At 66.1% G+C, this 55,878-nt stretch carries 49 protein-coding genes and 1 riboswitch (2 of these 50 cut by a window edge); of the genes, 25 read left to right on the forward strand and 24 right to left on the reverse strand.

The genetic code is table 11. The annotated features are described in order from the left end of the window. Window positions 1-142, forward strand: the end of a protein-coding gene (locus Q5H93_RS01890; protein WP_305004780.1) for a DUF5694 domain-containing protein. 752 nt of this gene lie to the left of the window's left edge; 142 of the gene's 894 nt are visible here — the last part of the coding sequence; its start codon lies beyond the left edge, outside the window; the stop codon is at window positions 140-142. A gap of 7 nt (window positions 143-149) precedes the next feature. On the opposite strand, the gene Q5H93_RS01895 is transcribed toward Q5H93_RS01890, so the two are convergent. Next, the gene (locus Q5H93_RS01895; RefSeq protein ID WP_305004781.1) at window positions 150-902 is read right to left on the reverse strand and encodes a DeoR/GlpR family DNA-binding transcription regulator; all 753 of its coding nucleotides are present in this window, start codon (window positions 900-902) and stop codon (window positions 150-152) included. A 69-nt stretch (window positions 903-971) separates the two neighbouring features. On the opposite strand from Q5H93_RS01895, the gene Q5H93_RS01900 reads away from it, so the two are divergent. The 3 genes from Q5H93_RS01900 to Q5H93_RS01910 all read left to right on the forward strand — a co-directional run bounded on the left by Q5H93_RS01900 (window position 972) and on the right by Q5H93_RS01910 (window position 3,452). Then, window positions 972-1,550: an NUDIX domain-containing protein gene (locus tag Q5H93_RS01900; protein WP_305004782.1), complete on the forward strand. Its 579-nt coding sequence runs from the start codon at window positions 972-974 to the stop codon at window positions 1,548-1,550. 89 nt (window positions 1,551-1,639) lie between these two features. Next, window positions 1,640-2,854 carry a TPM domain-containing protein gene (locus tag Q5H93_RS01905; protein ID WP_305004783.1) on the forward strand — a complete coding sequence of 405 codons (1,215 nt, stop codon included), beginning with the start codon at window positions 1,640-1,642 and terminating at the stop codon, window positions 2,852-2,854. 43 nt (window positions 2,855-2,897) lie between these two features. After that, complete coding sequence (locus Q5H93_RS01910) at window positions 2,898-3,452, forward strand: GNAT family N-acetyltransferase (protein WP_305004784.1); 555 nt, start codon at window positions 2,898-2,900, stop codon at window positions 3,450-3,452. Window positions 3,453-3,579: 127 nt separating this feature from the next. Here the strand turns inward: Q5H93_RS01910 and Q5H93_RS01915 are convergent, their stop codons facing one another. From Q5H93_RS01915 to Q5H93_RS01925, 3 genes are all read right to left on the reverse strand, one after another. Next, complete coding sequence (locus Q5H93_RS01915) at window positions 3,580-4,008, reverse strand: hypothetical protein (RefSeq protein ID WP_305004785.1); 429 nt, start codon at window positions 4,006-4,008, stop codon at window positions 3,580-3,582. 66 nt (window positions 4,009-4,074) lie between these two features. Beyond that, on the reverse strand, window positions 4,075-4,503 hold the full coding sequence (locus Q5H93_RS01920) for a hypothetical protein (protein ID WP_305004786.1): 429 nt from the start codon (window positions 4,501-4,503) through the stop codon (window positions 4,075-4,077). A gap of 50 nt (window positions 4,504-4,553) precedes the next feature. Next, window positions 4,554-5,564: an SMP-30/gluconolactonase/LRE family protein gene (locus Q5H93_RS01925; protein WP_305004787.1), complete on the reverse strand. Its 1,011-nt coding sequence runs from the start codon at window positions 5,562-5,564 to the stop codon at window positions 4,554-4,556. A 140-nt stretch (window positions 5,565-5,704) separates the two neighbouring features. On the opposite strand from Q5H93_RS01925, the gene Q5H93_RS01930 reads away from it, so the two are divergent. Both Q5H93_RS01930 and Q5H93_RS01935 read left to right on the forward strand, forming a co-directional pair. Further along, entirely contained in the window at window positions 5,705-6,784 is a 1,080-nt protein-coding gene (locus Q5H93_RS01930) for an SMP-30/gluconolactonase/LRE family protein (RefSeq protein WP_305004788.1), read from the forward strand. Window positions 6,785-7,079: 295 nt separating this feature from the next. Then, entirely contained in the window at window positions 7,080-7,655 is a 576-nt protein-coding gene (locus tag Q5H93_RS01935; RefSeq protein ID WP_305004789.1) for a GNAT family N-acetyltransferase, read from the forward strand. 423 nt (window positions 7,656-8,078) lie between these two features. Here Q5H93_RS01935 and Q5H93_RS01940 read toward each other — a convergent pair whose 3' ends face one another. Beyond that, entirely contained in the window at window positions 8,079-9,746 is a 1,668-nt protein-coding gene (locus Q5H93_RS01940; RefSeq protein WP_305004790.1) for an MFS transporter, read from the reverse strand. Between the two features lie 55 nt (window positions 9,747-9,801). Here Q5H93_RS01940 and Q5H93_RS01945 point away from each other — a divergent pair, with 55 nt between their 5' ends. Further along, window positions 9,802-10,410: a DUF4269 domain-containing protein gene (locus Q5H93_RS01945; protein WP_305004791.1), complete on the forward strand. Its 609-nt coding sequence runs from the start codon at window positions 9,802-9,804 to the stop codon at window positions 10,408-10,410. 81 nt (window positions 10,411-10,491) lie between these two features. Here the strand turns inward: Q5H93_RS01945 and Q5H93_RS01950 are convergent, their stop codons facing one another. The 3 genes from Q5H93_RS01950 to Q5H93_RS01960 all read right to left on the reverse strand — a co-directional run bounded on the left by Q5H93_RS01950 (window position 10,492) and on the right by Q5H93_RS01960 (window position 12,958). After that, the gene (locus tag Q5H93_RS01950; RefSeq protein WP_305004792.1) at window positions 10,492-11,607 is read right to left on the reverse strand and encodes a catalase family protein; all 1,116 of its coding nucleotides are present in this window, start codon (window positions 11,605-11,607) and stop codon (window positions 10,492-10,494) included. Between the two features lie 90 nt (window positions 11,608-11,697). Then, a complete protein-coding gene (locus Q5H93_RS01955) occupies window positions 11,698-12,360 on the reverse strand; it encodes a hypothetical protein (RefSeq protein ID WP_305004793.1) in 663 nt (220 codons plus the stop codon). A 145-nt stretch (window positions 12,361-12,505) separates the two neighbouring features. Further along, entirely contained in the window at window positions 12,506-12,958 is a 453-nt protein-coding gene (locus tag Q5H93_RS01960) for a hypothetical protein (protein ID WP_305004794.1), read from the reverse strand. Window positions 12,959-13,214: 256 nt separating this feature from the next. Between Q5H93_RS01960 and Q5H93_RS01965 the strand changes: the two genes are divergently transcribed. Then, the gene (locus tag Q5H93_RS01965; protein ID WP_305004795.1) at window positions 13,215-13,931 is read left to right on the forward strand and encodes a 3-ketoacyl-ACP reductase; all 717 of its coding nucleotides are present in this window, start codon (window positions 13,215-13,217) and stop codon (window positions 13,929-13,931) included. A 65-nt stretch (window positions 13,932-13,996) separates the two neighbouring features. Here Q5H93_RS01965 and Q5H93_RS01970 read toward each other — a convergent pair whose 3' ends face one another. The 3 genes from Q5H93_RS01970 to Q5H93_RS01980 form a co-directional block, all read right to left on the reverse strand. Next, window positions 13,997-14,335: a nuclear transport factor 2 family protein gene (locus Q5H93_RS01970; protein WP_305004796.1), complete on the reverse strand. Its 339-nt coding sequence runs from the start codon at window positions 14,333-14,335 to the stop codon at window positions 13,997-13,999. A gap of 135 nt (window positions 14,336-14,470) precedes the next feature. Beyond that, window positions 14,471-15,076 (reverse strand): pentapeptide repeat-containing protein, encoded by a 606-nt coding sequence (locus Q5H93_RS01975; RefSeq protein ID WP_305004797.1) that lies wholly within the window; start codon window positions 15,074-15,076, stop codon window positions 14,471-14,473. A 270-nt stretch (window positions 15,077-15,346) separates the two neighbouring features. After that, window positions 15,347-17,401, reverse strand: coding sequence for an ExeM/NucH family extracellular endonuclease (locus Q5H93_RS01980; protein WP_305004798.1), 2,055 nt, complete (start codon window positions 17,399-17,401; stop codon window positions 15,347-15,349). Between the two features lie 198 nt (window positions 17,402-17,599). On the opposite strand from Q5H93_RS01980, the gene Q5H93_RS01985 reads away from it, so the two are divergent. After that, a complete protein-coding gene (locus Q5H93_RS01985; protein WP_305004799.1) occupies window positions 17,600-18,010 on the forward strand; it encodes a SpoIIAA family protein in 411 nt (136 codons plus the stop codon). Between the two features lie 138 nt (window positions 18,011-18,148). Here Q5H93_RS01985 and Q5H93_RS01990 read toward each other — a convergent pair whose 3' ends face one another. After that, window positions 18,149-18,511, reverse strand: a complete 363-nt coding sequence (locus Q5H93_RS01990; protein WP_305004800.1) for a DUF4180 domain-containing protein — start codon at window positions 18,509-18,511, stop codon at window positions 18,149-18,151. A 21-nt stretch (window positions 18,512-18,532) separates the two neighbouring features. Beyond that, entirely contained in the window at window positions 18,533-19,732 is a 1,200-nt protein-coding gene (lysA, locus tag Q5H93_RS01995; protein ID WP_305004801.1) for a diaminopimelate decarboxylase, read from the reverse strand. A gap of 268 nt (window positions 19,733-20,000) precedes the next feature. Here lysA and Q5H93_RS02000 point away from each other — a divergent pair, with 268 nt between their 5' ends. Then, complete coding sequence (locus tag Q5H93_RS02000) at window positions 20,001-20,510, forward strand: DinB family protein (protein ID WP_305004802.1); 510 nt, start codon at window positions 20,001-20,003, stop codon at window positions 20,508-20,510. Between the two features lie 191 nt (window positions 20,511-20,701). Here the strand turns inward: Q5H93_RS02000 and Q5H93_RS02005 are convergent, their stop codons facing one another. After that, window positions 20,702-21,766: an NADH:flavin oxidoreductase/NADH oxidase gene (locus Q5H93_RS02005; protein WP_305004803.1), complete on the reverse strand. Its 1,065-nt coding sequence runs from the start codon at window positions 21,764-21,766 to the stop codon at window positions 20,702-20,704. 634 nt (window positions 21,767-22,400) lie between these two features. Here Q5H93_RS02005 and Q5H93_RS02010 point away from each other — a divergent pair. Further along, the gene (locus Q5H93_RS02010; protein WP_305004804.1) at window positions 22,401-22,625 is read left to right on the forward strand and encodes a hypothetical protein; all 225 of its coding nucleotides are present in this window, start codon (window positions 22,401-22,403) and stop codon (window positions 22,623-22,625) included. Between the two features lie 33 nt (window positions 22,626-22,658). Further along, entirely contained in the window at window positions 22,659-23,606 is a 948-nt protein-coding gene (locus tag Q5H93_RS02015) for an NAD(P)-dependent alcohol dehydrogenase (RefSeq protein ID WP_305004805.1), read from the forward strand. A 194-nt stretch (window positions 23,607-23,800) separates the two neighbouring features. On the opposite strand, the gene Q5H93_RS02020 is transcribed toward Q5H93_RS02015, so the two are convergent. The 4 genes from Q5H93_RS02020 to Q5H93_RS02035 form a co-directional block, all read right to left on the reverse strand. Continuing rightward, entirely contained in the window at window positions 23,801-25,345 is a 1,545-nt protein-coding gene (locus tag Q5H93_RS02020; protein ID WP_305004806.1) for a TlpA family protein disulfide reductase, read from the reverse strand. 126 nt (window positions 25,346-25,471) lie between these two features. Continuing rightward, on the reverse strand, window positions 25,472-26,947 hold the full coding sequence (locus Q5H93_RS02025) for a M56 family metallopeptidase (protein WP_305004807.1): 1,476 nt from the start codon (window positions 26,945-26,947) through the stop codon (window positions 25,472-25,474). Between the two features lie 3 nt (window positions 26,948-26,950). After that, window positions 26,951-27,316 carry a BlaI/MecI/CopY family transcriptional regulator gene (locus Q5H93_RS02030; RefSeq protein ID WP_305004808.1) on the reverse strand — a complete coding sequence of 122 codons (366 nt, stop codon included), beginning with the start codon at window positions 27,314-27,316 and terminating at the stop codon, window positions 26,951-26,953. A 174-nt stretch (window positions 27,317-27,490) separates the two neighbouring features. Beyond that, a complete protein-coding gene (locus tag Q5H93_RS02035) occupies window positions 27,491-28,828 on the reverse strand; it encodes a TCR/Tet family MFS transporter (RefSeq protein ID WP_305004809.1) in 1,338 nt (445 codons plus the stop codon). Window positions 28,829-28,957: 129 nt separating this feature from the next. On the opposite strand from Q5H93_RS02035, the gene Q5H93_RS02040 reads away from it, so the two are divergent. Together Q5H93_RS02040 and Q5H93_RS02045 are read left to right on the forward strand one after the other, a co-directional pair. Continuing rightward, window positions 28,958-29,320, forward strand: coding sequence for a VOC family protein (locus Q5H93_RS02040; protein WP_305004810.1), 363 nt, complete (start codon window positions 28,958-28,960; stop codon window positions 29,318-29,320). A 107-nt stretch (window positions 29,321-29,427) separates the two neighbouring features. After that, window positions 29,428-30,486 (forward strand): acyltransferase family protein, encoded by a 1,059-nt coding sequence (locus tag Q5H93_RS02045; protein WP_305004811.1) that lies wholly within the window; start codon window positions 29,428-29,430, stop codon window positions 30,484-30,486. A 185-nt stretch (window positions 30,487-30,671) separates the two neighbouring features. Here the strand turns inward: Q5H93_RS02045 and Q5H93_RS02050 are convergent, their stop codons facing one another. Beyond that, window positions 30,672-31,685, reverse strand: a complete 1,014-nt coding sequence (locus Q5H93_RS02050) for a cation diffusion facilitator family transporter (RefSeq protein ID WP_305004812.1) — start codon at window positions 31,683-31,685, stop codon at window positions 30,672-30,674. A 167-nt stretch (window positions 31,686-31,852) separates the two neighbouring features. On the opposite strand from Q5H93_RS02050, the gene Q5H93_RS02055 reads away from it, so the two are divergent. The 5 genes from Q5H93_RS02055 to Q5H93_RS02075 all read left to right on the forward strand — a co-directional run bounded on the left by Q5H93_RS02055 (window position 31,853) and on the right by Q5H93_RS02075 (window position 40,256). Beyond that, window positions 31,853-33,217 carry an Nramp family divalent metal transporter gene (locus Q5H93_RS02055; protein WP_305004813.1) on the forward strand — a complete coding sequence of 455 codons (1,365 nt, stop codon included), beginning with the start codon at window positions 31,853-31,855 and terminating at the stop codon, window positions 33,215-33,217. 159 nt (window positions 33,218-33,376) lie between these two features. Beyond that, the gene (locus tag Q5H93_RS02060) at window positions 33,377-35,833 is read left to right on the forward strand and encodes a TonB-dependent receptor (RefSeq protein WP_305004814.1); all 2,457 of its coding nucleotides are present in this window, start codon (window positions 33,377-33,379) and stop codon (window positions 35,831-35,833) included. 77 nt (window positions 35,834-35,910) lie between these two features. Next, on the forward strand, window positions 35,911-36,750 hold the full coding sequence (locus Q5H93_RS02065) for a transporter (protein ID WP_305004815.1): 840 nt from the start codon (window positions 35,911-35,913) through the stop codon (window positions 36,748-36,750). Window positions 36,751-36,774: 24 nt separating this feature from the next. Further along, a riboswitch (cobalamin riboswitch) is annotated at window positions 36,775-37,000 on the forward strand. A 182-nt stretch (window positions 37,001-37,182) separates the two neighbouring features. Beyond that, window positions 37,183-39,117 carry a TonB-dependent receptor plug domain-containing protein gene (locus Q5H93_RS02070; protein WP_305004816.1) on the forward strand — a complete coding sequence of 645 codons (1,935 nt, stop codon included), beginning with the start codon at window positions 37,183-37,185 and terminating at the stop codon, window positions 39,115-39,117. A gap of 44 nt (window positions 39,118-39,161) precedes the next feature. Further along, entirely contained in the window at window positions 39,162-40,256 is a 1,095-nt protein-coding gene (locus tag Q5H93_RS02075; protein ID WP_305004817.1) for a DUF5074 domain-containing protein, read from the forward strand. Between the two features lie 83 nt (window positions 40,257-40,339). Here Q5H93_RS02075 and Q5H93_RS02080 read toward each other — a convergent pair whose 3' ends face one another. Continuing rightward, window positions 40,340-41,797: a T9SS type A sorting domain-containing protein gene (locus Q5H93_RS02080; RefSeq protein WP_305004818.1), complete on the reverse strand. Its 1,458-nt coding sequence runs from the start codon at window positions 41,795-41,797 to the stop codon at window positions 40,340-40,342. A gap of 162 nt (window positions 41,798-41,959) precedes the next feature. Then, window positions 41,960-42,235: a hypothetical protein gene (locus tag Q5H93_RS02085; protein ID WP_305004819.1), complete on the reverse strand. Its 276-nt coding sequence runs from the start codon at window positions 42,233-42,235 to the stop codon at window positions 41,960-41,962. A gap of 284 nt (window positions 42,236-42,519) precedes the next feature. Here Q5H93_RS02085 and Q5H93_RS02090 point away from each other — a divergent pair, with 284 nt between their 5' ends. From Q5H93_RS02090 to Q5H93_RS02105, 4 genes are all read left to right on the forward strand, one after another. Further along, window positions 42,520-42,876, forward strand: coding sequence for a hypothetical protein (locus Q5H93_RS02090; RefSeq protein WP_305004820.1), 357 nt, complete (start codon window positions 42,520-42,522; stop codon window positions 42,874-42,876). Between the two features lie 5 nt (window positions 42,877-42,881). Continuing rightward, window positions 42,882-43,454, forward strand: a complete 573-nt coding sequence (locus Q5H93_RS02095) for an AraC family transcriptional regulator (RefSeq protein WP_305004821.1) — start codon at window positions 42,882-42,884, stop codon at window positions 43,452-43,454. A 101-nt stretch (window positions 43,455-43,555) separates the two neighbouring features. After that, entirely contained in the window at window positions 43,556-45,085 is a 1,530-nt protein-coding gene (locus Q5H93_RS02100; RefSeq protein ID WP_305004822.1) for a SulP family inorganic anion transporter, read from the forward strand. A gap of 112 nt (window positions 45,086-45,197) precedes the next feature. Further along, window positions 45,198-46,673 (forward strand): hypothetical protein, encoded by a 1,476-nt coding sequence (locus Q5H93_RS02105; protein WP_305004823.1) that lies wholly within the window; start codon window positions 45,198-45,200, stop codon window positions 46,671-46,673. A 64-nt stretch (window positions 46,674-46,737) separates the two neighbouring features. Here the strand turns inward: Q5H93_RS02105 and Q5H93_RS02110 are convergent, their stop codons facing one another. Beyond that, on the reverse strand, window positions 46,738-48,690 hold the full coding sequence (locus Q5H93_RS02110) for a tetratricopeptide repeat-containing sensor histidine kinase (RefSeq protein ID WP_305004824.1): 1,953 nt from the start codon (window positions 48,688-48,690) through the stop codon (window positions 46,738-46,740). A 477-nt stretch (window positions 48,691-49,167) separates the two neighbouring features. Here Q5H93_RS02110 and Q5H93_RS02115 point away from each other — a divergent pair, with 477 nt between their 5' ends. Further along, complete coding sequence (locus Q5H93_RS02115; protein WP_305004825.1) at window positions 49,168-51,402, forward strand: TonB-dependent receptor; 2,235 nt, start codon at window positions 49,168-49,170, stop codon at window positions 51,400-51,402. 33 nt (window positions 51,403-51,435) lie between these two features. On the opposite strand, the gene Q5H93_RS02120 is transcribed toward Q5H93_RS02115, so the two are convergent. Then, window positions 51,436-53,499 carry a tetratricopeptide repeat-containing sensor histidine kinase gene (locus Q5H93_RS02120; protein ID WP_305004826.1) on the reverse strand — a complete coding sequence of 688 codons (2,064 nt, stop codon included), beginning with the start codon at window positions 53,497-53,499 and terminating at the stop codon, window positions 51,436-51,438. A gap of 503 nt (window positions 53,500-54,002) precedes the next feature. Between Q5H93_RS02120 and Q5H93_RS02125 the strand changes: the two genes are divergently transcribed. Continuing rightward, window positions 54,003-54,638 (forward strand): hypothetical protein, encoded by a 636-nt coding sequence (locus tag Q5H93_RS02125; RefSeq protein ID WP_305004827.1) that lies wholly within the window; start codon window positions 54,003-54,005, stop codon window positions 54,636-54,638. A gap of 366 nt (window positions 54,639-55,004) precedes the next feature. Here Q5H93_RS02125 and Q5H93_RS02130 read toward each other — a convergent pair whose 3' ends face one another. Beyond that, window positions 55,005-55,878, reverse strand: partial view of a DUF8693 domain-containing protein gene (locus Q5H93_RS02130; protein WP_305004828.1) — the end only. 4,904 nt of this gene lie beyond the right edge of the window; 874 of the gene's 5,778 nt are visible here — the last part of the coding sequence; the start codon falls outside the window, past its right edge — the gene reads right to left on this strand; it ends in the stop codon at window positions 55,005-55,007.

The raw sequence follows: 55,878 nt of genomic DNA on the forward strand, positions 1-55,878 counted from the left end.
CGTGACCGCGCCGCTGGTGGCCCGGCCGCAGCGCACCTTGCTGCTCATCGGGGCGCGGCACGTGACTTCGCTGCAAGGCATTTTCCGGACCGACCCGGCCTACCGGGTGGTGGAGGCCAAGCCCTACCTGGGGCGCGACTAAGCCGGGCCTACGTGAGCACCGTCAGCCCGGCCTCGCGGTAGCGGTCCAGCACCTCGGCCGGGGCGGAAGGGTCGGTAATCAAGGTGTTAACTAGTGTCGGCGGCGCAAACTGAAAGAACTTGTCCTGCTCCAGCTTGCTGGCATCGCAGAGCAGCACGACGTGGCGGGCGGCGCTGGCGGCGGCCAGGGTAATGGCGGCCTCGTGCTCGCTGTTAGCCGTGAGGCCCCGGGCCAGGGAAAAGCCATCGACGCCGATAAAGGCCTTATCAACCTGGTAGCGGCGCAGGTGCTCGGCGGTTACCAGGCCGTGGGCGGCCTGCCGGGCGGCGTCGATTTCGCCCCCGGCCAGGATGAGCTGCACGGCCGAGTCCAGCAGCTCGAACACCACGGGCAGCGAGTTGGTCACCACCCGCACCCGGCGGTGCCGGATGAGCGGGCACAGCGGAAACGTGGTGCTGCCGCAGTCGATGAAGATGGTGTCGCCGTCGGCAATCTGGCTGGCGGCTGCGCGGCAGATGTGCTCCTTCTGGGTTTGCTGGGCGGTGGCTTTGCGGGCGAAGGCGACGGGCGCTCTGTCGGGACGCGGCAGCACGGCGCCGCCGTGGGTGCGCAACACCAGGCCCTGGGCCGCCAGCTGCGCCAAATCGCGCCGGATGGTGATGGGCGTGGTCTGCAGCTGCTGGGCCATGTCGGCCACTTCGAGGCTGCCGTGCTGCTCCAGGGCGGCTAGTAAATGATGCTGGCGAAGCTGAAAGTTCATGCGAAGGCGCTTACCTTGGTTCAAGTAATCACAAAGAAACGCGAACGAACGTAAACGAACAATCTTCTCATGCTGAACGAACGAATCCGCCTCCGCGAAACGACCATCCTGTCCGACAACTGGTACGTGCTGCGCAAGGTCACCTTTGATTTTTTGCGCAAAAACGGCAACTGGGAAACGCAGTCGCGCGAGGCCTACGACCGGGGCAACGGGGCCACCATCCTGCTGCACAATCCGGCGGCCGACACGGTGGTGCTCACCCGGCAGTTTCGCCTGCCCACCTTCCTCAACGGCAACCCCACCGGCCTGCTCATCGAAACCTGCGCCGGCCTGCTCGACGACGAGCACCCCGACGTGGCCATCGTGCGCGAAACCGAGGAGGAAACCGGCTACCGCCTCACCGCCGTGGAGAAGGTGATGGAGGCCTACATGAGCCCCGGCTCGGTCACGGAGCGCCTGTTTTTCTACCTGGCTGAATACTCGGCCAGCACCGAGCGGCTGGCGGGGGGCGGCATAGAGGAAGAAGAAATTGAGGTGCTGGAAATCACCTTGCCGCAGGCGCTGGGCATGGTGGCGACGGGCGAAATTCAGGACGGCAAGACCATTATGCTGCTGCAACATCTGCGGCTGCGGCAGCTGGGCGGCTAGGAACGTCGGCAGGAGAAGGATGACGCTGGGTTATCGAAAAGGGGCGGCGGCCGTAGAAGCCGAAAACCTCACGCCTTTTCACTTTCGCTATGACTCGCATTCTTCTCCTGCTGCTCGCGCTGGCGAGTGGCCTTTCATCTGCCGCGCTGGCCCAGAGCCTGCCGGCCCGGCCCGAGCCCTTCACCTTTGTTACTGACCAGGCCGGCCTGCTTAGCCCCGCCGACGCCCAAAAGCTCGAAAGCGGCCTGCGCCGCTACGCCGACCAGAACGGCCCCCAGGTGGTGGTGGTGACCGTGCCCAGCCTCGGCGGGCGCACGGTGGCCGACTACGCCCGCGCCCTCGGCAATGAGTGGCAGGTGGGCCAGCGCGGCAAAAACAACGGCGTAGTGGTGCTGCTCAGCGGGCAGGAGCGCAAGGTGAGCATCCAGGCCGGCTCGGGGCTGCAAAGCGCCATCACGCCCGCCGTCACCGACCGCATCATCAACCAGCAGATGCTGCCCAGCTTTAAGCAGGGCAACTACTTTGCCGGCCTGCGCGCCGGCCTCAATACCCTGCTGCTAGCGGCTAACCCGGCCTCCGACCCGCGCCGCAATGCGCCGGCCGGCACCCCGGTGCCCGGCGGCGGCTCCGACAACTTCCCCGCCCTGGGCGGGGGGGATGCGGCTTCTACGGCGGCCACGCCCAGCGCCACCGAAGCCCCCACTACTCCGGCCGAAACTGATTATTCGGCCCCCGCCGCCGAGCCAGCGCCCTCGGGCGGCCTGGGCATCGGTACCATTCTCATCGGGGTGCTGGTGATTGGTGGCATCGGGTTTCTGCTGCTGAAGATGTTCCGCCGTAACTCGGGCGGCAGCGCGACTGGCGGCACCCCGGGCAGCAGCGGCCCCGATTTCTACGGCAACCAGCCGAACCGTAACGCCGGGGGCAACTACAACAATGGCCCCGGCTACCAGCCGGGCAGCAGCGGCCCCGGCATCGGTGGCATCCTGGCTACGGGGGCAGCGGCGGCGGCCGGCGCTTACCTGGGCAACCGCATGGCTTCGGGGAATGATTCGAACAGCCTCGGTCACAACTACGACAGCAGCAGCGGCGCAGGCCTCGGCACTGGGATGGGCGCGGGCGCGGCGGCCGGCAGCGCCGGGGCCGACACTGGCCCCGACTACTTCTCGGATACCGATGCCGGCTCTTCGTCCTCGGCCGATTACTTCTCCGACGACAACAGCAGCAGCGGCAGCGACTTCTCGTCGGATGACATGGGCGGCGGGGGCTTCGACGGTGGCGACGACAACAGCGGCTCGTGGTAGCCGGTGGTAGCAGCAATTGCCATTCTTGCCGTATACTGCCCTTATGATTCCGCTTATCACCCAAACGCCCCGGCTGATGCTCATTGCCGCCAGCCGGGCCCTGCTCACCGCCGAGCTGCACAAACCCCAATACTTCCCGGTGCTGCTGGGCGCCGCCCTGCCCAGCGAGTGGCCCACCGGCCACTACACCCAGGAAGCCATGCACCACCAGCTGGAACAGCTCACGGCGGGCGGCCGCGATGCCGCCGGTTGGCACGGCTGGTACGCCCTGCGCAAAGCCGAGGGCGACACGCCCCGCACCCTGGTGGGCAGCGGCGGCTTCCTGAGCCCCCCTGACCAGGCGGGTACAGCCGAAATCAACTTCTCCATCGCCCCCGAGTGGCGCGGCCAGGGCCTCGGTGCCGAGCTGGTGGCTGGCCTCGTGCAGCAGGCCGAAGCCACCGGCATGGTGCGCCGGCTGGTGGCGCATCCCGAAACCGAGAACCTGGCGGCGCAGCAGGCGCTGCGCCTCAATGGCTTTGAGCCGGTAGGGGAGGGAGGCGAGGGGCGCCGGCAGTTTGCGCGGGCGGTGGAGCCGGCGGCTGCGCCGGTGCCGTAGCCTCGCTTCCGGTTCCGCTCACCCCACCCCCCGACCCCCTCCCCTCCGGGAGAGGGGGAGCCTGACGATTCTTGGCCGCGCATAACCGGCTCCCCCTCTCCCGGAGGGGAGGGGGCGGGGGGTGGGGTTACGGCCCCACCGGCTGCTGCAGCAGCCACTGCACCGCCTCCGCCTCAATCTCAAACGAGCGGTACGTCAGCGGCAGGCCCTGCACGTGCGTGGTGACGTAGGCCGTGGCCAGCCGCACCAGCACATCGGGCGACACCAGGACGGCCCCGTGGCGGTAGCCGCCGACGTGCACGGCTTCGGGCAGCCACTCGTGGGCCACCCAGCGCTGCTCCTCGGCGGTGAAGGGCGGCATGCCTACCTGCGAGATGAGGATGCGGCTCCAGCCGTGGCGCAGCAGCGCGTGCTGCATGTGGGTGAAGAAGCCCTGGGTGTCGGCCAGGGTGCGCGGGCCGGGGCCCCACACCGCCCGCAGAAAGCCGGCGGCATCGAGCAGCAGGCGGCCCGCATTGTTTTGAAAGTATAGCCGGGGAGGCAGGGAAGCGCGCATGCGGAAAAAGACAGCCGGGCGGCCATAACCGCCAAACCCGGCCGGAAGTTGGGGCAGGATGGGCCGCTAGGGGCGCCCGGGCTGCTGCTGCAGCCACTGCAGGGCCTCGGCTTCCGTCTCGAAGGAGCGGTACACCAGCGGCAGGCCCTGCACGTTGGTGGTCACGTAGGCGGTGGCCAGGCGCACCATCACGTTAGGCGACACGAGGAGGGCGCCGAAGCGGTAGCCACCCTCGCGCACCATGCGCGGCAGCCAGCTCTGCGTCACCCACTGCTGCTCGGCGGGGGTGAAGGGCGTCATGTCGCGCTGGTTGCCCAGGGCGCGGGCCCAGCGGTTGCGCTGCATGGCCAGCAGCATGTGCTCGCAAAAGTCCTGCAGTTCCGGCAGTGTGCGCGCCCGCGTGCTCCAGTTGATGCGCAGAAAGCCGGCGGGGTCTTCCAGCAATTGCCCGGCATTGTTCTCGAAATAGGGCGGGGGCAGTCGGTCCGTTGTCATTCAACGGACAAAATTAGCAGCCCGCTTATGTAGTTGGCGTGAACAATAGCCTACCTGCCAGCTACCACGCCCTGTGCGTTCGTCTTCAGCCGGCACAGAAAGGCGCCCGAGGCAATGTAGAGCGTCCGGCCGTCGTCGCCCCAGGCGCAGTTGGCGATGACTTCGCCCGTATCGATGCTACCCAGCAGCTTGCCGGCGGGCGAGATGACGGAAATGCCCCCGAAGCCGGTGGCCCACACGTTGCCGGCGCGGTCTACCTTGAGGCCGTCGGGCTGCTCTTTGAAGCGGCGGGACAGGGTGGTCATATCGAAGAATACCCGGCCCTTGCCGAGCTGGCCGCTGGGCTTCACCTCGTAGGCCCAGATGCGGGGCCGGAGCGAGTCCGACTCGCTGACGTAGAGCGTGCGGCCGTCGGCGGTGGCGGCCAGGCCGTTGGGGCGCGAGAGGTCGCTGAGCTCGCGGGTCACTACCCCTTTGGGGTCGAGGCGGTACACGCCGGCCACGGCGATGTCGCGCTGGGGGTCGCGTTCCTGCTGGGGCAGGCCGTAGGGCGGGTCGGTGAAGTAGAGGGAGCCGTTGGGGTGGGGCAGCAGGTCGTTGGGGCTGTTGTAGCGGCGGCCCTCGAAGTTGTCGGTCACGGTCATTTTGCCCGACTTGCCGGCCAGCGGCAGGCGGGCCAGGCGGCGGTCGCCGTGCTCGCAGAGGAGCAGGTTGCCGCGGCCGTCGAGCGCCAGGCCGTTGCTGCCGGGCTCCTCGCTGTAGGGCAGGCGGCCGGTGTAGCCGCTCTTCTCCAGGAATTTGCTCAGGCCGCGGGTTTCCGTCCAGCGGTAGAGGGTCTGGGTTTTGGTATCGTTGAAGAGCAGCATGCTGCTGTCGGGCACCCACAGGGGGCCTTCGAGGTGGCCGAGGCCGGCGGCCAGCACCTCAATCTGGGCATTGGCGGGCACCAGCTGGGTGAAGGCCGGCGAATGCCAGGTGAGGTGCCCGATGTGCGTAGAGCGGGAGCCCTGGGCACTGGCCACGAGGGTGGTGCCGAGTAGAAACGGTAGTAGAAAGCGCATGAGAACAGGACGGCAGGAAGGGAGCTAGCCTGCGTTTACCCGGCCCGGAGCGCGAAGGTTGCGCGGCCGGGCTGGGGGCCGGGGCACCAACCCTGCGCCGAACCCGGCCGTTAGATTAAGCCATTCTACCCTTCCGACGCATGAAAAGACTCGCCCTGCTCGCCGTGCTACTACTGGCCGCCGCCGTGACCCTACACGCCCAAACCACTCCCCGAAGCCTGGAGCCAGTGGCCGACTTCGGCCGGCACCAGCCCATCGGCGTGGCCGTGTCGAAGCAGGGCCGCACCTTCGTTACCTTCCCTAAGAAAAAGAAGGACTACGACTTCGGCCTCGTGGAACTGGTGAATGGCCAGCGCGTGCCCTACCCCAGTGCCGCGTGGAACCAGTGGGACTCCCTGCAGGCCCCCAACCGCTTCGTGAACGTGCAGGCCGCCGTCATCGACGCCAACGACGACCTGTGGGTGCTCGACCCTGCCAACCCCGACGACGAGGCGCCCCTCATCGCGGGTATTAAGCTGCTGAAGATTAACCTCAGCACCAATAAAGTGGAGCGCACCTACCGCTTCGAAGACCTGCCCCGCGAGCGCACGGGCCTCAACGACGTGCGCGTGGACCCCGGCCGGCAGGTGGCCTACCTCTCCGACCCCAAGCTGGCCGCCCTGGTGGTGCTCGACCTGCGCACGGGCAAGAGCCGCCTCGTGCTGCAGGGCCATAAATCGACCACCACCGCGCCCGGCTTCGTGCTGCGCATCGACGGCCAGGAGGTGAAGGACAAGTTGGGCAAGGCCTTTAGCAGCAACGTCAACGGCATCGCCCTCAGCCCCGACCTGACGTACCTCTACTACCGCGCCATCAACCAGACCAAGCTTTATCGCATCCCGACGGAAGCGCTGCGCAACGCCGCCCTCAAGCCGGCCGAAGTGGCGGCCCGGGTGGAGGAAGTAGGCGAAACCGGCGTCTCGCACGGCATGATTGCCGACCGGGCCGGCAACGTGTACCTCTCCGACTCGCCGGCCCAGGCCATCCGCTACGTCACGCCCGCCGGCAGCCTCGAAACCCTGGTGCGCGACGGCCGCTTGAGCTGGCCCGACACCTTCGCCGTGGGGCCGGATGGCTACCTCTACGTCACCTGCTCGCAGATAAACCGCACGCCGAAGTGGAACAGCGGGGTGGACAAAGTGCAGTACCCGTTCCGCTTGTATCGGGTGAAGCTGCCGTAAGGAGCCACAGCCTCCAAAGGCGTTAGGTTTTTTTATGGTGGGTGTTCGGTATTGGGTATTAGGTGTTCGGTGTTGGGTGTTCGGTATTGGGTGTTCGGTGTTGGGGAAAGTGGAAAATCAAACGTTGAAGACCGCTCTCCGAACACCCAATACCGAACACCCAATACCGAACACCCAATACCCAATACCGAACACCCAATACCGAACACCCACCACCCACCACCCACCACCCACCACCCACCATAAAAAACCTAACGCCTTTGGAGGCTAGGACCTCAGCCGTACCTTCGCCCCCATGCCCACCTACAGCCCACCCTTCCACCAGGTCCCCATTCTCGAAACCGAGCGGCTGCGCCTGCGCTCGTACCAGTCGGCCGACTTTCCCGCCTACCTGGCCATGATGGACGACCCGGCCGTGTACCGCTACCTCACCCCCGGCCCGCCCAGCGAGGAGGAGTCCTACACGCGGATACTGCGCATGGTGGGGCACTGGGCCCTGCGCGGCTTCGGCTTTTGGGCGGTTGAGGAAAAGGCCAGCGGCCAGTTCATCGGCGTGTTGGGCTTTATCGAAGTCATGCGCCAGATTGAGCCCTCGCTCAAGGGGTACCCCGAGATTGGCTGGGTGCTGGCCGCCCCCGCCCACGGCAAGGGCTACGCCACCGAAGGCGTGACGGCCGCCCTGGCCTGGGCCGACGCCCACTTCGGCCCGACGCGCATGGTGTGCCTCATGGACCCCGAGAACGTGGCCTCGCGCCGCGTGGCCGAGAAATTTGGCTTCCGGGAGTTTGCCCGCACCACCTACCACGGCGAGCCCGCGCTGCTATTGGAGCGCCTGCCAGGGGGCGATGATGCGCCGCCAGTCGGTAAGTAATGCATAAAAGACTGTGTAAGCCACCCTTGCCATACGGCCGGGGCAGTCAGCTGCGCCCTCTGTGCCGGGGCTGCTAGCCATACAGGTTGCTCTTCCCCGCCATACAGTTTGCCCTTCCCCGCCGTATGGATTGGCCTTCCCCGCCATACAGATTGCCCTTCCCTGCCATACAGATTGCCCTTCCCTGCCATACAGATTGCCCTTCCCTGCCATACAGATTGCCCTTCCCTGCCATACAGTTTGCCCTTCCCTGCCATACAGTTTGCCCAATCTTGCCATACAGTTTGCCCAATCTTACCATACAGTTTGCCCTTCCCCGCCATACAGTTTGCCCAATCTTGCCATACAGTTTGCCCTTCCTCGCCATACAATTTACCTATTCTGGCCCTACTGGCATAAGCTGAAAGACGGCTTCCGGTGCGGCTACTGCGGTGTTTCGGCCATCTGCAGGGGGGCGGTAGGCTGCTCCACATTGAAGCTCTTGGGAAAAGCCAGGAAGTGCGTCACCCGCGGCGCCGTCGGGCCCGTGTGGAAGCGCCGCACCTCCGCCTCCACCGCCTGGTCTTCGCGGGTGAAACGGTGGTGCTGGCGCTCGTGCTCGCCCCAGGTAGCCACGTAGAAGAGCTCCGTGATGCAGGTGGGGCAGTTCACGTCGGTGAATACGCCGGCGCGCAGGGCCCCGTCGCGCAGGCGCAGGCGGGTGAGCCGCTCGGCTGCCAGGCGGAAGGCGGGCTGGTCGGCCAGCGGCACCTGGTACTCAATCATCACCACCACGGGGCCGTCGTCGGGGTCGATGGGGCCATCGGGCCGCAGGGCGGGGTCGCTCCAGCTTTCGCCGGGGGCCAGGTCGAGGTTTTCGGCCTGCCGCATGGGGAAGGGCAGGGCCAGCGCCAGCGAGGCCAGCACCCAGCCGGCGGCGATGAGCAGCGCCGTTTGCACCGACAGCCGGTCGGCCAACTCGCCCCACACGATGCTGCCCAGCGACATACCCGCTTGAAACACCAGCATGTACACGCTCACCACCCGGGCCTGCACCCACTTGGGCACGTGCAGCTGCACAGTGGTGCTGAAGCTGGTCATAGTCATCAGCCAGGCCATGCCCGAGAGGAACATCACCGGGAACAGCCAGTACTCCACCCGCACCAGCGCCAGGCATAAGTTGGTGCCAATGAACACCGAGGAGCCAATCAGCACCCGCTGGTTGAAGCTCAGCCGGTGCCCCGCCCGCCCCATCAGGAAGGCCCCCGTGACGGCCCCCGCCCCCAGCCACGACAGCATCACGCCATACGTGCCCGAGCTTAGGTGCAGCTGCCGGGCCACCACCACGCTCAGCAAGGCCCACATAGCGCTGGCCCCGAATGAAAAAGCAAAGCACCGCACCAGCACCGCGTAGATGGCCGGCGAGTACTGCACGTAGCGCAGCCCCGCCCGCAAGGCCCCGCCAAAGTGCTCGGCCGGCCCATTGAGCATGGTGGGCGGCCGCTGCCAGCGGTACACCACGATGAAGGTGCCCACGAATGATACCCCGTTGAGCATAAACACCCAGCCCGGCGAATAGTAGGCAATAATGAGCCCACCCAGCGCCGGCCCGATGGCGCGGGCAATGTTGTTGCTCACCCCATTGAGGGTGATGGCAAAAGGCAGCACCGGCCGCGGTACCAGCTCCGTCGTCACCGTTTGCCAGATGGGCCCATTCACCGCCGCCCCCATGCCCAGCAGGAAGGTAAAGCCCAGCACCTCAAAGGCCGAAATGTGCCCAAATAGCGTGAAAGCCCCCAGACTCAGTGCCACCACCGCCATAAAGCTCTGCGTGGCCAGCAGCAGTCGCCGCCGGTCGATGAGGTCGCCAATGGCCCCGGAGGGCAAACTCAGGAGAAAAGCCGGCATAGAGGTGGCCGTCTGCATGAGCGCCACCAGCAGGGCCGAGGTGGTGAGCGTGGTCACGAGCCACACGCCGGCCACGTTCTGCATCCAGGTACCCACGTTGCTCACCAGCGAGGCCAGCCAGATGGCCTGAAAGAGCTTATAGGTGAAGGGGGTAAACAGCGAAGGCGGCTGGCCGGGAGTAGGAAGCGAAGCAGTAGAAGTCATGCAAGAAAGCTGTACGCAGCCCGGCGGCCCCAGGGTGCGGCCGTACCTTCGGCCCATGCCCGACTGGTTCGACCTCCGCTACCTGCTGGCTGGCACCGCCCGCCAGCAGCAGGCCCACGCCACGCTGCACTCCCTCAACCTGCCCGGGGCCCTCCTTGATTTCGACCCCGTGCTGGCCGGCACCATCCCACTCAACATCGACGTGCCCGGCAGCGACCTCGACCTCATCTGCGAAGTGCCCGCCGGGGCCGCCCCGCAGTTCCGGCAGCGCCTGCGGGACCACTACGGCACGCTGCCCGGCTTCACGCTCACCGAGGGCATCGTCAATGGCATCGCCAGCACCGCCTGCAACTTCCGTCGCCCCGACTTTGAGCTGGAGATATTCGGCCAGCCCCGCCCCGTGCGCCAGCAGCATGCCTACCGGCATATGGTAGTAGAGGCGCGGGTGCTGGCGCTGGGCGGCGTGCTTTGGCAGCAGGCCGTGCGCCGCCTGAAGGCGCAGGGCATGAAGACGGAGCCCGCCTTCGCCCAGCTGCTGGGGCTGACGGGCGACCCGTATGCGGCGCTGCTGACGCTGGAGGAGTGGAGCGACGCGGCACTCCAGGCGCTGCTAGAACGAAGTGGTAGTACGAATTCCCCGCAGGGGTTCGTACTACCACTCTGACGCCTGCGCAGTCTTATTCAACGACAAAGTGGTAGTACGAACCCCTGCGGGGAATTCGTACTACCACTGCCTGACGCATGGTTACTCCGGCAGCTCGCTAATGCTCGTCGGCTCAACGCGCGGTGCCGCATTCATAGCATGCCGCCGGGCCGCTGACGACTCATAAGCCTTGAGGCGCACGCGGTTGATGGAACCCAGCGGCCGATGCTCCGGCAGGCAGTGGAAGGGGTTGAACGACAGCACGTCGTCGGAGAAGACGCGGCGGGCGTGGCTGTACGCGTCCTGAGCCGGGATGACGATGCGGCCCAGCGCCTGGTAAGGGCTCTGGTCCTGCGGCCAGTCGATGGCGGCATCTTCCACGGGCATCTTTTCGAGGTCGGTGCAGAGCTGGGCGCGCAGCTCGTACTCAGCACCCTGCGTGCGGAAGAACTCCACCACCATATCGCGGTAAGCGCCGGGCTCCGACACATCAACCTCTTTACCCGCAATAGCTTTCAGATTGTCCGACAGCGGCGCTATGCCCACTTTGGCCACGTAGTCGCCGAAGCGCAGGGCGCCGAGCGTGGTGTAAGTTTCGCCCAGAATGTGGCGGTTGGGGTGCGGGTGCACTACCATCTTCACCTCCTTCTTCGGCCCGCCCAGTTCTTCGATGATTTCCAGAGCCTTATCGGCCAGCACCCCGGCTTCGTTGATGGCCGTCTGCACAATTTTGGGGGCCTTGGCCAGCTTCTCGATGCGCAGCTGCAGGTCGTGGTAGGTTTTCACGTCGCCGGTCGGGATGATGGTATCGTTCACCATCAGGAAGTCCTGCGTCACGGCGTCGGCCTCGGCATCCAGAAACTTGCGGCCATCCACGCCGATGACTTTCAGCGCAAAACCCTTCACGTTGGCCGTGCTGTCGGGCTCAATGGAGCCGGGCGAAGTAGAAAGGCGAATGATGACCGGAAACGGCCCGGCCTGCTTGAACATGCCCTGGCGCAGGTGCTCCGGCAGGTCGGGGCGCAGGTGCAGCTCGCCGCGCAGGATGCCGTGGCTCTTGGCGTGGGCGTCGCGCACGGCATGGCGGTACTTCTCGAAGAAGAACTGATTGAGCCGCGCCATCGACTCCACCGTCTCGTTGGCTAGCTGTTCTTCGTTAGGTTGAATTTGTTCGACGCCGCTGTCGTAGCGCACGTAAGCAGTAGGGTTATCGGCCATGCAAGCTGAGTAGTAAGAGAGTGATAGAAAAAGAATGGCTTTTTCTACGACAGTCTTTCGCCGTGGTTAGGCTGAGCTTGGGGCCGCGAGTTACTTCAGCTGCTTCAGATACTCCGGCATCGGCAGCGCCGCACTAGCCACGGCCTGCCCCGACAGGTGCACGATGAGGGCCCGGCACCGGCTGCCGGCCGCCTGGCCGTCGGTTTCGAAGGCCACGCCGCGCTTCACGTCGTCGTACAGGTAGCGCGGGCCGGCCGTGAGCTGGTACGTGGCAGCCAGCGGCAACTGGCCGTAAGCGGCCTGAATTTCGGCCAGCAGGCTGCCTACACCCAGGCTGTTCGGCAGCCGGAACTCCCGCGAAGTAGTGCGTACCAACTGCACGGTATGGTGGTCAACATCATTGTTTCGCGGGGCCGTGTACACGTCGAGCTGCGTACGGGCGCTGTCGCGGCCGTACCAGGTGGCCCAGGCTTTTTGCATGGCCGCATCGCCGAAGGAAGGCTTGCCCAGCGGCGCCAGGGCGGTGCCGGCATCGGCCCCCAGGCGCAGCCGGGCCAGGCTGCGGCCGGGCTCTACCCAGAAGGGGGCCGCGCTATCGGCGGCAACAGGCGCCGGGCCAGCCGTGGCGGGCGGAACGGCGGCATCCACGGCCACCGGCGGCAGGGGCGCCACCTGGGCGGTAGTGGTGTCGGACGACTGCGACTGGCAGGCCGCCAGGACCAGCAGCGGCAGAGCAACGAACAGGGAGCGCATGAGGCTGAAGCAAAATAAGGTCGGGCTTCCTACGCTGGGCGGCTGCCGGCTGTTGTCGGGCCAATTATCCTTGAGCTGGCGAAGGTATAAAAAAGGCGCCGGTGAGCTCACCGGCGCCTTTGCAAAATATCAGAGTAAGCGCGGCTTACATGCCAGCGGGCAGCATGGTCACCAGCACGGGCGACTTCTGGCCACCTTTCACTTTCACGTTCCAGTCGCCGAGGCCAGCGTAGGCAAACTTCAGGTTCACGTTGGCGGCTTCAGCGGCGGGCAGCGTCACGCTGAAGATGCCGTCTTCGTTGGTTACCACCATGGCGCTGAGCTTGCCGGTGGGGATAACGCTGGTGCCGGGCAGGGGCAGGCCGTTCTGACCCAGCACGATGCCGGTGAAGGTGTAAAACTTGGGAGCTACGGGACGGGCGTCTACCGTCTTCAGGGTCTTGGGAGCGGCTACCTTGGCTTTGGCCGTCGTTTTCACCGACGATACGGTTTTCATTTTAGCTACCGGGCCTTTGGCCGGCGTGCGAGCGGCGCTGGCCGAGGTGGCGAGGGCAAACAGGCAGGCGAAGAGCAGCGAGGCGAGAGTAAAGAAGCGCATGGCGAAAAGCAGTGAAGAGTTGAACCAGGAAGCGCGGCTAACCTGCTGCGCTGTTTGATGATTCAAAATTATACTGCCCCGTACCCCCATTGCTGGGCTTCTGGCTAAGCGCAACCATTCGGCCCCGCGAACGGCGGCTTTTCGTGGCTGAATGAAAGGCCCACCCGGCGAACGGTGGAAATTTTTAGCCCAATGACAGACAAGCCGCGTTCAAGCGCTGTTATAGCGCCTCAATTCACTTAAAAACCGCTTCCCAATGGAATCACTGCAAGGAAAAGTCGCCCTCGTCACGGGCGCCGGCAAAGGCATCGGCCGCGCCGTGGCCGTAGCCCTGGCCCACGAAGGCGTGCACGTAGGCCTGCTGGCCCGCACCGAAACCCAGCTGCAGGAGCTGGCCGCCGAGCTACAGGCCCTGGGCGTAAAAACCGCCGTGGCCGCCGCCGACGTGGCCGATATCAACGCCGTGAACGCGGCCGTGGCCAGCATCACCGGGCAGCTCGGCCCCATCGACATCCTCATTAATAACGCCGGCATCGGCAGCTTCGCCAAGTTTCTGGAGATGGAGCCCAGCGACTGGGAGCAGATTATCCGGGTGAACCTGCTGGGCGTGTACTACGTGACCCGCGCCGCCCTGCCCGCCATGATTGAGCGCCAGACCGGCGACATTATCAACATTTCATCCTCGGCCGGGCTGCGGGCCGCCGCCGGCAGCAGCGCCTACAGCGCCTCCAAGTTCGGCCTCATGGGCCTCACCGAGTCCTTGATGCAGGAGGTGCGCAAGCACAACATCCGCGTGTCGGCCCTCACGCCCAGTACGGTAGCCACGGACCTGGCCATCGGCAACAAGCTCACCGACGGCAACCCCGACAAAGTGATGCAGCCCGAAGACCTCGCCGAGTTCATCGTGGCCCAGCTCAAGCTCAACCGCCGCATCTTTATTAAGGATGCTGGCATGTGGAGCACCAACCCGTAAGGGTTTCTGGTTTCTGGCTGCTCGTTTCTGGTTGTCTTTAATAACCAGAAACGAGCAACCAGAAACTATCCCTCATACCGTTGCTGTCGGTAAATCTTGCCATCGAACAGCTCGAACACCAGGCAGACCTGGGCCGAAAGCTGGCGGTTGGGGCCGAAGCCGGGCACGGGAAAGCTGGCCTCGCCCTGCCACTGGGCTTCTACTACTACGGTGTCGTTCGAGCAGGTGTGCAGGTGCTGCAGGTCGAAGCTTTGGGTGGTGAGGCGGGTGCTGCGCGCCAGCAGGGCGGGGTGCTCGTGGCTGGGGGCTTCGGGGTGCAGCAGTTCGGCGTAGGCGGCCGGGTCGGGATTGCAGGTTTCGAGCAGCGTGAGGTACTGGCGGACGAGGGCGGCGGGTTCGGTCATAGCTGGCAACGTAGAGGCGTGGAATGCGTGCGCAAGATACGAATAAGCTATTTTGATTGGCTAATTTTTTTAGTTTATTTCGGGTAAAATAATTAGCCGGCCGCCTTTCGGGCCGCCACTGGCCGGGCCCGGCGCTTACTCCACCACGATGCCATACTTGCTCAGCAGGCTGGGCAGGCCGTGGAGGGCGAAACGGGCGCCGCTCAACTCGTTGCTCTCGGGGTCGAGGCCGAAATCGGTGGCGGTGGTGAAGTCGGCGCCTTTCAGGATGGTGTAGTGAAAGGTGGCGTGGGGCAACTGACAGCTTTGAAAGACAGACTCGCTGAGGTCGGCGTTGGTGAAATCGGCTTCGGGCAGGGTGCAGTGGGCGAAGCGGGTGCCGGGCATCTTCTTGCCCGCGAAGGAGGTGTAGCCGAGCTGGCAGTGGTCGAAATGCACGCCGAAGAGCATGTCGCGGCAGGACGAAAACTGCACGCCGAGCAGCTTGCAGTCGGCAAAGGCCACGTTCTGCATACCTGTGCCGCTCACGGTGGCCGAGGCCAGGTTGCAGCGCTCAAAGAGGCAGTCGGTGAAGCGCAGATGGTTCAGGGCCGCGCCGCTGAATTCGCAGTTGATGAAGTGGAACTGCTCGAACTCGTCGCCGTGGGCCAGAAGCTGGTTGATGGTCCAGCCGGTCACGATGTTTTCGTCGGGGAAACGGTCGGGTTTACGGGCGGCGGTGGGCTTGCGGCGGGGCTTCATTATAAACAGCAAGTAAGAACACAAAAGAACGTCATCTTACAGCCAGCAAAGCCGGGCTTTTGTTCGGAATCCAATGAATAAACTAGCCGCAAAGCGGCGACACGTTGGTAGTCTGACCGGGAACGCAATAAACCAGAGCCGCAAAGCGGCGGCACTGACTACCGAGTGGTAGTGCCGCCGCTTTGCGGCTCTATTCTACTAGCCAATTAATAGCTACCAACGTGTCGTCGCTTTGCGGCTGGCCAATGTAGTAATAGGCGGGGCGACTTCTTACAGTTTCGTCACCCTTTTTGTCTGCTGGAAATCTTCCCCTCTTAATCGCACCACGTACAGCCCGGCGCCCAGCGCCGCCGAGCGGCGGCTGAGCTCCTGCTGCACTTCGGGCAGCAGGCCGTGCAGGTGTAGCAGCTTCTGGCCCTGGGCCGACATCACGTCCACCGTGAGATGGCCCTCGGCCAGCGTGGGGGCCACGTCGATGGTGAACTCGGTGGTGGCGGGGTTGGGGTAGACTGACCAGCCGGCCGGCTTGGCGGCGGGCGCGGTGGCGGTGATGATGTTCGAGAATTTCAGGCCGATGGCCACCGGGTCGTGGTCGGAGGAGCGGAAGGGGCTGAGGGTGTCGGTGGCGGCGCCGGCCAGGTCGTACTCCAGGTATTCGGGCTCCACGGCGTTGATGTTCCACTTGTGGATTTCGACGGCATTGGCCAGGTTGGGCGTCACCACGGCGTGGTCGAGCGAGCCGCTGAGGCTGTTATACACATACGAGATGCTGCTGGCGGGCGCGGGCGTGAGCAGGCCGGCGGCGCGCAGCACGTCCATGGGGTCTTCCTCGTAGTTGGCGTTGTAGTCGCCCACGCTGATGATGTTGGCGGTGCCGGCGGGGCGCACGGTGTTGTCGAAAAACTGCACCAGGGCCTGGGCCTGCTGAGTGCGGCGCAGGTTGCTGGGGCCCTGGCCGTCGCCCTGGTCACCGTTGGCGCCGGAGCCGCTGGCTTTCGACTTGAAGTGATTCACGACGAAGGCAAACTGCTGGCCGGCGGGCGTGCTGAACACCTGCGCCACCGGCGAGCGCTCGAACACCGACGAGGTGCTGAGCAGCACCCCGCCCACCGGCGTGAGGGCGGCCGGCTTATAGATGATGGCGCAGCGAATGAGGTCCGAGGTGTTGGCCTGGCGGGTCGCGCCGTCGTCGATGAGGGCGTAGGTGCCGGGGGCGGTGGCGGCGTTGAGGCCGGCCAGCAAATCCTGGATGGCCGAGCTGGGGCCAGTGCCGTCGTTTTCGATTTCCATCAGCCCGGCCGCGTCGGGGTTGAGCTGGGTGATGGCGGCGATGACTTTCTGGCGCTGGCGGCGGAAGTCGGCCAGCGTGGCGGCCCCGCGCGAGGTGGGGAAGCCGCCGCCCTGGCCGTTGCCGTTGAAGTAGTTGAGCACGTTGAAGCTGGCCAGCGTCACATCGTGGGGGCCGAAGCTGGGTACGGCGGGGCGCGGCGAGCGCACCTGCGGGGCGTCGGCGCCGGGCAGGGGCTGGATGAAGTACTTATTGGTCTTGTAGCTCAGGATGCCGCGCAGGGCCGCCACGGTGCCGCCCACGCGGGCGGTGTTGCTCACGGGGTCGAGGTAGGGGATGGGCACCTGGTTGGTGCCGGCGCGGCCGTCGTCGAGGGTGATGACCTTGGTGGCGTTGTCGGCGGCGTAGGCCGTGACGGCGGCCACGTTGGTGCTGCCGGTGCTGCTGGTGCCGGTGGCGGGGCTGTCGTTGGGGTCGATAACCTGGGTGGGCTGGTAGAGCATGCCGCGGGCACTCAGTACCAGGCTGCCCTGGCTTTTGATGCCCCCCGCATCGGCCACCGTGAGCGGGGCCGCAAACTCCACGCGCATGCCTTCATACTGCTCGATGGCGAGGTTGGAAAACGTGGCGTTGTCCAGCACCGCGAAGGCCGGCAGGGCCGCGCCGCTGCCGAGCGTCGTAATAGCCGGCGAGCTCAGCACGGCCTGCCCGAAGGAGGGCGTGCCCGTGCGCTCCGATACCGCGCCCGTGATGCGCAGCCGGTCGCCGATGCTGACCGTGGCGTTGGGCTGCACCACAAACAGGGCGTCGGAGGTGGCGGGGTTGCCGTCGGCGGTGGCGGCGTCGTTCTGCACGTAGAAGCCGGCCGGGCTCAGAAACGGATACACGCCCGTGACGACGGCCTCGACGGTGTAGGTGCCGCTGGTGGCCGTGGCCCCGCTGCCCTGGATGGTGCCGATGGGCGTGATGGTCTGGGCCAGGGCGGGGGCCGCCAGCAAGGCCAGCGCCGGCAACAACAGGGAGGAGAGAAAACGCATCAAGGGCAGCGACAGGGCTAGGGTTGGAAAGCAGGGCGACAAAGCTACCGCCGGGGCGGTAGTAGTCGGCCGTGGCCCCCTAACCGTTGCACGGCCCCGAAGGTGCCCCGCCGAAAAACTAAACCTAAGCACGGCCTTTGGCGTTGCTTAGCGCCGGCTGCTCGCCGGGCGCCCCGTTTCCGACTGCCTTCGCGCTGCATGCCTGCCACCCACCGCACCGTTTACTTTGAGAATGCCGCCGGCCGCATCTGGACCGAGCCCGCCGGCTACCTGCGCCTCGACTACCACGCCGGCCGCCGCCAGGAAACCGACTTTCGGGCCCTGCTCACCCACCTGCGCCAGGCCATGAGCCGCCACGGCGGGGGCCGCGTGCTCATCAACCAGCGCCAGATGGCCGGCTTCAGCCCCGCCGAGGAGCGCTGGATGATAGGCGAGTGGCTGCCCCGCGCCGTGCAGGACAATGGCTACCGCTCCGGGGCCGTGCTCGTGGCCGACGATGTCTTTGCCCGCCTCGCCATGAGCAACGTGGCGATGGCTACCCACCACCTGGGGCACGAGTACCGCAACTTTTCGGACGAAGGGGAGGCGGTGGCGTGGCTGCTGGCGTAGAAATAACGAAGTGGTAGTACGAATTCCCCGCAGGGGTTCGTACTACCACTCTGTCGCCTGGGTTATTTTAACAACGACGAAGTGGTAGTACGAACTGCTACGCGGAATTCGTACTACCACTCCCGCCCGCCGCTCATGCTACCCCCGCGTGAGCGCCGCCCAGGCTTCGGCCTCGCTGCCCACGAAGCGCACGCGCCCCTGCCGGTTGCTTTCGCGCATGAAGTCCTGCAGGGCCTTGCTTTCATAGCCCGCGAAGTCGCCCACGATGGCCAGGCGCATATCGTAGTTCGAGAACTTTTGGAGTACCTCGCCCGCCAGGCCCGTGCGCAGGTCGAAGAACTCGGGCGCCAGCTGGGCGGCTTGCAGCACCACGCCGCGGGCGCCCTGGTAGCCGGCATTGACCAGCAAATCCAGCGCGTCCTGCGGGGTGCGGATGGCCACGCCGGCGGCGGGCAGGGCGGCCAGGGTGTGGTGGTTGACGTCGGAGAGGATGAAGTTCATGGGGGTGGGTCGTGTTGAGTATTACTCCTGCCCCGCCAGCAAGTCCTCAAACGTCTGCCGGCGCCGGATGAGGCGCATCGCGCCGTCTTCCAGCAGCACCTCGGCCGGGCGGGGGCGCGAGTTGAACGAGCTGCTCATCTCGAAGCCGTAGGCGCCGGCGTTGTGGAAGGCCAGCAGGTCGCCCTCGCGCACCTCGGGCAGCAGCCGGTCCCAGGCGAAGGTATCGGTCTCGCAGATGTTGCCCACCACGGTATAGATGCGCTCGGGGCCGTGGGGGTTGGTGAGGTTCGAGATGTGGTGATACGAGTCGTAGAACATGGGCCGGATGAGGTGGTTGAAGCCCGAATCGACGCCGGCGAAGACCGTGGCGGTAGTCTGCTTAATCACGGCCACGCGCACCAGCAGCCAGCCGCTCTCGCTCACGATGTACTTGCCGGGCTCGAACCAGCACTCCAGCGGCCGGCCGTACTCGGCCTCAAACTCCCGGAAGGCGGCGGCCACCTGCTGGCCCAGGGTGGTCACGTCCGTCTCGGGGTCGCCGGGCTTGTAGGGCACCTTGAAGCCCGAGCCCAGGTCGAGAAACTCCAAATCGGGGAAGCGGCGGGCGGCGTCGAAGAGCACGTCGAGCACCCGCAGGAACACGCCCACGTCCTTAATCTCGGAGCCGGTGTGCATGTGCAGGCCGCGCACGTGCAGGCCCGTGCTCTTGATGACGCGCTCCAGGTGTCGCATCTGGTGGATGCTGATGCCGAACTTCGAGTCGATGTGCCCGGTCGAGATTTTGTAGTTGCCGCCGGCCTCGATGTGCGGGTTCAGGCGCACGCACACCGGGTAGCTGCCCCCGAAGGTGGCCCCAAAGCGCTCCAGCAGCGAGATGTTGTCGATGTTGAGCGTCACGCCCAGGTCTTTGGCCGCCACCAGCTCCTCGAAGGTCACGCTGTTGGGGGTGAAGATGATGCTGTCGGCCGCGAAGCCGGCGTGCAGGCCCAGCTTCACCTCGTTCAGGCTCACGCAGTCGAGCCCGGCGCCCTGGGCTTGCAGCAGGCGCAGCACGCTCACGTTGCTCAGCGCCTTGCAGGCATAAAAAAACCGGGTCTTATGCCCGGCAAATGCAGTGGTTAGCTTGTGGTACTGGCCGACGATGGTGGCGGCGTCGTACACGTAGAGGGGGGTGCCGAACTCTTCGGCGGCAGCGAGCAGGGAAGCGGGGATAACAGCCATAGGAGGCAAAGATAGGGCGCAGGGCAGGGTGTGAAAGAACGACAAACTCCCCTCCTTGGAAAGGAGGGGATGTTTCAGCGCAGCTGAAACGGGGGTGGTTGGCCCGGTCGCGCCGTCAGGGTCGGCTGTAGGAAGTAATTTGCCGTCGGGATTGTTACCCATCGGCGCGAACGGCGCGGACGGCTCAACCACCCCCGTTCGGCGCTCTTCGCGCCTCACATCCCCTCCTTTCCAAGGAGGGGAGTTTGACGTTCTAACCTTCTCCCTCATGTCCTCCCAACTCGAAGTCTGGCTGCGCGGCCCCATTGCGGGCATCCCCACCCCGCTGCAGCCCGTGGCCCACGCCCTGCTGCAGGCCCGCGAAGAGCTTACTACCGCCCTGGCCGGCTTCCCGCCCGCGCTGCTGGCCGCCCGGCCCGCCGGGGTGGCCTCGGTGGGCTTCCACCTGCAGCATATGACCGGGGTGCTCAACCGCCTGCTCACCTACGCCCGGCAGGAAACGCTGTCGGAAGCCCAGTTCGCCACCTTCCAGCGCGAAGAAACCCCGCCCACCGGCCCCCACGCCGTGGCCGGGCTGCTGGCCGGCTTCGCGGCCGAGGTAGAGGCCGCCCTGGTCCAGCTGCGCGCCACCGACCCCGCCACCCTGGCCGAAGTGCGCGGCGTGGGGCGGGCCCAGGTGCCCAGCACGCACCTGGGGCTGCTCTTCCACGCCGCCGAGCACACCATGCGCCACCTGGGCCAGCTGCTGGTGACGGCCAAGGTAGCGCGGGCGTTGTAGACCACGCCATCAGCCAGCCGCAACGCGGCGGCATGTTGGTAGCATAACATTCAGGCCAGCAAGCCAGAGCCGCAACGCGGCGGCACAACCGGCTTGTGCCGCCGCGTTGCGGCTCTGCTCACGTTGTGGGGCAATAACTACCAACGTGTCGCCGCGTTGCGGCTGGCTGATGTGGGAGGCGTCGCGGGTGGTTAGTTCTTCGCCCGCTCGTACTGCGGCGGCCAGGCCACGTCCACGCCCAGCTCCCGGGCCGCGTCGAGCGGGAAGTAGGGCGAGCGCAGCTCCTCGCGGGCCAGCAGCACCAGGTCGGCCCGGCCGGCGGCCACAATCTCCTCGGCCTGCGCGGCGGTGGTTATCAGGCCCACGGCGCCGGTGGCAATGCCGGCCTCACGCTTGATTTGCTCCGCAAACCCGACCTGGTAGCCGGGGCCCACGGGGATGGACGCCTTCGGCACGTTGCCGCCCGTGGAAGTGTCGATGAGGTCGACGCCCAGGTCCTTGAGCCGGCCGGCCAGGCGCACCGAGTCGGCGGCGGTCCAGCCGCCTTCCGTCCAGTCGGTGGCCGAGAGGCGGACCAGCAGCGGCAGCGTCTCGGGCAGCACGGCGCGGAGGTCGGCCGTTACCTCCAGCAGCAGGCGGGCGCGGTTCTCCCACGAGCCGCCGTAGGCGTCGGTGCGGGTGTTGCTGAGCGGGGAGAGAAACTGGTGAAACAGGTAGCCGTGGGCGGCGTGGATTTCGATGACCTCGTAGCCGGCGGCCAGGGCGCGGTGGGTGGCGGCCACGAAATCGGCCTTTACTTTAGCAATGCCCGCCGCGTCGAGGCCGGTGGGCTGGGGGTAGTTGGGGGCAAAGCGCTGGTCGGTGGGGCCCACCACGGCCCAGCCGCCTTCGCCCACGGGCACCGTGCCGTGGCCGCGCCACAGGGCGTAGGTGCTGGCCTTGCGCCCGGCGTGCGCCAGCTGGATGCCCGGCACGCAGCCCTGGGCTTTGATGAAATCGGTGATGCGCTTGAGGAACTCCACGTGCTCGTCGCGCCAGATGCCGAGGTCTTCGGGCGAGATGCGGCCCTCGGCCGACACGGCCGTGGCTTCCTGGATGATGAGCCCCGCCCCGCCCACGGCCCGGCTGCCCAGGTGCACGAGGTGCCAGTCGTTGGCGAAGCCGCCGGTGGCGCTGTACTGGCACATCGGCGACACCACGAGGCGGTTCTTGAGGGTGAGCGAGCGGAGGGTGAGGGGCGAGAAGAGGGCGGACATGAGGATGGGGACGGGAAAGAGCAGCCAGGCTGCAGCAATGGCGTGTGTAACTAGTAAAAGCATCCTTAGTTTGCTGACAAGCCTAATAGGCTTGGGCTCTAGAGGATATGCTCTGAAGTTAAGGGGCAGGAAATGCTTTTCACTGGTTGTTTGCGATAAAAACAAGGGCATTGTGGCCGCGACAATGCCCTTGGAAGCGACGACCACGCCCTTGGAAGCCGTCACAAGGCCCTTGGAAACGGCGACCACGCCCTTGGAAACCGCGACAATGCCCTTGGAAACGGCGACCACGCCCTTGGAAACCGTCACAATGCCCTTGGAAACGACGACCACGCCCTTGGAAGCCGTCACAAGGTCACTTGAGACGGCCACAAGGTCACTCGAAACGGCGACAAGGTCACTTGAAATGGTCACAAGGTCACTCGAAACGGCCAAAAGCTCGCTGGAAATGGCAATCAAAGAGCTAAAAACGCCGGCTGCGCCTGGGTTTTCAGAAGAAATTGGCTGCAAGACCGAAAAACAGGCCGCTGTGCTTGCTTGCCTTGACCCTGTACCGGTTGCTAGAGCAACGTTAGCGGCAACGCTACCCCCCACCTCTTCCGTATACGTTAGCCCTCCCTTTCCCCCGTCCGCTATGAAGCCCGAACCGCCCTACCTCCGCCTCACCCTCGAGTCTCAAGCCACGGCCGCCTTCGAGCGCGAATCGCGCCAGCGGTTTATTGCGCAGGCCAACCAGCGCCTGCAGGCCGCCGGCCGCGCCGGAACCCGGCCCCAGCCCGCAGCCGACGGGCCCGCCGCCACCGCGGCGCCGTTGCCGCTCGGCCCGACGGGCGCCTTTCGGGGCGGCGCAGCGGTATAAGGCGGGGCGGGCCCCCAGGCGCCCCCTTCCTCCATGCAAGCCATCTATTTCACCGAATACGGCTCGGCCGACGTGCTGCACTTCGGCCCGCAGCCTACGCCCGTGCCCAGTGCCGGGCAACTGCTCGTCAAAGTACACGCCAGCAGCGTCAATCCCATCGACTGGAAGCTCCGGCAGGGCGACATGAAGCTGATTTCCGGCTGCTGCTTCCCCAGGATTCCCGGCCGCGACCTCGCCGGCACCGTCGCGCAGGTGGGCCCCGGCGTCAGCCAGTTTAAGGTCGGCGACCAGGTCTTCGGCATGGCCGACGGCAGCCTGGGCGGCGCCAACGCCGAGTACGCCCTGCTCGCGGCCAAAGCCGCCGCCCTCATCCCCGCCAACCTGAGTTTTGAGCAAGCCGCCGCCGTGCCGCTGGCCGCCCTCACCGCCCTGCAGGCCCTGCGCGACAAGGGTGCCCTCACCGAGGGCGACCGCGTGCTGGTGGTGGGCGCGGCCGGCGGCGTGGGCACGCTGGCCGTGCAGCTGGCCCGGCTGCTGGGCGCCGGCTACGTGGCCGGCACCGCCAGCCCCGCCAACCTGCCGCTGCTCGACCGCCTCGGCGTCGACGACGCCATCAACTACAAGGAGCGCGACTTCACCCAGGTGCCCAATCAGTACGACGTCATCTTCGACGCCGTGGCCGGCAGCACCTACCTCGCCGCCAAGGATGCCCTGCGCCCCGGCGGCCGCTACGTCACCACCGTGCCCGACCCCAAGGACGTGCTGCTCGGCGGCCTCACCAGCGCCTTCTCCGACAAGAAGCTCAAAATGCTCATGGCCAAGGACGACGGCGCCGACCTGCACCTCGTCGGCCAGTGGCTGGCCGCCGGAAAGCTCCACCCCGTTATCGACCGCACCTTCCCGCTGGCCGAGACGGCCGCCGCCCACCGCTACAGCGAGCAAGGCCACGCCGTGGGCAAGATTGTGCTCACGGTGACCTAGTCAGGAGCCATTATCCACGCCGTCAACCAAAAAGCCGCTCCCGGTAAGGAGCGGCTTTCTTTATGGGGCCCGCCGATGGCCGTCGCGCCGGGTCGAATGTTTCCCACCATTCACTTTTGGCCCCCGTTGGAAGCCCTGGTGCGGCGGCCATCGGCGGGCCCGGGGGCGGGCAGCCCGGTGGCTGCGCTGGCGCCTTACTTCCCCAGCCGCGCCCGCACCTGCTGCTGCAGCTTCAGGCCGCTGCTGGGGTGCTCGGCGGAGGCTTCCACCAGCGCCCCGGTCTTGTCGAACAGCAGGTAGCGCGGGATGTAGGGCACGGTGGGCGCCAGGGCATCCTGCACCGCCGGCGAGGCCAGGTAGTGGTAGCCGCGCAGGCGGTTCTTGGCCACGAAGGCGGCCCACTTGTCGCGGTAGCCGGGCTTGTCGAGGGCCACGTACACAATCTCCACGCCCTCCTTTTGGAGGAAGTCATAAAGCGCCGGCTCGTGCCGGAACTCGGCGATGCACGGCCCGCACCACGATGCCCACAGGTCCACAAACACCGGCCGGCCGGCAAACTGCTGCTTCACCAGCTCCTCCAGCGTCTTCACCGCTGCCAGCTGCGGCGCCGGGCCAAAGCGCAGCGCCTTGGCCCCGGCGGCCAGGTGGCCGAAGGTCAGGTTGGCATCGGGGGCCGGGGCGGCGGGGGCCGCGCCGGTGCCGCGTTCGGCCAGCATAGCCCGCGTCAGCACCGGCACGTAGGGGCTGGTCGGGAACAGGCGCACGTAGTCGGCAAAGGCGCGGGCAAAGTCGTCGCCGCTCATCGCCTTAAAGCTGAGCGCATACACCAGGAAGTTGCCCACGCCCAGCATCTGCACGTTGGCCGGGGCGTAGTCGTAGGCCCCGATGTCGTCGTTCACGCCGGCAAACTGCTTCTGGTAGCCCGTCCACAGCAACTGGGCTGGGGCCTTGCCGGGCAGCACCTGCAGCCGCCGCAGCCGCGCCTGGGTGGCGGCGTTGTCGAGGGTGCTGAAGCGGTAGCGCGCCGCCGTCGGGTCGTAGGTTTTGAACAGCCAGGCCGCCACTTTGCGCGCCTCCGCCTCGGGCAGCTGCCACTGCAGCTCGGCCCGCTTCACGGGGTTCACGAAGTACGAGAGCAGCGGCGCCGCCGCCCAGAATACCAGCCGCTGCTCCGTCTCGGCGCGCAGGTAGTCGTAGCAGGCTCGCGAAATCTGCCTGCGCTCGTACAGGGCCGCCAGCGCCGCCAGGGGTTTCTGCAAGTGCGCCGCCAGCGCCCGCTGCACCGTGGCCGCCTTCGGGGCCGAAGCCAGCAGCTGCCGCACGGCCGCGCCGTCGGGCGGGCCGCCGTTGAGCAGCTGCTTGCGGGCCAGCAGGTTGTTGGCCGCCGCATTAGTCCCCTCGAAGGTCACGCTGTCGCCGCGCCCCGTCAGGCTCAGCTGCGCGCCCGGCTCCACGAAGACCATCAGCTGGGGCAGGCACTTGCTTTGCACCGCCACCAGCCCCGTCGGCTGCGTGCGCAGGGCGTAGCTGAAGCGCCCGCCCCGCACCAGCGCCTCGTTGGGCCCGTCCGAGTAATAGTAGTTGAGGTAGCCGTCCGGCACCGGCTCCATCACGTTCACCGTGCTCGAATCGGGGCAGTTGGCCAGCTGGCCGCTCAAGGTAATGGCCGCCGATTGGGCACGCAGCCAGCCGGGAGCCGCGGCCAGCGCCGCTCCGAGCAATAGGGTCCGAAATGTCATAAAGGAAGTAGCGCGGCGGGCCAGCGCGGCACCGCGCGGCCGTGCCAACCAGCAACAGGTTTTGATTACGGAGCCGCATCGGGGGCCGGCAGCGACCACCGCCGCCGGCCCCCGGCAGCTACAGGGCTAGCAGCCCTCCTTGGCTTGCGTGGCCCCGGCCACCCAGTCCACTTGGTAGAGGAAAGTCCGCATCGACTGCCCGAATTCGTTGTACATCGGCGCCGTGGTCGGCTGCGTGCTCGACCAGCCCTTCAAGGGCTTCACCTCAGTGCCCTGCTCATCGAAGTAGATGTAGCTCGGGCGGCGTCCCTCGGCCAGCTGCACCTTATATACCGTCTTGCCCGTGCTGGGGTAGGAGAGCTTCGTGACGCCGATAATGCGCGAGTTGGGGAATTTTTTGGTGATGGTGGCCAGAGCCTTCGGCACCAGCGCACTTATCTCAGCCGGGCTCTCGGTGCCGGGCACGGTGGGCACCACCTTCTCAATTTTGGCGTTGAAGGCCAGCACGTCGGGCGCGTTTTTGTTGTTCTTGGTCGTCACGATGACCACCCCATCGGCCGCCGCCGCGCCAAACAGCTTCTGGGCCGCCTCGCCCTTCAGCACGTTCATGCTTTCGATTTCCTCGGGCTTGATTTTGTCGCTCCAGTCGGCGCCGCTCAGCTTGCCGTCGATGTAGTACAGCGGCGGGCGGCCGGTGGCCGTCACGATGGGCGCCGGCTTCTGCGCCTGCACGGCGCCAAAGCCCAGGGCCATGGCCGCCACCAGTGGCACGGCCAACAAGTAGCGCACCGAGTGCGCGGTGGGGGAGGAGGGGGTGTTCATCATGGCGATGCGGTTTTTGAGGGTTAAAAGGGTAAAAGGTGAAACAAGGGTGGGGTTGGCCGCGCCCGAGCTCAGGCGCAGCAAGCTGTACTGGTAGGCGCGGCGGTCCAGCCCCGTTTGCAGGGCGTGGTGGTCGGCCAGGTATTCGAGGTTGTCGAGCACGGCGCGGCGCAGCAACCAGGCCGCCGGGTTGCACCAGGCCAGGGCGCGCACCAGCTCCACGGCCAGCACGTCCAGGGTATGCCACTGGCGCACATGCACCTGCTCGTGGCGCAGCACCGCCGCCAGCTCGCCGGCCGGGTGCCGCGCCGGGTTCACGTAGATGTCCGCCCCGAAGGAAAACGGCCCTGCCTCGCCTTCCAGCCGCCGGAAGGCCACGCCCTCGGCCACCGCCGGCCGCGACTGCCGCCGCAGCCGCGCCACGGCCAGCAGCTGGGCCAGCAGGCGCGTCAGCAGCACCGCTCCGCCCAGGCCGTACAGCGCCAGCCCCAGCGCCGGCCAGTCGATGGCCGCTGCGGGCGCGGCGCCCGCCGCCACCGGTGGCCCCGCCGCGGCGTCTACTGGCACCCAGGCCACCACCGCCGCCGGTAGCGGCGTGGCATCGGTCCACCAGGCCGGCACCGGCAGCACCGGCCCCAGCGCCGCAAAGCCCAAGGCCAGCAGCAGATACGCCCGGTTGAGCCCGAAGAACGTCAGCCGCCGCAGCAGCCCGTAGTACACCGCCGCCAGCAGCAGCAGCCCGGCATTCACCTTCAGCAGATAGAGGAGGAGCGCGCTCATGGCTTAGTCAGGCTTTTGATTTTCAATCATGTCGATGATGTCCTGCAAGTCCTTCGCGCTTATCTTCTGGTCTTTGGCGAAGAACGACACCAGCTCCTTGTAAGAGTTCTGGAAGTGCTGATTGACCAGCGTGCCCAGCGAGCGGCGCTGGTAGTCCTCGGCCGCCACCAGTGGCACGAAGCGGTACGAATTGCCCAGCTTCTCGGCGCGCAGGTAGCCCTTGCGCTCCAGGTTGCGGATGGTGGAGGCCAGCGTGGTATAAGGCGGCCGCGGCTCGGCCAGCTGGTCGAGCACGTCCTTCACGAAGCCGCCATTCATGGTCCATAGCGCGTGCATCGCGTCTTCTTCGGGTTGCGTCAGGCGTTCCATTGAGGTGAGCTATACGATTGTTTCGTAAATCTACGAAGGTTTCGTAATGATGGTGCCGTCGGGCGGGGAAAAAATTTTGCGGGAAAAGCAAAAAGGCCGTTCCCACGCGGGAAACGGCCTTTTCGTCCTGAAAAAAATGTTGTCGCAAGCGCCGGGCGTTGGCCCGCATAGTTCTTAATGCCCCAGCGGCACCTCGCCCTCGGCCAGCGCCGGCCGGGCCGCCAGCTCCTGCGGCGGGTGCTTGCGCAGGGCCCGCACCGCCAGCGCCACGCTGGTCAGCGTGAGGGCCGCGCCCAATAAGTAAGGCGCCCCCGGCAGTTGCACCGGCGCCTTGGGCCCGGTGAAGAAGGCAAACAAGCTGGTCATCATCAGCGGCCCGATAACGCCGGTGGCGCTGATGAGGCTGGTCAGCGCCCCCTGCAGCTCGCCCTGCTCGTTGGCCGGCACCTGGCCCGACACGGTGCTTTGCAGCGCCGGCCCCGCCAGCCCGCCCAGGCAGTAGGGGATGGTAAAGGCGAACATCATCCAGCCCTTGGTGGCCGCCGCAAACAGCACGAAGCCCACCGCGTAGCACAGCAAGCCAATAATAATGGAGCGCTGCACCCCCAGCTTCGGAATGGCAATGCGCACCAGCCCGCCCTGCACGATGGCCGTGCACAAGCCGATGACAGCCAGCGACCAGCCAATCAAATCTTCCGTCCAGTTGAATTTCAGTATCGTGTAGAACGTCCACACCGACTGCGTGGCCGAGCCCGCCAGGTACAGCAGTATCAGCGACACCACCAGCCCCAGAATGCTCGGGTAGCGCCCCAGCTGCAGCAGCGTGCCCACCGGGTTGGCCCGCTTCCACTCGAAGGCCCGGCGCCGCTCCGGCGTCAGGCTCTCGGGCAGGATAAACGCGCCGTAGAGGAAGTTCAGCAGGCTCATCGTGGCCGCCACCGCAAAGGGCAGCCGCGGGCCCAGCCCGGCCATCGAAGTCCACAAATCCTGGCTGACCAGCCAGCCCAACCAGCCCGGTACGTGCGGGTTGAGGTGCGCAAACTGCCCGCCAATCACCGGCCCGATGATGAAGCCCACGCCAAAGGCCGCGCCCACCATGCCGAAGTTCTGCGCCCGATTTTCGGGCGTGCTGATGTCAGCAATGTAGGCCGTGGCGGTGGTGAAGCTGGCCCCGGCAATGCCCGCAATGACCCGCCCCACAAACAGCCAGGCAATGGTGGGCGCAAACACCAGGAAGATGTAGTCGAGCCCCAGCCCCAGCAGCGAGGCCAGCAGCACCGGCCGCCGCCCCCACTTATCGCTAAGCCCGCCAATGAGCGGCGCAAAGCAAAACTGCATAATGGCGTAGGTAAACGACAGCCAGCCCGCGTATTGCGAGGCCCGGCTGATGCCTTCGCCCGTCAGCTGCTCGATGAGCTTGGGCAGCACCGGAATGATGATGCCCAGCCCAATTACATCGATGAGGATGGTAATGAAAATGAAGCCGAGGGCGGCCGAGCGTTTGTCAGACATAGCAGCGTAAATAGATTAGCAAAGTTTGCTAAAAAAACTGGCTTGGCGAAGCTTTTTCTATAGCTATTGCGCGGGGCTCGCCCTATATTTGTGCCGGGCCCGCCGGGGCTTATTGTTCTTTTTTGTAATATGTTTCAAGGACTTCGCACCGTCATCTACACCGCTCCGGCTTTGGCCGAAGCAACCGCCTGGTACACCAAGGTCTTAGGGCAGCCGCCCTATTTCGAAGAGCCGTTCTACGTGGGCTTCAACGTGGGCGGCTACGAACTGGGCCTCGACCCCAAAGCCGTGGCCACCGGCCCCGGTGGCGCCTGCGTGTACTGGGGCGTAGACGATGCCGACGAAGCTTACGACCGCCTGATAGTGCTGGGCGCCGAGGCCAACGACGCTGTGGAAGACGTAGGCGGTGGCATCCGCGTCGGCACCGTGCTCGACCCATTCGGCAACGTGCTGGGGATTATCGAGAATCCGCACTTTAAACTGCCGCAGTAACGCGAAACTCTGGTTCCGCGACGAGCGCAGCGAGTTCTTACGTTTGCTAACGCTTGGAACTCACTGCGCTCGTCGCGGAACCAGAGTTTCGCGTTACATTGTCCTACATGGCCAACCCCGCTACTCCCCTCGCTTACCAGCCGGCCCTGAACGGCTTGCGGGCAGTAGCAGTGAGCATCGTGCTGGTGCAGCACTGGTTGCAGCCGGCCTTCCCGCTGGGCGAGCTGGGCCCCAGTTTGTTTTTCGTGCTCAGCGGCTACCTGGTGTCAGGAATCATCTGGCAGTACGGGGCTTACGTGGGTGCACCGGGCGGGTGGTGGCCGCGGGTTCGCAGCTTTTATCTGCGCTGGGGGCTGCGCATTGTGCCGGCGTACTACCTGGCGCTGCTGGGCTGCGCGCTGCTGCCGCTGGCTATGGTGCAGGAGCACCCCGGCTGGTTTCTGCTGCCCGGGGCTAACATGCTGATGTACCGGCTACGCGGCTGGGGCGACGGCGTCGGCCACTTCTGGACCATCGCCGTCGAAATGCAGTTTTACCTGCTCTGGCCCGTGGTGCTGGGCCTGCTGGACCGCCGGCTGAAGATGTTCTTGGGCTTGGTGGCGGCCAGCTGGCTGTTCCGGCTGCTCTGGTCCGCCGGTGTCAGGGCCGACATGGTGCATCTGCTGCTGCCGGCTTCGCTCGATTTATTTGCGCTGGGGGCCGTGCTGCGGCTCAATCCGTCGTGGCTGGCGCCGCTGGCCCGGGGACGCTACGTGGGCCTAGCCTGGCTGGGTTGGGTGGCGTTACGACTGTTGTACACTGGGCCCGCCTGGGCCACCCCGCAGGCAATCTGGCTGGCCGGGACTGATTTTCTAACCATCGGCTGGCTGCTGCGGGCACCGGCGGCCAGCCGGCGGCTGGGCCTCGGCTACCCGGTAGCGCAGTGGCTGGGCGACCACAGCTACGGCATGTATCTCTACCACTTGCCGCTGCTGGTGCTGTGGCAGCGGGTGGTGTATCATTTTATTCCTGAGCCTGCTGGCCGGGCGGCGTGGATGAGTCCGTTGCCGGTGCTGCTCATTCTGTTGCCGGTGCTGCTACTGCTTAGCGCGGCTTCCTGGCGCTTTATCGAAGCACCGATTAACCGGGCCAAGAGGTGGTTCCGCTACCCGGATTTGCCTAACTAACTCACGTTGCGGGCTAGCCGCAAAGCGGCGGCACGTTGGTAGCTAGCGCCATTAGCTGACGTAACCAGAGCCGCAAAGCGGCGGCACTTTTTCAGCGTGGGTGCCGCCGCTTTGCGGCTCTGGTTGCTAAAACCGGTTTAAAACTACCAACGTGCCGCCGCTTTGCGGCTAGCCCGCAACGTGAGTTAACTAATTGACAAGCCTGGGTTTTCCGGCTTGAGGTGGTGGCGCTGGTTGCGCACGGCGTTGTGCAGGTCCCACTCCACCTCGTGCTGGAAGGGATGCTGGCGCACCGGACAATTGGGCATCAGACACAAGGAGCAGGCCGCGAAGGTGCAGGGGTCGGCGTGTACGAACATCTCCACCTCTACCGCGAAGCGCGCCCGGATGAGTTCCTCGATGTCGTGCAGCTCGGTGTGAATCTGCTCCAGCGTGAAGTAATAGGGCATCTGCATGTGGCAGTCAATGTGCAGGTTGGCGCCGTAGCGCTGCACGCGCAGGTTATGCACGTCAATCCAGGCCGGGCGGCGCTGGGCCTGCAGCTCGGCAATAACTTCGGTGACGGTGGCGGCGTCCGTCTCGTCCATCAGGCCCGACACGGCGCGGCGCAGCATCCGGTAGCCATTCACCAGAATGAAAATGCCCAGCAGCAGCGCCGCCCCGCCGTCAAACTCCACGATGCCCGTGAAAGCCACCAGCACCAGCGCCGCGCTGGACGCCAGCGAGCTGAGCGCGTCGATGTAGAGGTGCTGGCCGTCGCCGACCAGTGAAATGGAATTCAGCTTCTTGCCGGCGCGAATGAGCACCAGGCCCACAATGAAGTTGACCACCGCCGTGAGCGAGAGCAGCGCCACCCCCCAATCGGGCTTGCTCACGGCGTGCGGGTGGATAAGGCTGACCGTGGCGCTGTAGAAAATGAACAGGCCCGCAATGAAAATCAGCGCGCCCTCGAAACCGATGGACAGGTACTCGATTTTGCCGTGGCCGTAGGGGTGATTTTCATCCTTAGGCAGGCCGGCCAGGTAGATGCTGTAGAGGGCAAAGCCACTGGTAAAGACGTTGATGATGCTCTCCAGCGCATCCGTCAGCACCGCCTGCGAGTGGGTGAGGCGGTAGGCGTAGAACTTGATGGCCACCAGCCCGGCGCTGACGACGAGCGACAGCACGCCGAGGCGGCGCTTGAGGGTGGTGGTGGGCATGGCAACGGGCAAAAGGGACGCAAAGGTCGGTACTACGGCGGCGGCGCCGAACTGGGCGGCAACCTTTTTCTACGGGAAGAGTATTTAAGCCGGTTTAAAAATATTTTTAGGGCAGCCTAAAAATTAGTTTTCTCCGTCTACCTTTGCGGCGTCCCTACTCCTCCAACGTGCTTACTGCCAAACCGACCGTTGCCCCCGACGAGCCCACTGCCGAGCCCGGCTGGCGGCAGCCCCGCCATAGCAATTCCCTCAGCGAAGTCTACGCCAGCATCCGCGTGCCGGGTGCCAGCGCCTCGTTCTGGCGCAAGCTGATGGCTTTCTGGGGGCCCGGCCTGATGGTGGCCGTGGGCTACATGGACCCCGGCAACTGGGCCACCGACATCAAGGGCGGCGCCAGCTTCGGCTACACGCTGCTGTCGGTGATTCTGATTTCCAACCTGTTTGCTATGCTCCTGCAGCATCTGGCCGCCAAGCTGGGCATCGTAACGGGCCGCGACCTGGCCCAGGCCTGCCGCGACCACTACTCCAAGCCCGTGGCAATGGTGCTGTGGTTTTTGTGCGAAATTGCCATCGCCGCCTGCGATTTGGCCGAAGTCATCGGCTCGGCAATTGCCCTGAACCTACTGTTTGGCCTGCCGCTGGCCTGGGGCGTGGTGCTTACGGTGTTGGATATCCTAGTGGTGTTGCTCTTTCAGAATCGCGGCTTCCGGGTGCTGGAAAGCATCGTGGCCGGGCTCATCGTACTGATTTTCGGCTGCTTCCTCTACGAAATCATCGTCTCGCACCCCGATTATTTCGCCATCCTGGGCGGCATGGTGCCGCAGCCCCAGGTCGTTACCAACCCGCAGATGCTCTACGTGGCCATCGGCATCCTGGGCGCCACCGTGATGCCGCACAACCTCTACCTGCACTCGAGCATCGTCCAAACCCGGCAGATTGAGCAGACTGAGCCCGGTAAGCGCATGGCTATCAAGTTCGCCACCATCGACTCGACGGTGGCGCTGTTCCTGGCTTTTTTCGTGAACGCGGCCATTCTCATCCTGGCCGCCGCCGCTTTCCACCGCAACGGCCTGCACGAAGTCGAGGAAATCGAGGACGCTTACAAGCTGCTGGCCCCGGTGCTCGGGGCCGGGGCGGCCAGCACGGTGTTCGCCATCGCGCTGCTGGCCTCGGGCCAGAATTCGACCCTCACCGGCACCCTGGCCGGGCAGATTGTGATGGAAGGCTTCCTGCATTTGAAGCTGAAACCCTGGCTGCGGCGGCTCATCACGCGCGGCATTGCGGTGGTGCCGGCGCTGGCTATTATTCTGATTTACGGGGATAAATCGGTGAATGACCTGCTTATTTTCAGTCAGGTGATACTGTCGTTTCAGCTCAGTTTTGCGGTGGTGCCGCTGGTGCTATTCACCAGCAGCAAGGCCAAGATGGGCGTGTTTGTGAACTCACCGCTGGTGCGCGTGCTGGCCTGGGCGGTGTCGGCCATCATCATTGTACTGAACGTGTACCTGTTGTGGCAGACGCTGGCGGGTTGACGACGTGGTAGTACGAATTCCGCGCAGCGGTTCGTACTACCACTCTGACGATGTTATAGCCGCGCAAACGACAAAGTGGTAGTATGAACCCCTGCGGGGAATTCATACTACCACACCACCCATCGGCATAAGACTGTGCATTTTTTGGCTCAAGCGCGTATGATAAAATTTCTTCTCCTACTCTTATTATTGCCGAGCTTGCTCATGGCCCAAACGGCCACGCTCACCGGCACGGTGCGCGACGCCCGGCAGCCGGTGCCCTTCGCCAGCGTGGCGGTGCGCGGCACCACTCTCGGCACCACGGCCGACGCCAGCGGCCATTTCGTGCTCCGCGAAGTGCCGCCTGGAACGGTAGTGCTGCAAATCAGCGCCGTAGGGTATTCCACGCTTAGCAAGGAAGTTAATGTGACTGAAAGCCAGACGCTGGAACTGCCGCTGACGCTCACCGCCACTCCCGCCGCCCTGAATGAAGTGGTCGTCACCGGCGTGAGCCGCGCCACCGAAATCCGCCGCAGCCCCGTGCCCATTGCTACGCTCAGCCGCCGCGAAATCAGCCTGAATGCCAACACGAACGTGATTGACGCGGCCGTGCGCGGCATCCCCGGCCTGAGCGCCGTGACGACCGGGCCAAACGTGTCGAAACCATTCATTCGCGGCTTGGGCTACAACCGGGTGCTGACGCTCTACAACGGCCTGCGCCAGGAGGGCCAGCAGTGGGGCGACGAGCACGGCGTGGAAGTGGATGGCTATGATATTGAGCGCGTGGAAGTAGTGAAAGGCCCCGCCAGCCTGCTCTACGGTTCCGACGCCGTGGCCGGCGTGGTAAATCTGCTGCCCGCCCTGCCCAGCGGCCCCGAAGGCCGCGTGGGTGGCGAGGTGCTGAACGAGTACCAGACCAACAACGGCCTCATCGGCAACTCACTGGGTTTGAATTACCAGAAAAACGGCTTCCAAACCAGCTTCCGCGCCAGCCACCGCCTAGCCCACGACTATCGCAACCGCGTGGACGGCCTGGTGTACAATACCGGCTTTAGAGAGCTGACGCTGACCGGTATGGCCGGCGTACGCAAAAGCTGGGGCGAGTCGCACTGGTACCTGACGCTGTACGACAACCAGCAGGAAATTCCCGACGGCAGCCGCGACTCGCTCAGCCGCCGCTTCACCCGGCAGGTGGGGGAGGGTGTGAATGACGACATCAAAAACCGGCCGCTGGTGCAGGATAATGAGCTGAATGACTACGCTATTGCGCCGCTGCATCAGCGCATCCGGCACTACCGCGTGTTCACCAAAACCCGGCTGCTGCTGGGGGGCGGCGAGCTGCATTTGCTGCTGGGCGCCCAGCAGAACAACCGCGAGGAATACAACCACCCCACGGTCCCGGCGCAGGCCGGGTTGGCGCTGCGCCTCAACACGTTTACGTACGACGTGCGCTACCACCTGCCCACCTGGCAGGGCCTGGGAATCAGCCTGGGCAGCAACGGCATGGGCCAGCAAAACCGCCACCAGAACGCCACCGACTTTCCCATTCCCAACTACGATTTGCTCGATGCCGGCGGCTTCATGTTGCTGAAGAAGCCGCTGGGCAAGCTGGAGCTGAGCGGCGGCCTGCGCTACGATACCCGGCTGGTGACGTGGTCAGGTTTTTACGTGGCGCCTAATACTGAAACCGGCTTTGAGGGACAGGCTAGTGCCGGCACAGTGGGGGCTAAGCTGCAGTTTCCCAGTTTTCGCAAGCAGTATAACGGCGTGTCGGCCAGCCTGGGCGGCAGCTACGCAGCTTCGGACAAACTTACCTTTCGGGCCAACCTGGCGCGGGGCTACCGGGCGCCCAACATCCCCGAAATTGGCTCCAACGGCCTCGACCCCGGCGCGCACATCGTGTACCTGGGCAACCGCGAGTTTACCCCCGAATTCAGCTGGCAGCAGGATATGGGCGTGCTGTGGCACTCGGCCACGCTCGACGCCTCGGTGGAAGTGTTTCACAACTACGTGCAGAATTTCATCTACCAGGGCCGCCTGCTGGGGCCCGATGGGCAGCCCGTCGTCATCGTGCCCGGCAACGTGACCTACCAGTTTCAGCAATCGGCGGCCCGGCTCTACGGCTTGGAAGCCAGCCTGAACTGGCGGCCCGCCGCCCTGCCCTGGCTGGCGTTCAACAATAACCTGGCCTTTGTGAACGGTCAGAACGCCGACGCCGCCCGCCAGCGCGAAGAGGGCGACGCCGCCCGCTACCTGCCGCTCATTCCGCCGCTGCGCACCCGGCACGAGCTGCGCGCCACCCTGCCCGCCACCGACGGCCGCCTGCGCGCCACCTACCTGCGCACCACGCTGGATGTCAGCGCCCGGCAGGACCGTTTCTACGCCCTCGACAACACCGAAACGGCCACCGCTGGCTACGCGCTGGTGGGCCTGGGCGCGGGCACCACCTGGACCAGCCGCACCGGACGGCCGGTGGCGCAGCTTTTCGTGCAGGTTGATAATCTATTTGATACGGCATACCAGGCACATCTCAATCGGCTGAAATACTTTGAGTATCACGCAGGCTCGGCCACTGGCCGTTCGGGTATTTACAATCCTGGCCGGAACGTGAGCGTGAAGCTGGTGGTGCCTTTTTAAAACGACAAAGCAGGTAATCCGGCGACAGGCGACGCTGTTGCGTAAAGGCGGCCATGAGCCGATGTTACCTTCTACTGTTGCTGTTCCTGCTGACGCTGTCTGTGGCGCGGGCGCAGGACCAGCCCAAAATCTGCCCCTACGACTCAGCCCATTTCAGCTGGCGCAAGCCGGTGCCGCGCAACTTGTTGCGCGAGCTGCAGCCCGACCGGCCGGGCGTCACCGAAAGCCCGTTTACCGTGGATGCCGGCCACGCGCAGGTGGAAGTGGATGCCTTCCGGCTGAGCAACAGTGGTCGCGGCGAGGAGCAGCGTACCCGCGACTGGCATCTGGGCTACACGATGCTCAAGTTCGGGCTGAGCCGGCGCACGGATATTCAAATGGAATTGCCGCTGTATGATAATAACAAGCAGCGTCCTGCCAGCACCGAGCACTGGCAGGAGCGCCACGCAGGCTTCGGCGATATTGCCTTGCGGGTGAAGCATAATTTCATCGGTGATGACCAGCAGGGGCACTTCGCCATGTCCGTCATCGGCTACGTGCGCCTGCCCACCGGCGGCGCGGTGGGCGAAGGAGGCGCCGAGTATGGCCTGATTCTGCCCGTAGACATTGAGCTCGGCGAGAACTTCAACCTGGAAGCGCAGCTCGAAAGCGACCTGAACTACGACCGGGAGCAGACCCGCCACTACGCCAACCTGCAGCCCTCGATGGCGCTGGAATGGGATTTTGCCAAACACATGGGTTTGCTGACGGAAGGCTTTATGCGTTGGAACTCGCTGGAACGTAGCTGGCAGTCGGGCATGACCGTGGCCCCGTTCGTTAAGATTACGAAGAACTTTGAAGTGGATGCCGGCACCCAGCTGGCCCTCGACCGCCGGAGCGAGCACGAATATTTCGTGGGCTTCACGCTGCGGCGGTAAGGCGGCACGTTGCCCAAAACCGCCGTACCTTTGCCCCGTCATGGTGGCCAATGCCGGAGTAATCCGGCGGCGGCTGAAAAGGGAATCCCGTTCAATTCGGGAGCTGTCCCCGCAACTGTACGCTTCATCACGGAGGGCGCCACGCGGCCACTGTTTCGCTGAGGGTTTTCATGTTCGGAAACCGGAGAAATGGGAAGGCGGCGGCCTCGGCGGAGCAAGCCAGGAGACCTGCCAGGGCACTCACAGGTTCAGCAGCCGCGGAGGACGGCTGGAGAATGAGAGCAGCGGCGCGCCCGGTTGGGTGCGGCGGGTTTCTGTTGTCGGCCTCGGCCCGGTTGCTTGTTAATCAGCTTGCTGAAGAATAAGCGCGGGGTTTTGAACCGAATTTTCTTCGCCGAAAATTTGGTTCGCTTCGTTGTTTTTTACCTCCTTTTGCTGCTGCCCGGGCCCCGGTGCGGCTGGGCGCAGGCGCGCCAACTGCCCGCCGACTCGGTGCGGCTGAGCCGGCGCGTGCAGCGCCTGGGCGAAGTGCGCGTGCGGGCCATCCGCCCGGAGCAGTTTGCCGCCGGCAGCCGGCGCTACGAAGCCGATTCGGCGGGCCTGAGTCAGTTTCGGGGTGGCACTGTGGCCGAGCTGCTGCAGGCCCGCACGCCCTTGTACCTCAAGAGTTACGGGCCGGGTCAGCTGGCCAGTATTACGCTGCGCGGCACTTCGGCCCAGCACACGGCGGTGTTGTGGAATGGGCTGAACATCATGCTGCCCACGCTGGGGCAAAATGACTTTGCCCTGCTGTCCGTGGCCGCCAACACGCGCCTGACGGTGCAGCCCGGCCCGGCCGCCGCGCTCTACGGCAGCGGGGCCATTGGGGGCGCGGTGCTGCTGGGCAGCGAGCCCGACTGGCGCCCGGGGCTGCGCGGCAGTGCGCAGGCCGACGCGGGCAGCTTCGGGCTGCGCGGGAGCAGCCTGCTGCTGAGCGGCGCCAACCCGGCCGTAGCCCTGCGGCTGAGCGCCAGCTACCGGCAGGCGGCCAACAATTACTCCTATACCACGCGCGAATTCACTGGCCTGGTGCGCCATACGCTCGCTTCGGCGGCGCTGCACCACCAGTGGAGCCTGGCGCCCGAAGTGGCCTGGCGGCTGGGTGCGGCCGGGCAGCTCACGGCCACGGCCTGGCTTACCGATACGGACCGCGACATTCAGCCGGCCGTGGGCAGCGCCGACCGCCACGCCCGGCAGCGCGACCAAAGCCGCCGCTTCGTGCTGGTCTACCGGCACCAGGCGGCGCGGGCGCAGTGGCTGGTGCGCGGCGCCTGGTTCGAAGACGTGCTGAACTACCGCGACGACGGCCTGCTGAGCAACTCCCGCGTGCGCACCACGCAGGCGCAGACCGAATACACGGCCGCGCTGGGCCAGCGCGGCACCCTGCGCCTGGGGGCCGAAGCCCAGCACTTTGTGGCCGAGCTGCTCGAATACAACGGCCGAAAAACCGAAAACCGGGCCGCCGCCTTCGCGTTATTCCGCTTCGATGCCAGCCCGCGCCTGCACCTCAGCGCCAATCTGCGGCAGGCGTTTGTGCTTCGGGCGCAGCCATTTATGCCCACCCTGGGGCTGGAGTGGAACGTACTAACTACCACCGATTCCCTCATTCGCCCATTCACCCATTCGCTCATTGCCAAGGCCAGTGCCGCCCGCAGCTACCGGGCGCCTTCGCTGAATGAGCGCTACTGGCAGCCGGGCGGCAACCCCGACCTGCGCCCCGAAACCGGCCTGGGCTACGAGGCCGGCCTGCACTACCGCCGCCGCTGGGGCCGCCGCCTCGACTGGCAGGCCGAGCTGACCGGCTACCGCCAGCTGGTGGACGACTGGGTGCAGTGGGCGCCCGGCCCGGACGGCCTCTGGCGCCCGCGCAACCTGCGCCAGGTACTCACGCAGGGCCTCGAAGCCAGCAGCGGCGGCACCTGGCGCCGGGGCCGGCACCGCCTGGGCGCCCGCTTGGCCTACGCCTACACCTGGGCCCGCACCCACCACGCCACCGCCGCCGACCCCGTGCCGGCCGGGCTGCCGCTGCCCTACGTGCCCACCCACGCCTGTAACGCCAGCCTCGACTACGGCTGGCGGCGCTGGCAGGCGGCCGTCAACGCCGGCTTCACCAGCTTCCGCTACGTCGATGCCGGGGCGCGGGACTTCCTGCCCGGCTACGGGCTGCTGGGCGGCAGCCTGGGCTACGCACTGCCGCTGCCGGGCCAGCTGCGGGCGCAGCTGCTGGCCCAGGCTACCAACCTGCTCAATACCGCCTACGACAGCTACGAGGGTCGCCCGGCCCCGCCTAGGGCGCTGCAGCTCAGCCTGCGGCTCGACTGGCGCTAAACGACTTGCCATTTTTTCAATCCTCCACTTTTACTCCGCAACTCATGCGTGTTTCTAAGTTCTGGGCAGCCCCGCTGCTCTCCCTGCTAGCCCTGACCAGCTGCGACCCCGACGACGACCAGCCGGTAAACCCCCAGCCCGAAACCACCAGCGTATTCGTCATCAACGAGGGCAATATCACCCGCTCCAACGGCTCGATAAGCCTGTATAACAAGACGACCGGCGCGCTAACGCCCGACCTGTTTGCCAGCGTGAACAACCGGCCGCTGGGCGACGTGGTGCAGAGCATGACCGTGAGCAACGGCCGCGGCTACATCGTGGTCAACAACTCGAACAAGATTGAAGTCGTGAGCCTGCCCGGCTTCCAGTCGGTGGGCGTGGTGCGGGGGGCGCTCCGCAGCCCGCGCTATTTTCTGCCCGTGAGCGCCACCCGGGGCTACGTCACGCAGTGGGGGAATTTCCGGGGTTTGCGGGCCGATGTTAAGGTAATCGACCTCAATACTTTTGCCGTAGTCGACAGCATTCCCACCGGCCCGCTGCCGGAGCGTCTGGTGCTGGCCGGCGGCAAAGTATACGTGGCCAACTCGGGCAGCAATACCCTCACCGTCATCGACCCCGCTACCAACCGCGTGAGCAGTACCCTGACCGTGGGCGATGCGCCCAACAGCCTGGCCACCGACAAAAACGGCCTGCTGTGGGTGCTGTGCGGCGGCACTGTGGCCTACACCCCTACCTACGACGTGGACTACGCCGCCACCACAGCCGGCAAGCTGGTAAGCGTGAATGCGGCGGCTGCCACCGTGGCTGGCACCCGCACCTTCGCCACCAACCGCCGCCAGCCCACCGACCTGCAAATCAACGGCGCCGGCGACCAGCTGTACTTCCGGGCAGCTGATGCGCTGACGTACACCGGCCCGGTGTTCCGCCTGGGCATCGCCGAAACCGCGCTGCCTGTGCTCACGGCGCCTTTCATTCGCCGGTCGTTCTACGGCCTCGGCGTGGATAAGCGCACCGGCCACATTTATGGCGGCACCGGCACATTCCTGGGCACCGACAAGATGATTCGCTACGAGAGCACCGGCACGGCCATCGACTCGGCCGCCGTAGGCGCGGGTCCGAATGGCTTTGTGTTCTACTAATAATCAAGCGTTTTTCTGCTAAAAACAATAAGCCCCGGCCGTCTGACGGCCGGGGCTTATTTTGTGGCTTAAGAATACGCCTGCTACTGCACTACGATGCGCCGCGTCAGTTGTTGGCCGTCGGCATAGCGGGCGCGAAGCAGATACAGGCCGGCGGGCAGGCCGGTCAGGTCGAGCGTAGGTTCGGCGCTATGGGCGATGGCGCGTGCCGGGCGCCCCAGGGCGTCGAGAAGCTCGATGCGGCGTAGCGCGGCGGGCTGCGGCAGACGCAGATACAGACGGTCGTGGGCGGGCAGTGGCCAGGCTTCGAGCAGCCGCGCGGCAGCAGCTGGCTGAATGGTGAGGCTACGGGCCATTACCAGACGGGTGAGGCCATAGCTGGGCTGCCCACCCGCCCGCGAAAACCGCCCTACCACCAGGGTTCCGGTGGAGTCGGTAAGTAGATGCTGAACGCGGGCGTTGTTGATATAACTCATGTAGCCGGGGCGCATACCTATCGGCGGGAAGTAAATGCTGTCGGGAGTGTCAATCAGGCGGCCCGCAATGCGGTTATCGTTAGTGCCAGTAGCCGCGTAGCTCTGCAGTGGCGCATGGGGCTGCATCCAGACGGATAACTCCCCGGCCGCCAAGAAGCTGCCATCGGCCAGCGGCGCAATGCTGGTAAGGGCCGAGGAGCGAAACGGATTGGCGATTGACGACCCCAGCGAGGCATAAAGCGTCGAATCGACAGCACCGGTGGCCGACAAGCGTAGCACGTCGCTGTACCGGCCGTTGGCCCTGACGGTGCCCGCCAGCAGGTAGCCCCCGTTGGGCAGGCGCCGCAGGTCGTTGGCGTGCGAGGCTATGAATTGCGGGCTCGTAAAAGTCGGGTCGGGTTGGCCGGTGGGCAGCAGCCGACCCACTTGCACTTCGCCATTGCTGAAATATGTCTGGTTAATAGCGAGGTAAGTAATGCGGCCGTCAGGCTCCAGCAGCAGGCGCTGCACCAGCGCCGCCGGCCCCAGCGGCGACGGCTGAAAGGCAGGGTCGCGGCGGCCATCGGGCAGCAGGCGCACCAGGGCCTGCGGGCCGCCCAGCACGATGCGCCCATCGGCCTGAATGGCCAGCGCCCGGCAATCGTGCCGGCCCAGCCCGCCGCTGGTATCGGGCACAAACGAGGCATCCGGCTGACCCGTAGGCAGCAAGCGCTGTAGGGGCGGCGCCGCCCCAGGCCAGGCCACCAGCACCCGGCCATCGGCCTGCACGGCCAGGGCGCTGGGCAAGCCCACGCTGCCGGTCGGTGCCCCGCCGCCTGCAAACGACGAATCGACCCGGCCATTGGGCCACAGCCGGGCAACGTACCGGGTGGCAAAACCATCGACGGTCAGAAAATTGCCCGCCACCAGGTAGCGGCCATCGGCCTGCCGGGCCAGCAGCGTCACGCCCGGATTCAGCGTATCGCGCTGGAAGTGGGCGTTATGAAATGTGGGGTCGCGCTGCTGCGCCACGGCGGCAATGCCGGACCCCGCCAGCAGGCCCAGCAGGAGTAGGAGTTTGGACATAGCCGGTTTTTTAGGCAGATAGAAAGAAAATCAGCCGACAAAAAACATGCCGTAACGCTGGCAAGCAGCTTGGTAGCTTGGTCGGAATGCCAACGGCCGGTTGAGGCATGGGAGCCATGCCTCAACCGGCCGTTGAGCGAAAGCGAGATAAGCCGTCGGGCTTTAGTCAGCGATGCCGTCCTTGTTGCGGTCCACGGCTTTGCCGGCTTCCTTGAGCAGGTCTTTGCCGGTGGGGCGGTGGGTGGTATCGGCCTGCAGGCCGGCCGTGACGGAGTCGCCGCCGGCGGTGCCGCCTACTTCGTGGGTGAGGGGCCGCTCCTTATCGTGGCCGGTTTCGACGTTGGTATCGCCGGGCTTGGTGCCCGAGCTGCAGGCGCTGAGCGCCGCGGCGCAGATGCAGGCCGCAGCCAGCGGACGGAGGAAGGATTTCAGAAGCATGAAAGAAAGTATGGGGGGTGAAGGGTAAGCAACGGCGCAAGGTAGAAAAATAACGGCGTCCTGTGCAAACGTATCCGCCGCGGGCGGGTTGGGAGAGGGGCAGGACCAGCGGCTGGCAGTGGCAGCTACCAAGGTAGCTGCGGCCAGCTGGCCCGGGGGCGGCCAATAGCTAATAATGAGCCAGCTACTAGGTGGTTGCGGCATCTAAATGCCAAAGTTCTGTACGCCCTGCCGCTGGTTATTCCGAAATTTCCGTTATTTTCACTTCCCCGATTTCATTTCCCATGCCTCAACCCCTGCTTCGCCGCCTCGAAAAACGCCTCGCCGCCTGGCGCTGGCAGCGGGCGGCCGTGCTGGCGGGCGTGAGTTTGGGGCTGGCGCTGCTGCTGGTGGTGTACTTGTTTGGCGGCGACCGGTTTTTTGGTCGACTTTTTTCAGCCTTCTTCGTATTCTTCTGGCTGCTGGCACTGGCCTACTACGCCATCATCCCGTTTGTGACCTGGGCCAGCAGCGCCTGGTTTGGCCGCGGCTGGCAGACGGCGGCTGCGCCAACGTCGGCCAGTCCGCGCCGGACGACCCCGGCTCCGGCCCGACACTCAAATTCACCGGCTGCCTCCCGGCGGCCCGAACCTAAACGATAACGACCTTGAAGACGAATCTGCTGCATATCAAAAACATGGTGTGCCCCCGCTGCGTGGAGGCCGTACAAAACCTGTTGGAGCGCGCCGGCTACCGCGCCAAGGCCGTGACCCTGGGCGTGGCCGAGCTCGAAGACGCCACCCCCGCCGACCCCGAGCAGGTGGCCCCGCTGCTGCACGCCGCCGGCTTCGAGCTGCTGCTGGGCCGCGCCGAGCAGCTGACGGAGCAAATCAAGACCGTGCTGGCCGAATACCTGGAGCACCTGCGCACGGCGCGCGCCCCGCTCACGGCCTCGGCCTTCCTCACCGACCGGTTTGCCGCCACCTATTCGCACCTGAGCAAGGTGTTTTCGCGCACCGCGCACCTCACCATCGAGAAATACCTCATCCGTCTCAAGATTGAGCGCGTGAAGGAGATGCTGAGCTACGGTGAGCTGACCCTTAACCAGATTGCCGACCAGATGCGCTATAGCTCGGGCCAGCACCTGAGCAACCAGTTCCGGCAGGTGACGGGCTATTCGGTGAGCGAGTTCCGCCAGCTGATGCTGCCCAAGCGCCTGAGCCTCGACGCGCTGGCGTAAGCGCCGCGTTTATCTGAATAAAGAACAAGCGCCGGGCCCGCCAAGCCCGGCGCTTTTTTATGCCCCGACCCTACTTCTTTCTCTTCCTGTTACCCCTGCCTATGGCTCTCGCCGCTTATTTATCCGAATACAAGGTCAACGTTAAAAACGAAATCCTGGCGGGGCTGACGACGGCGCTGGCGCTGGTGCCCGAGGTGGTGGCGTTTGCGCTGCTGGCGCACATCAGCCCACTGGTGGGCATTGGGTCGGCGTTTGTGATTTGCCTGGTGACGGCCGTACTGGGAGGGCGGCCGGGCATGATATCGGGGGCGGCGGGCTCGGTGGCGGTGGTGATTGTGAGCCTGGTGGTGCAGCAGGGCGTGGAGTATCTGTTTGTGGCGGTGGTGCTGATGGGGCTTATTCAGATAGGTATCGGGGTGCTACGGTGGGGGAAGTTTATCCGGCTGGTGCCGCAGCCGGTAGTGTTTGGGTTTGTGAACGGGCTGGCCATTATCATCTTTATGGCGCAGCTGGAGCAGTTTAAGGTGCGGGAGGCTGGGGGAGGAGGGGAGCACTGGCTGACGGGGCCGGCCCTGTGGCTGATGCTGGGGCTGGTGGCGCTGACGATGCTCATTACTTACCTGGTGCCGCGGGTGACGAAGGCGGTGCCGGGCTCGCTGGTGGCCATTGCGGTGGTGTCGGCGCTGGTGATTGGGGGCGGGCTGGAGACCAAAGCGGTGGGCGACATTGCTTCGATTGCGGGCGGGCTGCCGGTGCCGCACCTGCCGCAGGTGCCGCTGAGCTGGCACACGCTGGCGGTGGTGGCGCCCTACGCGGCCATTATGGCGCTGGTGGGGCTGACGGAAAGCCTGCTGACGCTGACCGTGGTGGATGAGATAACCGACACCCGGGGGCAGGGCAACCGCGACTGCGTGGCCCAGGGCCTGGCCAACGTGGCCTCGGGGCTGACGGGCGGCATGGGCGGCTGCGCCATGATTGGCCAGACGATGGTGAACCTGGAGGCGCGGGGCCGGGGGCGGCTGTCGGGCGTGGTGGCGGCGGGGGCGCTGGCGGCCTTTGTGGTGGTGGGCTCGGGGCTGATTGAGCGGCTGCCGCTGGCGGCGCTGGTGGGCGTCATGTTCACGGTGGTCATTGCCACGTTTGAGTGGGCCAGCTTGCGCATCCTGCGCCGGATGCCGGCTACTGATGTGCTGGTGATGGCGCTGGTAACGCTGGTGACGGCCATCTCGCAGAACCTGGCGCTGGCGGTGCTGCTGGGCGTGGTGGTGTCGGCGCTGGCCTTTGCCTGGGAGAATGCCAAGCGCATCCGGGCGCGGCAGCATGTGGATGCGGCGGGGGTGAAGCACTACGCCATCTACGGGCCGCTGTTCTTTGGCTCGGTGCAGGCGTTTAGCGACAAGTTTGACGTGGCGCGGGACCCGGCGGAGGTCGTTATCGACTTCGGGGACAGCCGGGTGGCGGATATGTCGGCCATTGAGGCGCTACACAAGCTGACGGCGCGCTACCAGCGGGCGGGCAAGACGCTGCACCTGCGCCACCTCAGCCCCGACTGCCGGAAGCTGCTGGCCAACGCCGGAGCCATTATCGACGTGAATGTGCTGGAGGACCCGCTGTATGTGGTGGGGGAGTAGGGCGGCCCGGTGCCGAATTGTGTAGGGCGGCGGCGGGAATGTTGCGGCCCGGCGGGCCAACCCGGCGGCGGCAAACTGCGTGTTTAGGGCAGTTCCCGTTATCCGCCTTGTAATGTCCCGATTGTTAACTGCCCTGGCCGCGCTGCTGCCACTGGCCGCCGCTGCCCAACATCATCCGGCCGCCCCGCCAGCCACCCATCCTCCCGGCCACCAGATGCCGGCCGATACCACCCACGCCGGCCACCAGCACACGCCCGGCATGGACATGAGCGGCGCCATGCCGGCCGACAGCTCCCACGCCGGCATGCACCATATGGGCATGGGCAACATGAGCCACGCCTACTCGCGCCGGCTGCCCATGAGCCGCAACGGCTCGGGCACCGCCTGGAACCCCGACCAGACCCCGATGTACATGTGGATGCAGCACAAGGGGCCGTGGATGCTGATGCACCACGGCAGTGCCTTCCTGCGCTATACCAACCAGAACTTCACCAACGGCGACGCCCGGGGCCGGGCCAACCGGGTGGATGGCCCCAACTGGCTGATGACGATGGCCCAGCGCACCATCGGCCAGCGCGGGCTGCTGAACCTGACCCTGATGGTGAGCCTCGACCCGCTGACCGAAACGGCCGGCGGCTACCCCCTGTTGTTTCAGACCGGGGAGTCGTACAAAGGGCGGCCCCTCATCGACAAGCAGCATCCGCACGACCTGTTTTCGGGGCTGAGCGTGGGCTACACGCACGCCGTGAGCGACGACGTGGACGTGACGGCATACTTCGGCTACCCCGGCGAGCCGGCCATCGGGCCGGTGGCGTTCATGCACCGCATCTCGGCGATGCCTAACCCGGACGCGCCGCTGAGCCACCACTGGACGGATGCCACGCACATCACCTTCGGGGTGGCCACGCTGGGCGTGCGGTATCGGCAGTTCAGGCTGGAGGGCAGTAACTTCACCGGGCGCGAGCCTGATGAGCACCGCTACGGCTTCGACCGGGTGCGGGCCGACTCCTGGGCGGGGCGGCTGAGCTGGAACCCCACCAGCACCCTGGCCCTGCAGGTGAGCCACGCCTTTATCAAGAGCCCCGAGGACCTGCACCCCGATGACAACGTGCGCCGCACGACGGCCAGCGTGCTGCACAGCCGCAGCTGGGGCGAGCGGCACTACCTATCCTCGGCGCTGGTGTGGGGCATGAACGAGGGGCACGGGCCCCGCCCGGCCCATGCCTTCCTAGCCGAAACCAACCTTACCCTGGGCCGGCCCACGTTCTACGGGCGCTACGAGCTGGTGCAGAAAGACAGCGAGGAGCTGGACTTCTACAGCATCGGCCCTACCGACCAGCTGCTGGCGGGCGTCTACAATATCAACGCCCTGACGCTGGGGGCCAGCTACCGCCTGGCCAGCCTGGGCGGCGCCCGGGGCCCCGAGCTGCACGTGGGCGGACAGCTGACGGGCTACCTCATCCCCGAGGAGCTGCAGGGCTTCCACTATAGCATGAGCTCCGTGGGGCCGGGCTACGGCAAGTTCCCGCTGTCGGCCTCGGTGTATGTGCGCGTGAATGCGCCGTGGATGAAGCCGATGTCGATGTAGCGCGAACTTTGCAGTTCGCGTCCCCGCGCCGTCAGAACAAACGCAAACGGCGCGGGGACGCGAACTACAAAGTTCGCGCTACAACGCCCGCCGCTGGCAGCTCTACCACCACCAGAAAGCCCGGGGCGGCCTTCTCGTACTGTACGGTGCCGCCCACGGCCTGGGCCCGGGCCTGCATGTTGCGCAAGCCGTGGCCGCCGGCGCGGGCGCTGCCATCGTGCCCCTGGCCATCATCAGCCACGGTGAGGTGCAGGCCGGTGGGGGAGGCGTCGAGGCGAATGGTGACGCGGGTGGCGCGGGCGTGCTTCACCACGTTGTGCAGGGCTTCCTTATAGATAAGGTAGAGACTCTGCAGCGTTTCGGGCGCGAGCGGGGCGGCGGTGGCGGCGGGGCTGACCTCGAAATCGACCTCCAGGCCTAGGGGGTAGAGCACCTCGTGGGCATGGTCGCGCATGCGGTCGAGCAGCGCGGGGAGGGTTTGCTGGGTTTGGTGGAGGCCCCAGACGACGTCGCTCATCTGCTGGGTGGCCTGGCGGGCGGTGGTGGTGAGCTGGTCGAGGCGGGCCAGCAGCTGGGCGGGGCTGCCGGGCACCTCGCGCAGCAGGGAGCTCTGCATGCTGATTTGGGTAAGCAGGTTGCCTACGTCGTCGTGCAGGTCGGCGGCCAGGCGCTGGCGCAGGGCCTGGGCGGCGGCGGCGCGGGCGGCGGCCTGCCGGCGGCGGTATTGCCAGAAGGCGCCGCCAGCCAGCAGCAGCAATAGCCCGGCAATGCCCACGGTGCCGGCCAGCTGCTGGCGGGCCTGCAGGCGCTCCAGCTCCTGCTGCTGCTGGCGCAGGCGGGTCTGCTGTTGCAGCAGGTCGAGCTGGGTTTGGGTGCGCGAGCGGGCGGCGCGGGCCTGGGCGGCGGCCAGCTGGCGGTTGGCAGCTTCGCCGCTGAGGGTGTCGGCGTAGGCGCTGGCTAGCAGCTGGTGCTGGTAGGCAGTGTGGCCCTGGCCCAGCTGGTCGCTGATGCCGGCCAGCAGCTGGGCGGCGTCGCGGGCCTGGGGGCGCAGGTGGGCGGGGCGGGCAGCGGCCAGGGCCCGGGCCGCGTAGGGGCGGGCACTATCGGGGCGGGCGGGCAGCCAGTTGCGGGCCAGCAGCAGGTTGGCCTGGGCCAGCTGCTCGGGGGTGGCGGTGGGCTGCAGCAGGTGCAGCAGGCGGTGGGTGGCGCGGCGGGCCGCCAGGGGCTGGCCTAGGCGCTGCTGCATCTCGGCCAGGTTGAGCTCCAGGGGCAGCTGGCCCCGGGCGGTGGTGACGGGCTGGTAGGCGGCGTGGGCCTGGGTGTAGGCGCGGTGGGCGGCGGCCCACTGGCCCTGGCGGCGCTCGACGTCGCCGAGCACCAGGTACACCGAGCCGCGCGTGAAGGCATCGGGGGCGGCGGGCAGCAGCCGCAGGGCAGCCGCGATATGGGCGCGGGCCTCCGGGTATTCGCCCAGGCCGGCCGCGATGCGGGCCGCCTGCAGCAGCTGCAGCAACTCGGGGCGGCGGCTGGGCAGGGTGCGGGTGAGGGTGAGGCCATCGAGGCTGGGGCCGAGGGCGGCGGCGTAGTTGCCCTGCTCGCTGTAGCTGCGCGAGAGGTTGAACAGGGCCCGCGACTCGGTGAGGGGGTTGCGAAGGCGCCGGGCCCAGCGCAGGGCCTGCCGGCTGTGGTAGATGGCCGAGTCGTACTGGTTGTGGGCGCGGGCATTATAGCCCACGTTGAAGTGCGCCTCTACCAGCCCCCGCGCGTAGCCCAGGCGCCGGGCCAGCGCCAGCGCCTGCCAGGCCAGGGGCTGGGCCTGGGCGGGGTCGCTGAGGCGCAGGGCAAAGGCCAGGGTGTTGAGGCGCAGCACCCGCAGGGTATCAGGGCGGGGTTGGGTGGCGAGTAGCTGGGTCAGGCTGTCGCGCACCACCGCCAGGCGGGCCAATGACAGCGCCGGGCCCTGGGGGCCCTGGGCCCGGCTGGCTGCACTGCCCAGCAGCAGACCGGCGGCTACCACCCACCGGCGCAGGTGGCCTGGCAGCCAGCCGGCAGCCGGCCCGCGTGCCCGTGACTTTTGCGTACGTCTTCTCTGCATAGGTGTCGCTAACTCCATTCGACGCACGGAGGTTTGCGGCGGCGGGGTTTCTCTTACGGCAACCTAGGGCGCACCGCCAGCCCGGTGGGGCGCCGCGCCAGCGGCGTTTATGCATCAGATGCGCGGGTATTCGAAGAGGTATCAATCCCACGGACAGTAAAAGGACGTATCTTTCTCTTGAAACAATAACTAACCCAGGTTGTGGAGTAGCCGCAAAGCGGCGATATGTTGGTAGCATTGCAGTTGATTTAGCTAACAGAGCCGCAAAGCGGCGGCACTCTTGCCTGCCGGAAGTGCCGCCGCTTTGCGGCTCTGGCTAGTGTAGGCTGCTCTTGACTACCAACGTGCCGCCGCTTTGCGGCTACTCCGCAGCTTAGGGTAGTTACCCCTCCTTCACCTGTGCCCTATCCTTACTTTCCCTGGCGTAGCGCCAGGGTGCTGCCCACCACCGCCCGCCTGCTGCTGGGCCTGGCCCTGGCTGCCAGCACCCTGCCGGCCCAGGCCCAGGCCCAAACCCCCGCCGATACCCTCCACCGCCAGGCCCTGACGGGGGTGGAGGTGACGGCCACTCGCCCAACCGCCGAACGCCCCAAAGGGCCGCAACAGCGCCAGGTCATCAGCCGCCGGGAGCTGGAACTGACCCCGGCCCAGGAGCCCACCGATGTGCTGAAGAAGCATACCGCCGTGGACGTGGTGCAGTTTCCCAGCCTGCTGGCCGGCGTGGGCATCCGGGGGTTCCGGCCGCAGACGAGCGGGCTGAACCAGCGCACCCTGCTGCTGGTGGACGGCCGCCCCGCCGGCACGGCCAACCTGGCCACCCTCGACCTGAACAGCGCCGAGCAGGTGGAGGTGCTAAAGGGCCCGGCCTCGGCCCTGTATGGCCCCCAGGCCATGGGCGGCGTGGTGAACGTGCACACCCGCCAGTCGCGCGGACCGGTGCGTACCTCCCTCACGGCCGGCTACGGCAGCTTCCGGAGCTACCGCTTCGGGGCCACTTCGGGCGGCAATATTACCAAGAGGCTGGACTTTGACCTGTCGCTCGGCTACTTCCGCCGGGCCCAGGACTACACGCTGGGTAACGGCGGCGTGTTCCGCCGCTGGCTCGATGGCGGCCACGCCACCCTCACCTACGCCGACGGCAGCACCGCCCGCACCGACGATGCCCGCGCCGACGGTCAGCGCCGGGTCTTCACCCAGCTGGGCTACTACACCGGCGCCCTGCGCCTGGGCTACCAGTTGAGCGACAACTGGCGGGTAGATGTGCGCGGCGAGCAGTTCGCGGCCCACGACGTGCAGTCGCCCGCCGACATTGCCACCGGCAACCTGAGCGGCTCTACCAAGCGCATCGACCGCCGGGGCCTGGACCTGAGCGCTACCGGTAGCTACGCCCGCCACCAGCTGCTGGTGCGCGGCTACGCTTCCCGCGAAAGCAATGCCAACAACACCCTGTTCAACAGCAGCAGCGCGCCCATCACACCCTACCGCTCGCTGGAGAACCCGCTGCGGTGGCGCGGCCTGCAGCTGCGCGATGTTATCAAGCTGGGCCGGCAGGCCCTGACGGTGGGCGCGAGCTACAACGAAGCCCGCAGCACCTCGCAGCGCTTCACTGCCGCCGGGGCCAACCTCGCCCCGCTCAGCCCCAACTACGAGCTGCGCACCACCGCCGTCTACGCTCAGAGCCAGCTGAATATGTGGGCCGACCGGGTGGTGCTCACGCCCGGGGCCCGCGTCGATGTCATTACCTACCGCATGCTTGCCACCGAGCTGCTCAACACGTTCACGCCGGGCCAGCACACCTATCCCTTTTTCAGCCCCAGCCTGGGCGCGCAGGCCGAGCTGCTGACCGGCCTGCGGGCGCACGCCACCCTCGGGCGGGGCTTCATCACCCCCGATGCCGCCCACATCGCGGGCTTTACCCAGGTGCTGAGTGCCACCGGCACGCCCCGCACCACGGCCCTGGTGCAGGGCAACCCCGCCCTGCGCAACGAAACCAGCCTGAGCTGGGACGCTGGCCTGCGCTTCGACCGCCCCGCCGCCGGCTTCGCGGCCGACCTTACCTACTTCGCCACCCGGGTGCGCCACCGCATCACCACCCGCACCACCAACCCGGTGGGCGAAACCACCCCCGAGGGCCTGCTGGTGCGCTCCCGCACCACCTACCTCAATGCCGACGACAGCCGCATCCAGGGCCTGGAGGCCGAGGCCAGCTACGACTTTGGCGCGCTGGCCGGGCACCGCTACGTGCTACAGGCCTTCATCGGGGGCACCCGCAACTTCCGGTTCGCCGACGTGGTGAACAATGCCGACGGCACGCAGTCCACGCGCCCGGTGTTCAACGTGGCCCGGCTCAGCGGCAACTACGGCGTGGCCTTCGACAGCCGCCACGGCCTGCGCGCCCGCCTGGCGGGCCACTACGCAGGCCCCCGCGCCGACAACGACTTTACCGACACCCGCGCCCCACAGGTGGACTACCCGGCCTACCTGACCCTCGACTTCGCGGCCGCCTACACCCTGGCCACGCGCCACACCCTCACGCTGCAGGTGGCCAACCTCACCGACGAGAACTACTACGAGAAGCGCGGCTTCAACCTACCCGGCCGCAGCTGGACGGGCGGCTACGCCATTGCCTTCTGAGGGCCGCACCGGCGGCACCTCCACTACGGCCCATCAGGCCCCCACGGCCGCGGGCAGGGTGGCTACCACCGCGAAGCCCGGGCCCGCCTCCTCATACGCCACGATGCCGCCCACGGCCTGGGCCCGGGTCTGCATGTTGCGCAGACCATTGCCGCCGAGGCGGGCGGTACCGTCGTGGCCTTGGCCATTGTCGCGCACCAAGAGGCGCAGGCCGGCGGCCGAATGGTCCAGCCGTACCGTGACGCGGGTGGCGCGGGCGTGCTTCACCACGTTGTGCAGGGCTTCCTTATAGATAAGGTAGAGGCTTTGCAGGGCTTCGGGCGCGAGCGGGGCGGCGGTGGCGGCGGGGCTGGCCTCGAAGTCAATCTCGATGCCCAGGGGGTAGAGCACCTCGTGGGCGTGGTCGCTCATGCGCTCCAGCAGCTCGGGCAGGGTTTGCTGGGTTTGGTGCAGGCCCCAGACGACGTCGCTCATCTGCTGGGTGGCCTGGCGGGCGGTGGTGGTGAGCTGGTCGAGGCGGGCCAGCAGCTGGGCGGGGCTGCCGGGCACCTCGCGTAGCAGGGAGCTCTGCATGCTGATTTGGGTGAGCAGGTTGCCTACGTCGTCGTGCAGGTCGGCGGCCAGGCGCTGGCGCAGGGCGGTGGCGGCGGCGGCGCGGGCGGTGGCCTGCCGGCGGCGGTAGCGGGCAAAGAGCACGCCGGCCCCAGCCAGCAGTAGCACGACTAGCACGCCCAGTCCGGCCCGCTCCTGACGGGTGCGCAGGCGGGCCAACTCGGCGGCCTGGGCTTGCAAGCGCGCCTGCTGGGTCTGCAGCTGGGTGCGCTGGGTGAGGGCCTGCACCTGCTGGGTGGTGGCGGCCAAGTGGGCGGTTTGTTGCTGGGCTGCCAGCTGCTGGCGCAGGCGCTCCTGGGTTTGGCGGGCAGCGCGGCGGCCCAAGGTGTCGCGGTAAGTGGCTTCGCGCTGCCCGGCCTGCAGGCGCAGGGCCGTTGCCTGCAAGCTGGCGAGGCGGCGGCTCTGTTCCAGCTCCTGGATGCGGGCCTGCTTGCCGGCTACGTCGTAGCGGGTTTGGGCATCGGTGAGGGCCTGGGCCTGCCCGGCGTTGCGCAAGTCCTCATGCAGGGCATTGTAGCTGGCAAGCGTGTCGAAAGCGGCTGCCCGGCCCAGGCGATGCATGACAACAGCCAGGTTGCCGAGGGCATTTTCCAGCTGACTGGTCTGCTTGCTGCGGTAGCCGAGGCGCACGGCTTCCTGGGCGGTACGCTCGGCGGCGGGCAAGTCGCCCAAAACGCTATAGGTCTGGGTAAGGGTGCTCAGCATGGCCAGCTCCAGATAGGTGTCGGGCAGGCGGCGGGCCAGGGCCAGGGCCTCTTGCGTCAGCACCAGGGACGAGTCGGGGTGCCCGGCACGGGCTTGGGCAGCACTCACGCCACTCAGGGCAACAATGCGCTGGCGGTCGAAGCGGCCATCCGGGGTTTGGGTGAGGGCCAGCAGGCGGCGATTGGTGCGCTCGGCTTCCGCAAAGCGGTTGAGCATCTCATACATGTTGGCCGTGTTGGTCAACGTGCGCAACTCGCCATCCAGCGAGCGGGGCGTGAGCTGCTGGTAAAGGTCGTGGGCCTGCTCATAATAGGCCACGGCCTGGGCATAGTGGGCTTGCTGGCTGGCCACGGCCCCCAGCCCCTCCAGGCACCTGGCTACCTGCTGCTGGCTATGCAGGGCGGTGTAGATGCGCAGGGCGGCCTGGTAATGCGTGTAGGCAGCCAGCAGGTGACCGCTCGGCACTTCTATCTTGCCTAGTAGCAGCTCGGCCAGGGCAATGCCGCGCAGGTAGTGCAGGCGTTGCGCCAAGGCCAGGGCTTGCTGGGCCTGCGAGCGGCCAGCGGCCAGGTCGGTACGGCGCAGCAGGTCGGCCAGCTGCCCGCGGTATTGCACCTGCAGCGTATCAGGCAAGTGGGGCTGGCGTAGCCGGGCCCATAAGGTATCGGCCGGCATCGTATTGGCCGGCTGCTGGGCCCGGGCCCCCAGTGGCAGCCAGGTCAGCAGCCACCATGCGCCGGTTATCAGTAGCTGACGGTTGTTTGTGCGCTGAAAAAGCATAAGTAGAAAGCCGAACTATGGGCCTGACACGCAAAATGCCCACCCCGGCCGAGGTGGGCATTGAGCAAATGTACGCCCCGCCCCCCGCTACTGGCAATAAGCTGCCAAATTCTGTCGTAGCTGGCGCTACCCAAGCAGGCACGCAGCGGCCCAGGTGTCGGCAAAGATGGCAGGCCATCAGCAAGCCGCTGGCATATGCCTTCTTTCATGCCGGTATACGTCATCCATGATGCCCGCACATGCGGCCTTACCTGCCGGCATCTATACCAGCTCATGCCGGCACAGGTGCCCGCACCTGCTGGCACATGCTCCTGCTTCTGCCGGCAGTAGCCGGCTGGCAGCCGGCAGTTTACAGGCCGCCGCTACTACATGTAAACTATTTTACACTTAAAAAGTCAAAAATGCCAGTGTTCCAGTAGGATATTTCGTTTCAACTTTTATATTTGCCCCCACTTAAGCCTTTTAACACACGCATTTGACTTCACTTTTACCTCTTTTCAATCATGGCCGAACAACCCGCCAAAGTAGCCCTGGGGCTAAATAGCCTTAATCCCAGTAGTATCATCAGCCTGAATGCCACGATTGTGAGCAGCATGACCGGCAACAAACTGTTTACAACTCCCGCCGTGCCGCTGGCCGACATGAGCACCGACGCTCAGGACTACCAGACCGAAGAAAATGAAATCAACGCCGCCGAAGCGCAGCTAAAAGCCCGCCGCACAGCCAACAAAGGACGGCTGAAGAAGGTCGAAAAAAACATGACCCAGCAGGCCAACTACGTCAATGGTATCGCGCAGGGCAGCCGGAGCATCATCGAATCGGCCGGCATGCCGGCTTCGTCGGAGGCGCAGGCCAAGGGCAAGCTGCCCGTGGTGACGGGCCTGCAGCTCAGCCCCGGCGGGGCTAGGGGCCAGGTAGACGCCAAGTGGGGTGCGGTGAGCAAAAAGAAAGGTAGCCGCGACGGATACATGGTGTACTTCGGGCCATCGCCTACCAACATGACCGGCAAAGAGTTTGCCCACGGCTCCAGCTTCACCATTAAAGACCAACCGAGCGGCCAGGACCTGTGGGTGTGCGTGCAGGTGCTGGGCAAAGAATCGGGCGACTGCTGCAATCCCATGTCGCAGATGGTGCCGTAGGGCCTGCTTCTGGCCGCTGATAGTAAGCAAAACGCTGGCAGGAAGAACCCCAACGGGGTTCCAGAGCCTAGCCCAGGGTTGGCGACACCAGTCGCCTACCCTGGGTATTGGCAGCCAGATAGCAGCCAGAACCCCAACGGGGTTCCGCAATCACCCGAACGATTGGCGGAACCCCGTTGGGGTTCTGTCATTCAAGCGTTGACCGGACCCAGGGTAGGCTTCGCCAACCCTGGGCCAGACTCCGGAACCCCTTCGGGGTTCGGAGCTGATGCGATGGCTGCTACTAAATGCAAACACCCGTGTATGCAAAAACGCCCCCGACCGCAATGGCCGGGGGCGTTTCCCTTTTAGCAGAAGCGAGGTTGGTTAGTTCAGCACCACGCGGCGGGTGAGAGTGTGCCCGCCCACCGTGAGGCGCAGGGCGTACACGCCGGCCGGTAGGCCGGTGAGTGTGAGCGTGGTTTCGGTCGTGGGCAGAGCCACGGTACGCACCACCTGGCCCACGCTGTTGTAGAGCACGCCGGTGGCCGCCTCGCCCGCCGGGCGCAGCACCGTGAGGGTGCCGTGCGTGGGGTTGGGGTAAGCCAGCACCTGGGCCTCCAGGGCGGCGGCGGTAGCCAGCGGAGCGGCGGCCGGCGTCAGGTTCAGCCAGAAGCGGCCGGGCGCGGTGGTGGTAGCCGAGGTGAAGGTGTAGGCCGCGCCGGCCACCAGCAGCGTGCGGGTGCCGGTGAGGTTGTCCACCAGCTCGGCGCGGGTGCCGGTCAGGTTGGCTAACGTGGCGGCCGTGAGGGTGTAGGTGCCGGCAGCGGGCAGGCCCACCTGCAGCGGCACAGCGCCGGCTAGGGTGGGGCGGCCGTCGATGGCCAGGGCCTCGCCGGTAGCTGTGAGGCTGGCCAGGTTGAGGCCGCTGGGGTTGGCCAGCTTCACGGCGTCGTACTGGGCCTCCACCGCCGGTGCGGCGGCCGGGTTGGCATACAGGGTGAGGGCATCGGTGCCGGCTGCGCCGGCCAGGGCCAGCGTCAGGGTGGGCAGGGTGCTGGTCGAGCGGCCAAAGGCCGGCTGGGCATCGAAGGTCGTCACGCGGTTGTCATTGGTGAAGCGCACCGTGCCGGGCGTGCCGGGGGTAGTGGTGCGCACGAAGAAGCCGCTACCGGCCGGGACGATGGGCGAGTTACCGCCGGGCATATTAGCCAGGTACGTGCGGTAGGTGCCGGTGTAGGGGCCACTGCTCTGGAACACG

The organism is Hymenobacter aranciens (genome assembly GCF_030580865.1).
GTDB lineage: Bacteria > Bacteroidota > Bacteroidia > Cytophagales > Hymenobacteraceae > Hymenobacter > Hymenobacter aranciens.

Excerpts from the sequence above, each read along its gene's own strand:
- Q5H93_RS01895 (WP_305004781.1), bottom strand. The coding sequence starts at position 902 with ATGAACTTTCAGCTTCGCCAGCATCATTTACTAGCCGCCCTGGAGCAG.
- Q5H93_RS01900 (WP_305004782.1), top strand. The coding sequence starts at position 972 with ATGCTGAACGAACGAATCCGCCTCCGCGAAACGACCATCCTGTCCGAC.
- Q5H93_RS01905 (WP_305004783.1), top strand. The coding sequence starts at position 1,640 with ATGACTCGCATTCTTCTCCTGCTGCTCGCGCTGGCGAGTGGCCTTTCA.
- Q5H93_RS01910 (WP_305004784.1), top strand. The coding sequence starts at position 2,898 with ATGATTCCGCTTATCACCCAAACGCCCCGGCTGATGCTCATTGCCGCC.
- Q5H93_RS01915 (WP_305004785.1), bottom strand. The coding sequence starts at position 4,008 with ATGCGCGCTTCCCTGCCTCCCCGGCTATACTTTCAAAACAATGCGGGC.
- Q5H93_RS01920 (WP_305004786.1), bottom strand. The coding sequence starts at position 4,503 with ATGACAACGGACCGACTGCCCCCGCCCTATTTCGAGAACAATGCCGGG.
- Q5H93_RS01925 (WP_305004787.1), bottom strand. The coding sequence starts at position 5,564 with ATGCGCTTTCTACTACCGTTTCTACTCGGCACCACCCTCGTGGCCAGT.
- Q5H93_RS01930 (WP_305004788.1), top strand. The coding sequence starts at position 5,705 with ATGAAAAGACTCGCCCTGCTCGCCGTGCTACTACTGGCCGCCGCCGTG.
- Q5H93_RS01935 (WP_305004789.1), top strand. The coding sequence starts at position 7,080 with ATGCCCACCTACAGCCCACCCTTCCACCAGGTCCCCATTCTCGAAACC.
- Q5H93_RS01940 (WP_305004790.1), bottom strand. The coding sequence starts at position 9,746 with ATGACTTCTACTGCTTCGCTTCCTACTCCCGGCCAGCCGCCTTCGCTG.
- Q5H93_RS01945 (WP_305004791.1), top strand. The coding sequence starts at position 9,802 with ATGCCCGACTGGTTCGACCTCCGCTACCTGCTGGCTGGCACCGCCCGC.
- Q5H93_RS01950 (WP_305004792.1), bottom strand. The coding sequence starts at position 11,607 with ATGGCCGATAACCCTACTGCTTACGTGCGCTACGACAGCGGCGTCGAA.
- Q5H93_RS01955 (WP_305004793.1), bottom strand. The coding sequence starts at position 12,360 with ATGCGCTCCCTGTTCGTTGCTCTGCCGCTGCTGGTCCTGGCGGCCTGC.
- Q5H93_RS01960 (WP_305004794.1), bottom strand. The coding sequence starts at position 12,958 with ATGCGCTTCTTTACTCTCGCCTCGCTGCTCTTCGCCTGCCTGTTTGCC.
- Q5H93_RS01965 (WP_305004795.1), top strand. The coding sequence starts at position 13,215 with ATGGAATCACTGCAAGGAAAAGTCGCCCTCGTCACGGGCGCCGGCAAA.
- Q5H93_RS01970 (WP_305004796.1), bottom strand. The coding sequence starts at position 14,335 with ATGACCGAACCCGCCGCCCTCGTCCGCCAGTACCTCACGCTGCTCGAA.
- Q5H93_RS01975 (WP_305004797.1), bottom strand. The coding sequence starts at position 15,076 with ATGAAGCCCCGCCGCAAGCCCACCGCCGCCCGTAAACCCGACCGTTTC.
- Q5H93_RS01980 (WP_305004798.1), bottom strand. The coding sequence starts at position 17,401 with ATGCGTTTTCTCTCCTCCCTGTTGTTGCCGGCGCTGGCCTTGCTGGCG.
- Q5H93_RS01985 (WP_305004799.1), top strand. The coding sequence starts at position 17,600 with ATGCCTGCCACCCACCGCACCGTTTACTTTGAGAATGCCGCCGGCCGC.
- Q5H93_RS01990 (WP_305004800.1), bottom strand. The coding sequence starts at position 18,511 with ATGAACTTCATCCTCTCCGACGTCAACCACCACACCCTGGCCGCCCTG.
- lysA (WP_305004801.1), bottom strand. The coding sequence starts at position 19,732 with ATGGCTGTTATCCCCGCTTCCCTGCTCGCTGCCGCCGAAGAGTTCGGC.
- Q5H93_RS02000 (WP_305004802.1), top strand. The coding sequence starts at position 20,001 with ATGTCCTCCCAACTCGAAGTCTGGCTGCGCGGCCCCATTGCGGGCATC.
- Q5H93_RS02005 (WP_305004803.1), bottom strand. The coding sequence starts at position 21,766 with ATGTCCGCCCTCTTCTCGCCCCTCACCCTCCGCTCGCTCACCCTCAAG.
- Q5H93_RS02010 (WP_305004804.1), top strand. The coding sequence starts at position 22,401 with ATGAAGCCCGAACCGCCCTACCTCCGCCTCACCCTCGAGTCTCAAGCC.
- Q5H93_RS02015 (WP_305004805.1), top strand. The coding sequence starts at position 22,659 with ATGCAAGCCATCTATTTCACCGAATACGGCTCGGCCGACGTGCTGCAC.
- Q5H93_RS02020 (WP_305004806.1), bottom strand. The coding sequence starts at position 25,345 with ATGACATTTCGGACCCTATTGCTCGGAGCGGCGCTGGCCGCGGCTCCC.
- Q5H93_RS02025 (WP_305004807.1), bottom strand. The coding sequence starts at position 26,947 with ATGAGCGCGCTCCTCCTCTATCTGCTGAAGGTGAATGCCGGGCTGCTG.
- Q5H93_RS02030 (WP_305004808.1), bottom strand. The coding sequence starts at position 27,316 with ATGGAACGCCTGACGCAACCCGAAGAAGACGCGATGCACGCGCTATGG.
- Q5H93_RS02035 (WP_305004809.1), bottom strand. The coding sequence starts at position 28,828 with ATGTCTGACAAACGCTCGGCCGCCCTCGGCTTCATTTTCATTACCATC.
- Q5H93_RS02040 (WP_305004810.1), top strand. The coding sequence starts at position 28,958 with ATGTTTCAAGGACTTCGCACCGTCATCTACACCGCTCCGGCTTTGGCC.
- Q5H93_RS02045 (WP_305004811.1), top strand. The coding sequence starts at position 29,428 with ATGGCCAACCCCGCTACTCCCCTCGCTTACCAGCCGGCCCTGAACGGC.
- Q5H93_RS02050 (WP_305004812.1), bottom strand. The coding sequence starts at position 31,685 with ATGCCCACCACCACCCTCAAGCGCCGCCTCGGCGTGCTGTCGCTCGTC.
- Q5H93_RS02060 (WP_305004814.1), top strand. The coding sequence starts at position 33,377 with ATGATAAAATTTCTTCTCCTACTCTTATTATTGCCGAGCTTGCTCATG.
- Q5H93_RS02075 (WP_305004817.1), top strand. The coding sequence starts at position 39,162 with ATGCGTGTTTCTAAGTTCTGGGCAGCCCCGCTGCTCTCCCTGCTAGCC.
- Q5H93_RS02080 (WP_305004818.1), bottom strand. The coding sequence starts at position 41,797 with ATGTCCAAACTCCTACTCCTGCTGGGCCTGCTGGCGGGGTCCGGCATT.
- Q5H93_RS02085 (WP_305004819.1), bottom strand. The coding sequence starts at position 42,235 with ATGCTTCTGAAATCCTTCCTCCGTCCGCTGGCTGCGGCCTGCATCTGC.
- Q5H93_RS02090 (WP_305004820.1), top strand. The coding sequence starts at position 42,520 with ATGCCTCAACCCCTGCTTCGCCGCCTCGAAAAACGCCTCGCCGCCTGG.
- Q5H93_RS02100 (WP_305004822.1), top strand. The coding sequence starts at position 43,556 with ATGGCTCTCGCCGCTTATTTATCCGAATACAAGGTCAACGTTAAAAAC.
- Q5H93_RS02105 (WP_305004823.1), top strand. The coding sequence starts at position 45,198 with ATGTCCCGATTGTTAACTGCCCTGGCCGCGCTGCTGCCACTGGCCGCC.
- Q5H93_RS02120 (WP_305004826.1), bottom strand. The coding sequence starts at position 53,499 with ATGCTTTTTCAGCGCACAAACAACCGTCAGCTACTGATAACCGGCGCA.
- Q5H93_RS02125 (WP_305004827.1), top strand. The coding sequence starts at position 54,003 with ATGGCCGAACAACCCGCCAAAGTAGCCCTGGGGCTAAATAGCCTTAAT.